44 protein-coding genes and 1 tRNA gene are annotated in these 46400 nt (G+C 56.6%); 17 read left to right on the forward strand and 28 right to left on the reverse strand.

Features of this window, described 5'->3' with window-relative positions; all coding sequences use genetic code 11:
* The 4 genes from P8Z34_03515 to P8Z34_03530 all read left to right on the forward strand — a co-directional run.
* Nucleotides 1-755, forward strand: a 755-nt coding sequence (locus P8Z34_03515) for a sulfite exporter TauE/SafE family protein (protein MEJ2549734.1), incomplete at its 5' end; no start/stop codon positions are given.
* Between the two features lie 12 nt (nt 756-767).
* Entirely contained in the window at nt 768-1622 is an 855-nt protein-coding gene (locus P8Z34_03520) for a universal stress protein (GenBank protein MEJ2549735.1), read from the forward strand.
* Nucleotides 1623-1680: 58 nt separating this feature from the next.
* Complete coding sequence (locus P8Z34_03525; protein MEJ2549736.1) at nt 1681-2553, forward strand: fumarate hydratase; 873 nt, start codon at nt 1681-1683, stop codon at nt 2551-2553.
* A gap of 10 nt (nt 2554-2563) precedes the next feature.
* A complete protein-coding gene (locus P8Z34_03530) occupies nt 2564-3187 on the forward strand; it encodes a FumA C-terminus/TtdB family hydratase beta subunit (GenBank protein MEJ2549737.1) in 624 nt (207 codons plus the stop codon).
* Nucleotides 3188-3592: 405 nt separating this feature from the next.
* Here the strand turns inward: P8Z34_03530 and P8Z34_03535 are convergent, their stop codons facing one another.
* The 10 genes from P8Z34_03535 to P8Z34_03580 form a co-directional block, all read right to left on the reverse strand.
* Nucleotides 3593-3775 (reverse strand): hypothetical protein, encoded by a 183-nt coding sequence (locus P8Z34_03535; protein ID MEJ2549738.1) that lies wholly within the window; start codon nt 3773-3775, stop codon nt 3593-3595.
* 49 nt (nt 3776-3824) lie between these two features.
* Nucleotides 3825-4523 (reverse strand): cytochrome c biogenesis protein CcsA, encoded by a 699-nt coding sequence (gene ccsA, locus P8Z34_03540; GenBank protein ID MEJ2549739.1) that lies wholly within the window; start codon nt 4521-4523, stop codon nt 3825-3827.
* Between the two features lie 91 nt (nt 4524-4614).
* A complete protein-coding gene (locus P8Z34_03545) occupies nt 4615-5346 on the reverse strand; it encodes a heme exporter protein CcmB (protein MEJ2549740.1) in 732 nt (243 codons plus the stop codon).
* Complete coding sequence (ccmA, locus tag P8Z34_03550) at nt 5339-6037, reverse strand: heme ABC exporter ATP-binding protein CcmA (protein MEJ2549741.1); 699 nt, start codon at nt 6035-6037, stop codon at nt 5339-5341. The genes P8Z34_03545 and ccmA overlap by 8 nt, the downstream gene beginning before the upstream one ends.
* Nucleotides 6030-7307 carry a hypothetical protein gene (locus tag P8Z34_03555; protein ID MEJ2549742.1) on the reverse strand — a complete coding sequence of 426 codons (1278 nt, stop codon included), beginning with the start codon at nt 7305-7307 and terminating at the stop codon, nt 6030-6032. The genes ccmA and P8Z34_03555 overlap by 8 nt, the downstream gene beginning before the upstream one ends.
* Nucleotides 7304-7783 (reverse strand): zinc ribbon domain-containing protein, encoded by a 480-nt coding sequence (locus P8Z34_03560; GenBank protein ID MEJ2549743.1) that lies wholly within the window; start codon nt 7781-7783, stop codon nt 7304-7306. Before P8Z34_03560 ends, P8Z34_03555 begins: the two co-directional genes overlap by 4 nt.
* Nucleotides 7784-7849: 66 nt before the next feature.
* Nucleotides 7850-8395, reverse strand: coding sequence for a TlpA disulfide reductase family protein (locus P8Z34_03565; GenBank protein MEJ2549744.1), 546 nt, complete (start codon nt 8393-8395; stop codon nt 7850-7852).
* A gap of 60 nt (nt 8396-8455) precedes the next feature.
* Nucleotides 8456-8941 (reverse strand): cytochrome c-type biogenesis protein CcmH, encoded by a 486-nt coding sequence (locus tag P8Z34_03570; protein ID MEJ2549745.1) that lies wholly within the window; start codon nt 8939-8941, stop codon nt 8456-8458.
* Nucleotides 8942-8956: 15 nt separating this feature from the next.
* Nucleotides 8957-11011 (reverse strand): heme lyase CcmF/NrfE family subunit, encoded by a 2055-nt coding sequence (locus P8Z34_03575; GenBank protein ID MEJ2549746.1) that lies wholly within the window; start codon nt 11009-11011, stop codon nt 8957-8959.
* A gap of 119 nt (nt 11012-11130) precedes the next feature.
* Entirely contained in the window at nt 11131-11652 is a 522-nt protein-coding gene (locus P8Z34_03580; GenBank protein ID MEJ2549747.1) for a cytochrome c maturation protein CcmE, read from the reverse strand.
* 461 nt (nt 11653-12113) lie between these two features.
* On the opposite strand from P8Z34_03580, the gene P8Z34_03585 reads away from it, so the two are divergent.
* The 10 genes from P8Z34_03585 (at nt 12114) to P8Z34_03630 (ending at nt 23244) form a co-directional block, all read left to right on the forward strand.
* On the forward strand, nt 12114-13238 hold the full coding sequence (locus P8Z34_03585) for a cytochrome c3 family protein (GenBank protein MEJ2549748.1): 1125 nt from the start codon (nt 12114-12116) through the stop codon (nt 13236-13238).
* Nucleotides 13231-14394 carry a cytochrome b/b6 domain-containing protein gene (locus tag P8Z34_03590; GenBank protein MEJ2549749.1) on the forward strand — a complete coding sequence of 388 codons (1164 nt, stop codon included), beginning with the start codon at nt 13231-13233 and terminating at the stop codon, nt 14392-14394. Before P8Z34_03585 ends, P8Z34_03590 begins: the two co-directional genes overlap by 8 nt.
* Nucleotides 14395-14419: 25 nt before the next feature.
* Entirely contained in the window at nt 14420-16114 is a 1695-nt protein-coding gene (locus tag P8Z34_03595; GenBank protein MEJ2549750.1) for a NapC/NirT family cytochrome c, read from the forward strand.
* 39 nt (nt 16115-16153) lie between these two features.
* Nucleotides 16154-16636, forward strand: coding sequence for a ubiquinol-cytochrome c reductase iron-sulfur subunit (locus P8Z34_03600; GenBank protein MEJ2549751.1), 483 nt, complete (start codon nt 16154-16156; stop codon nt 16634-16636).
* A gap of 1 nt (nt 16637) precedes the next feature.
* The gene (locus P8Z34_03605; GenBank protein MEJ2549752.1) at nt 16638-17297 is read left to right on the forward strand and encodes a cytochrome b N-terminal domain-containing protein; all 660 of its coding nucleotides are present in this window, start codon (nt 16638-16640) and stop codon (nt 17295-17297) included.
* Between the two features lie 3 nt (nt 17298-17300).
* A complete protein-coding gene (locus P8Z34_03610) occupies nt 17301-19412 on the forward strand; it encodes a c-type cytochrome (protein MEJ2549753.1) in 2112 nt (703 codons plus the stop codon).
* Nucleotides 19396-20907, forward strand: a complete 1512-nt coding sequence (locus P8Z34_03615; GenBank protein ID MEJ2549754.1) for a histidine kinase — start codon at nt 19396-19398, stop codon at nt 20905-20907. Before P8Z34_03610 ends, P8Z34_03615 begins: the two co-directional genes overlap by 17 nt.
* Nucleotides 20895-21557 (forward strand): response regulator transcription factor, encoded by a 663-nt coding sequence (locus P8Z34_03620; protein MEJ2549755.1) that lies wholly within the window; start codon nt 20895-20897, stop codon nt 21555-21557. Before P8Z34_03615 ends, P8Z34_03620 begins: the two co-directional genes overlap by 13 nt.
* 226 nt (nt 21558-21783) lie before the next feature.
* On the forward strand, nt 21784-22146 hold the full coding sequence (locus tag P8Z34_03625) for a hypothetical protein (protein MEJ2549756.1): 363 nt from the start codon (nt 21784-21786) through the stop codon (nt 22144-22146).
* Nucleotides 22147-22242: 96 nt separating this feature from the next.
* The gene (locus P8Z34_03630; protein MEJ2549757.1) at nt 22243-23244 is read left to right on the forward strand and encodes a hypothetical protein; all 1002 of its coding nucleotides are present in this window, start codon (nt 22243-22245) and stop codon (nt 23242-23244) included.
* A gap of 164 nt (nt 23245-23408) precedes the next feature.
* On the opposite strand, the gene nrfD is transcribed toward P8Z34_03630, so the two are convergent.
* The 17 genes from nrfD to P8Z34_03715 form a co-directional block, all read right to left on the reverse strand.
* Nucleotides 23409-24659 carry a polysulfide reductase NrfD gene (gene nrfD, locus P8Z34_03635; GenBank protein MEJ2549758.1) on the reverse strand — a complete coding sequence of 417 codons (1251 nt, stop codon included), beginning with the start codon at nt 24657-24659 and terminating at the stop codon, nt 23409-23411.
* Complete coding sequence (locus tag P8Z34_03640) at nt 24656-25432, reverse strand: 4Fe-4S dicluster domain-containing protein (protein ID MEJ2549759.1); 777 nt, start codon at nt 25430-25432, stop codon at nt 24656-24658. Before P8Z34_03640 ends, nrfD begins: the two co-directional genes overlap by 4 nt.
* On the reverse strand, nt 25425-26354 hold the full coding sequence (locus tag P8Z34_03645; protein ID MEJ2549760.1) for a cytochrome c3 family protein: 930 nt from the start codon (nt 26352-26354) through the stop codon (nt 25425-25427). The genes P8Z34_03640 and P8Z34_03645 overlap by 8 nt, the downstream gene beginning before the upstream one ends.
* A gap of 26 nt (nt 26355-26380) precedes the next feature.
* Nucleotides 26381-26713, reverse strand: coding sequence for a hypothetical protein (locus P8Z34_03650; GenBank protein ID MEJ2549761.1), 333 nt, complete (start codon nt 26711-26713; stop codon nt 26381-26383).
* A gap of 435 nt (nt 26714-27148) precedes the next feature.
* The gene (locus P8Z34_03655) at nt 27149-28069 is read right to left on the reverse strand and encodes a cation diffusion facilitator family transporter (protein MEJ2549762.1); all 921 of its coding nucleotides are present in this window, start codon (nt 28067-28069) and stop codon (nt 27149-27151) included.
* A gap of 231 nt (nt 28070-28300) precedes the next feature.
* Nucleotides 28301-29002 carry a VIT1/CCC1 transporter family protein gene (locus tag P8Z34_03660; GenBank protein ID MEJ2549763.1) on the reverse strand — a complete coding sequence of 234 codons (702 nt, stop codon included), beginning with the start codon at nt 29000-29002 and terminating at the stop codon, nt 28301-28303.
* An 87-nt stretch (nt 29003-29089) separates the two neighbouring features.
* On the reverse strand, nt 29090-30211 hold the full coding sequence (locus P8Z34_03665) for an AI-2E family transporter (protein MEJ2549764.1): 1122 nt from the start codon (nt 30209-30211) through the stop codon (nt 29090-29092).
* A gap of 82 nt (nt 30212-30293) precedes the next feature.
* Nucleotides 30294-30917 (reverse strand): DoxX family protein, encoded by a 624-nt coding sequence (locus P8Z34_03670; GenBank protein MEJ2549765.1) that lies wholly within the window; start codon nt 30915-30917, stop codon nt 30294-30296.
* A 491-nt stretch (nt 30918-31408) separates the two neighbouring features.
* Complete coding sequence (locus P8Z34_03675; protein ID MEJ2549766.1) at nt 31409-31933, reverse strand: inorganic diphosphatase; 525 nt, start codon at nt 31931-31933, stop codon at nt 31409-31411.
* A 252-nt stretch (nt 31934-32185) separates the two neighbouring features.
* Entirely contained in the window at nt 32186-33538 is a 1353-nt protein-coding gene (locus P8Z34_03680; protein MEJ2549767.1) for a phosphomannomutase/phosphoglucomutase, read from the reverse strand.
* 218 nt (nt 33539-33756) lie between these two features.
* On the reverse strand, nt 33757-35817 hold the full coding sequence (gene tkt, locus P8Z34_03685; GenBank protein ID MEJ2549768.1) for a transketolase: 2061 nt from the start codon (nt 35815-35817) through the stop codon (nt 33757-33759).
* Nucleotides 35818-35900: 83 nt separating this feature from the next.
* On the reverse strand, nt 35901-36890 hold the full coding sequence (locus P8Z34_03690; GenBank protein ID MEJ2549769.1) for a hypothetical protein: 990 nt from the start codon (nt 36888-36890) through the stop codon (nt 35901-35903).
* Nucleotides 36883-37488 (reverse strand): cytochrome b N-terminal domain-containing protein, encoded by a 606-nt coding sequence (locus P8Z34_03695; protein ID MEJ2549770.1) that lies wholly within the window; start codon nt 37486-37488, stop codon nt 36883-36885. The genes P8Z34_03690 and P8Z34_03695 overlap by 8 nt, the downstream gene beginning before the upstream one ends.
* The gene (locus P8Z34_03700) at nt 37485-37667 is read right to left on the reverse strand and encodes a hypothetical protein (protein ID MEJ2549771.1); all 183 of its coding nucleotides are present in this window, start codon (nt 37665-37667) and stop codon (nt 37485-37487) included. Before P8Z34_03700 ends, P8Z34_03695 begins: the two co-directional genes overlap by 4 nt.
* 496 nt (nt 37668-38163) lie before the next feature.
* Complete coding sequence (locus P8Z34_03705; GenBank protein MEJ2549772.1) at nt 38164-38814, reverse strand: response regulator transcription factor; 651 nt, start codon at nt 38812-38814, stop codon at nt 38164-38166.
* Complete coding sequence (locus P8Z34_03710) at nt 38786-40285, reverse strand: sensor histidine kinase (GenBank protein MEJ2549773.1); 1500 nt, start codon at nt 40283-40285, stop codon at nt 38786-38788. The genes P8Z34_03705 and P8Z34_03710 overlap by 29 nt, the downstream gene beginning before the upstream one ends.
* 107 nt (nt 40286-40392) lie before the next feature.
* Nucleotides 40393-41373 (reverse strand): zinc ribbon domain-containing protein, encoded by a 981-nt coding sequence (locus P8Z34_03715; GenBank protein MEJ2549774.1) that lies wholly within the window; start codon nt 41371-41373, stop codon nt 40393-40395.
* Nucleotides 41374-41617: 244 nt separating this feature from the next.
* Here P8Z34_03715 and P8Z34_03720 point away from each other — a divergent pair, with 244 nt between their 5' ends.
* From P8Z34_03720 to P8Z34_03730, 3 genes are all read left to right on the forward strand, one after another.
* On the forward strand, nt 41618-42766 hold the full coding sequence (locus P8Z34_03720; protein ID MEJ2549775.1) for an HRDC domain-containing protein: 1149 nt from the start codon (nt 41618-41620) through the stop codon (nt 42764-42766).
* A 7-nt stretch (nt 42767-42773) separates the two neighbouring features.
* Nucleotides 42774-44174: an MBL fold metallo-hydrolase gene (locus P8Z34_03725; GenBank protein MEJ2549776.1), complete on the forward strand. Its 1401-nt coding sequence runs from the start codon at nt 42774-42776 to the stop codon at nt 44172-44174.
* A 33-nt stretch (nt 44175-44207) separates the two neighbouring features.
* A tRNA-Ser gene (locus P8Z34_03730) sits at nt 44208-44296 on the forward strand.
* 111 nt (nt 44297-44407) lie between these two features.
* Here P8Z34_03730 and P8Z34_03735 read toward each other — a convergent pair.
* Nucleotides 44408-46189, reverse strand: coding sequence for a M3 family oligoendopeptidase (locus P8Z34_03735; GenBank protein ID MEJ2549777.1), 1782 nt, complete (start codon nt 46187-46189; stop codon nt 44408-44410).
* Nucleotides 46190-46400 lie beyond the last annotated feature (211 nt).

Raw genomic sequence — 46400 nt, forward strand, 5'->3', positions numbered from 1 at the left:
TGCCGATCGACTTCGTGGTTGGAACCGACCTGGCGCATATGACGGGAAAATCGCTCGTTGCCGCCAGAAGCCATCGTGCGCTGGGGCACGTCGACATTCGCCTGGCTATGCTCATGGTCCTGGGGACCGTCCCGGGCGTGGAGATCGGCGCACAAATCATCGAAGCCTTGAAGCCCAGGGGCAACACGGAGCAGGTCGTCGGTATTTTCTACGTCATCATTCTATCCCTGATCGGATCATTTACGGCCTGGGAGAGCTTGCGCGCCATCCGTATGCGGCGCACCGAACACATCGATGCACAAGAGGCCGTCGAGCAAACCGGCCTGCTCTACCGCTCGCGTCTTTTTCGCATTCCCCCGCTCGTTCAACTGCCCGTTTCCGGTGTGGGGGAAGTGTCGGTCTGGGCCATCCTTTCCGTCGGATTGCTCACCGGAGTCCTCGCTGGATTTCTGGGAGTCGGCGGCGGGTTCTTGCGCATGCCCCTGATGGTGTACGCCCTGGGGATCCCCACCCACGTCGCCGTGGGCACGGATCTATTCGAAATCGTCATTTCGGCCGGCTATGGGACGGTCAGCCATGCACTCAAGGGCAACGTGGACGTGCTCATCGCGCTCACGATGCAGACCGGTGCAGCCATCGGCGCACAGATCGGAGTCGCCGCAACACGCTACGTATCCGGCCCCAGCATACGATTGATTTTTTCTTTTCTACCCTTTTTAGCCGCCGCCATGGTCCTGCTGAGGATCACTATCTAAAACGGAGGTTGAATGGATCGGTCAAAAAATACGGAAGCGAAACCGTCCGCCCTTATCGGCATCGGCAGCCACCCGCTCGATAAAGATGCGCTTGCCTACTCGAAGATCGTTACAAGCGCACTCAATTTGCATCCGGTGCTTTTACATGTGGCCAAGAGAAGTTCATCGGTCGAAGACGCTCAAGCCCTGCTCGACAACACGATCGATGAATTTCCGAAGGATAAAGCCGACCACTTGATTCTGAAGGGCTCGCCAAAAACCGAAATCTTGGGCGAACTTGAACGCAAGAATTACAAACTTTTAATTCTGGGCTGTTCGATTCGCGACCTGGCTCAGCCGGTCTCATCACTCAGCCGGGAACTCGCCATGCGGTCGAAAACCAGCGTTCTCGTCGTCCGCGATCCTCCGCAGCGGATTCGGCAAATTCTGATTTGTACGGGTGCCCACACGATATCGCTCGAGGTGATTTCCTGGGGAATCCATCTCGCAAAATCCGCCGGAGTCCGGGCGACGATACTCCACGTGGCCTCAGGCGCGCCGGCGATGTACACCGGCCTCTCCGCACTCGAAGAGGGCATCTCCGATGTGCTCGAGCGCGATCACGCTTTGGCCCAGCATCTGCGGCAATCTGCGAACATGGCGGAAGAGGCCGGTGTGGAAGCGAGAATCGAATTCCGGCACGGAATGGTCATCGAAGAAATCCTGCGAGCGTGCGAGATGGAAATTTACGATCTGGTGGTCATTGGCGCACCCCTGCCCCTCATCCGAATCGAACAACTACTCATGGGACGCGTTGCACCTAAGCTGTTAGCCAGTTGCAAATTCCCAACGGTCATCGTGCGCAACAATGACAATTCCTCCGCATAGTCTGCCGGTCCGCGCGACGTTATCTGAGACACGGACACCGGTATAGGATGGACGCCTCATGCGAGATCTGACGGATGCGTTTGTAGAGTTGATCCGGCTGGCTTCGACCGATCTTTCTCCCGACGTCGAGAAAGCGCTGGTCGCCGCCCGCGAGCGAGAAGCCCATGGCTCGGCGGCGAGAGGCGCGATGGACAGCATCTTGCGCAACGTCAACCTGGCGCGGCAGAATTCGACGCCGATTTGCCAGGATACAGGCACGCCGATCTTCTACGTTCGTCATTCCCGGGATTGGAGCACGCGTGCGCTGCGCGATCAAATCCGCGCGGCTGTAGCGCGGGCGACGGCCAGGGCCTATCTGCGCCCCAATGCCGTCGACGCCATCAGCGGCGTAAACAGCGGGAACAACCTGGGGGACGACGCCTTTCCCACGATTCACTTCGAGGAAACGGAAGATGAGACCCTGACCGTCGACTTGATGCTCAAAGGCGGCGGATGCGAAAACGTCGGTGCGCAGTATTCCCTGCCAAACCGCGCGCTGGGCGCAGGAAGAGACCTGGAAGGTGTGCGCAAAGTCGCCCTGGATGCGGTGTTCAAAGCGCAAGGCAAAGGATGCGCGCCCGGGATTCTCGGGATTGCCGTTGGCGGCGATCGTGGATCCTCGTACGCCGCTTCGAAAGAAGTCCTGCTGCGCAAGTTGGACGAGCCCAACCCGGTAGATGAATTGGGCCAGCTGGAGGAACGCTTGAACTCGGAAGCCAGCCAACTCGGCATCGGCCCGATGGGATTCGGCGGCGAGACGACCGTACTGGGCGTGAAGATTTGTGGGATGCACCGTCTCCCCGCCAGCTATTTCGTTTCCGTATCCTACATGTGCTGGGCCTATCGGAGAAGGCGCATGATCGTGCGCGGCGATGAAGTGATTTACGAATAGGAGTTCAGCCATGATTGCGTTAGACATCCCCATCGATGACGGCGCCATACGTGACCTCCGCGTCGGAGATTCGGTCTCGCTCTCCGGCGTCATGATCACGGGCCGCGACGCGGTTCATAAATGGATGGTCGAGACGTTCATCACCCGGACCCGGGTAGCACAAGGCGACGATCAGCAGGTCTATGCGGCCATCAAGCCCATTTTGGATGGTGGCGCCGTCTACCACTGCGGACCGGTCGTCGCCGGGCTGGATTCGGGGGACCATCGATTCGTCGCGGCCGGCCCGACGACCAGCATTCGCGAGGAGCCTTACCAGGCTGACGTCATGCGCCATTTCAACCTGAAAGCGGTCATCGGCAAGGGCGGCATGGGAGAAAACACCCTCGCGGCCTGCCGGGACGTGCCGGGCGTGTACCTGCACGCCATCGGTGGGGCAGCATCGCTGATCGCCCAATCGGTTCGCCGCGTGCGCGGCGTGTACAAAATGGAATTCGGCGTCCCGGAAGCGATCTGGGTGATCGAAGTGCAGGATTTTCCGGCCGTGGTGACGATGGACGCACACGGCAGCAGCCTGCACACCGAGGTCGCGGCACGATCGAAGGCGGTGTTGGAGGAACTACTCGGCGTTGATTAACCGATTTACAATTTCTTTTCTTGTCGTCTACGAAACATACTCGAATATGCAATCGCGCAGCTTACAATTCTCGGTTCGGTACGAGAGGTAAATCCCAGTCTGGCAGATAGATATCTGCCCGTCACCGGTTGTGGATGAATATCCGCAACCAGCATAATCCGGCTGGTGCCGTATCTGAATCCGGCACCTATATCTCGCAGATATGTATCCGCAGGTCTTCGAAATAAACTCGAATCTGCGATCGCGCAGCATACAATTTTCGGCTCGGTACGAGAGTTCAATTCCTTGTCCGGCAGATGGTTATCTGCCCGTCAGTTGAATATCTGCAACCAGAATAATCAAAGAGGGCTGCCCTTAAAGTGCAGCCCTCTTCAACGCCGTAAATGGCTTGCAGAACCGCCGTTTCTACGGCTTGGATTCTTCGTCTTCTTCCATCTCCATGGTCCGATAGACCTCGAGCTCACGACGAAGATTACGAAAACGAAACGCAAGGCTGGCGGCAAAAATCGCCATGAAGCCCAGGATCACGCCATATCCCAGGACCATGTAGTTGAAAGTATCGATCGGCCCGTCCAGTACGTTCATCATGATTCCTCCTACAAAGGTATTTCCGTGTTCACCATCAACGTATCGTGTTTCAAGACAGCAGCTTGATCTTCAACGTGTCCAGTTTCTCCGACAGCCTGTACAGGCGCAAGCGGTGCCAGAGCAAGGTCGCATAAACGAACGTGAACGTAAGCAGACTGAAAAAGAAAGCCACGCGCATCCTGGGGCTCATGTCGAACGCTCCGGTCGCTGTCGGATCGCCGCTGCCCACGACGACGGGATGAATCGTGCGAAAAATGCGAATCGAGAGAAAAGTCAACGGCACGGTCAGGAAACCGAGGATGCTGTACACGGCGGCGAAGCGGGCGCGGCGGTCCGGATCTTCCACACCCTCGCGCAGCAGGAGGTAGGCCAGGTAAATCAACTCCATGATCGTCGCCGTAACCAGGCGCGGATCCCAGGTCCACCACGTGTTCCATATCGGCCGCGCCCAGATGGAACCGCTGACGATGTTGATGAAGGTAAAAACCACGCCGATCTCGACCGAAGCCAGGGCGACCCCGTCCCAGCGGTGTTCCCGGCGAATCAGGAGTAAGACGCCCGCCGCAGCAGCGACGAGGAAAGCCAACGCACCCACCCAGCCTGCCGCAACGTGAAAATAGAACACCCGCTGCACGTCTCCCATCACCGCTTCACGCGGGGCGAAGAACAGCGACAAGTAAAGCGCGGCGAGAAACAGCGCGCCGGTGAGCCAATTCAATACTTTGAGTGCCTTCGGCATCGGTTCCATATTCGATCCTCCACGAGAAACGCCTCCATTCCCGCCCGGAAAAACGAGACGGAAATCAAGACGTTGGTCGAATTCTCTTCTCCCGGCAGTTCTACTCCTCGACGATGTAATCGAAACCCATGAACGCCAGGGCGGTAAAAATGACGTCATAGACGATCAAGAGGTTCAGCCAGGGCATGATGGCGGGCATCTCGAGACCCTGGAGATAAGCGTCGCTCGCCTTGAGGGCAGGAACGAGCACGGGAAGCACCACCGGAAAGAGCAGAATCGGCAGCAGTACGTCACGCGTGCGGGTCTGGACGGTCATCGCGGCCAGCAGCGTACCCACGGCGACGTATCCCCAGGAACCCAGGAACACGACCAGTAACAGACCGGGCACGAAAAGATTGACGTTGTAGAGCACGCTGTACAGCGGGAAAATAACCGCCTCGACGGCCAGCATGAAGAGCAGGTTGCTCATCACTTTCCCAAAATACAGGGCGCTGCGATCGATCGGCGCCAGGAGCAGGCCGTCCAGACAGCCGCGGTCTTTTTCTATAGCGATGGAGCGATTCAGTCCCAGCGTCCCCGCAAAAGCGAATGTCACCCACAAAACGCCGGCCGTGGCATTCTCGCGGGTACGAACATCGAGTTCGAGGGCAAAGTTGAAAATGATCACCACGAGCAGGGCGAACACCAGCATGGCGCTCATCATTTCCCGGCTGCGCAGTTCCGCAGCGAGATCCTTCCAGACGATGGCACGGATGACACGCAGATACCCGCGCACAGTCGATTTTTCCCCGGCATGGACAGCCGGGGATCCGGATTCCGCGCTTCTATTCACGCGTCACCGACTGGTACATCTCCGGCAAGCGCTGCGGATCGATCTCCCCGCGTTGGAACGATGCTGCGATCCTGCCTTTCGATAAAATATCCACCCGGGTTGCCAGACCGGAAGCCCGCTGTAAATCATGGGAGGTCATCACGATTGTGCGCCCGCGCTGGGCGACCTCCCGCAGTAAATCATCCAACATCGCCGCCGCATCGGGATCGAGCCCCGTGTGCGGCTCGTCGAAAAGGAGCAGCACCGGCTCGTGCAGCGTGGCCCGTGCGATGGCCAGACGCTGCTGCATGCCGCGGGAAAAGCTGCGGACGAGATCACGGCGGCGGCGGTGCAATCCGACCAGGTGCAGGGTTTCGCCGATCCGGCCTTCCAGGTCTTGGACGGCGTACATCTTCCCGTAAAAGCGCAGGTTTTCCTCCGCCGTCAGATCCCCGTAGAGCAGTGGTTGGTGTGATAACACGCCGATCGACCGCCGCACGGCAGCCGCTTGCGCCGGCAACACGAATCCGGCCACACGCAGTTCCCCTAGATTGGGTCTGGCCAGCGAAGCGAGGATGCGCAAGAACGTCGTCTTACCTGCGCCGTTCGGTCCAACGAGGGCGACGAATTCGCCGCGTTCGACATGAAAATCGACGCCGCGCAGAACGGGCTTGAGCCCAAATCGTTTAACGATCTTCCTGGCTTCAATCATCTTCCGCCTGCATGAGATGCAGCGCTTGATTTTTGAGCTTCTCGCGGCTACTCCGATAGGCGTCCTCGGACAGTTCCCCCGCTTCGAAGGCGTCATCCAGAGCCGCGATCGCCTTGAACAGCGCCTGTTGATCGTCGTATACTTCCTGCGGGTTCGGTTCGTCAGCCTGCGTTCTCTTTCCTACCCGGAGGCGGCGAACGAACACGAAAAGCGATACGGCAGCCAGAAGCAGCGCAGCAGCGATGAGTGCGATGCGAAGATCGTCATTCCGAAGCACGGCGAGACTCGAGTGAAGCTGCAGTTCGAGCACATCGCCGCTTTCCAAAGCCGGAACGCTGTAGCTGCGCACGGGGGTGCCGGCCATGTCGATCTGCCCCAAATCTTCCAGTCCATCGGCCCGGACGGAAATCTCCTCACTGGCAAGCAGAACCACGACCGCGTCCACCGCATATTTCACCGGCTGCGAATAATCGAGCGTCGAGTCGTACGGCAGCGTAAAACCGAAAACCAGCTCCACGGGAGCTTCCGGCTGGACGGGTGCTCGATCGATGAAACCCGTATCACTGAGCAGGTAGCGGCCTTCCGGGCTGGTTGGATCGTCGATGCCCAAATTGGAAAACCCGTCCGGCAGATAGACATCGACGACGCCGATGCCGTCTCCCTCTGTGACCGTGCGGTCTTCGAGCCCGTTGATGATCCAGACCTGTGTAACACCGAGCATGCCTTCCCCGACCAGTTGGAAAACCAGATGCAGCCGGTTGACTCGCAATCCTGAATCGTCGTCCGTGGGTTCGAAGATGCGCACAGAGAGATCGAGGACGTCGTCGCCCTCGGGAAAATGGAGCGCGTCCGACACGTAGCGCACGTCCTGGTAATCCACGTAAGCGAGGTAAATACTCCCTGGAACGATATCGACATCATCGAAAGCAAACGCACCGTTCTCATCCGCCGTCGTACTCATCGACACGACGAGCGCCTGATCGTCGGAGGCGACCAGATTCACTTCCAGATTGCCCGGAACCGAACCGCCCGGCGTGCCGTTTTCGATTACCCCGAGGATGTTTCCCTTCGAAGACAGCGAGGGCTGTGCCTGCGGGGTTTGCGGCGTCGGAATGGCGGCATCCGGTTGCTGTTCAACTCCCTCAACGGTCGGCGCGGCAGCACGCACAGCCTGGGCCGTGGCGACGTTTGCCGGCGGCGTGATATCACCCGCCAAAGAGCAACCCGTCAGCACGAGCGAAATCAGCAGCCCCAGTGTACGAGTTTTCAAGCTCGGTCCTCCTGCGCAGAGAGCTTCGCGCCACAGACGACGCAGAATCGATCCCCGACAAGGATCTTCGCTCCACACTGACCGCAGAACTCCTGTCCCGGCTGCGGCTGCGTAGTGCGAAATTTGGCTACGGAGGCTTCGAGTTCGTCCTCGAGGCTGTGCATTTTCTGCGTTTCTTCAGCCGCGATTGCAGTATCCGCCCGCAATTCATCCATCATCTTTATATTTTCGGCTCCCTGCTGCATCAGGCGGGAATACTGCATTTGATAGTCCTCATCGAGGACCTTTCCGATGGCATGATCCATCTCCAAATCCTCGATCAGGTCCAGGATACGATCTTGTTCGGCCCGCATCGACGAGAGTTCTCGATCCTCTTCTCGGTATCCCCCGGGGCGGTCTTCAGTGAGCGGGCGCAGGATGAACGCCCCCGCGGATATCGCGATGGCCGTACCTATCAATATGGCGACAAGATCCATTTTGCCTCTCCAAGCGATGAACGGGTGAAATGTCCGGGACAACGCCCGGTCCGATAGATCACCCGACTAAAAATCCAAAGCCAGTTCGATCGAGCGCACGATCTCGTCCAACGATGCGTAGGCGCCGATCTGCATGCTCGCAAGCAGGCCATCCGGCCCGATAATGAAAGTCTCCGGCACGCCTCTAACACGATAATCCTTGTAAATCTGACCGCCAAGATCAGGTCCATTGGGATAGGTAATGCCGAATCGCTGCAGATATTCGTTCGCCTTCGTTTCCGTGTCCGACCAATCCACACCCAGAAACACCACGCCCTGGTCGCGATACATTTGATAGGCCCGTTCCAGATCCTCGGCTTCGTACACGCAGGTAGTGCACCAGGAAGCCCAGACGTTGACCAGGATCACCTGGCCGCGCAGGGTACTTGTGTCGATTTGATCGCCGTCGAAAGTATGCAGTACAAAATCTGGTGCCGGTTCACCAATTTTCATCGGACCACGGTTTGCATCGAGCAGTCCAAATGCGAGTAAAGCCAGGATACCGATGATGAGGGCCCATGCGATGAAGACACCCCAACCCCTTGCACCCGATTGCTTTTCTTGATTCTGCATCGTTTCTTCCGTCATATTTTCACGCCCTTTAAACTACGTACAATGGATTCCAGCGGAAATTTATGCGTCTTCCTGACGCCTGCGCAATTGTTCCTCCATACGCTCCATGTAGGGATCTCTCTCTACCTGCGGTGCTGCGGACAGCTCTTCGGCCGGTTTGCGCCAGGTTCGAGATGCCTTAACCAGTATCCAGACCCCCACCAGGAAAATGGCCACCGGAAGGACGTAGACGAGAAGGTTGAAGCCTTCGGCCGGCGGCTCGGGTAAAACCTGCGCCCCGTGTTGTTCGACGAAGTACTGGATGATCTGATCTTCACTCCAACCCTCGGACAGCTTCAGCCGAATTTCTGCCCGCCAGTCGATACACGCCTGCGTCCCGCAAACATCGAGCGGTGTGTTTTCACAAACCGGGCAGTACAGCTTCTTGGCGATCGCATTGACTTCGTCGTCCGTAGGCTGCTCTTCCTGTGCACCTGCAGCAAGCGTAGATTGCAGCATCATCAAAATGAGAAAAGCCAACAGCCCTGCTAGAATCCGCTTTCGCACTGCTCCCTCCCCAGGTCAAATACCCGCCGCAGCCATACGCGCTGCAGTCTTGCGCGGCAGGAATTCTTCATCCTTTTCCGGCCATGCGGCGATGGCGGTTCCCAGGATGAACACCACCGCTCCCAACCAAAGGAAATTCACCAATGGGTTGAGGTAAACCTTGAACGTGGCGGCTTCGAGTCCAATCGACTCCCAGCCGACCAGCAGTACATACAGGTCTGCATCCATCATCGAACGCAGCCCCGGAATGGTCATCGATTGTTGTGCGTCGGGGAAGAAATCCTGCCGCGGATACAGTTCGCCGACGAACTTCCCGTCCTGAAAAACGGAAACGACCGCGCGTGTGACCTGCTGCCTTCCGGGGACCTGGAACTGCGTCAGCGAATCGTAGCGCAGCGAATAGCGGTCCATGTTTAGGCTTTCCCCTACGGCCAACGTCGCTTGTGTCTCCGATTGGAACATCTCGATGCCGATGATCCCCATCGCCATGAGCACGACTCCGAGGTGAATGACGTAACCGCCGTAGCGGCGCCGATTTCGGCGGAAGAGGTTCAGCAGACTGCGCAAGATGTTTTCGCTGTGCCGCCGTTGCCTCGCCCGGGCAGCCCGCCAGAACTCGTACAAAGTAACGGCGACGACAAAGGCAAGCGACCAGGCGCCCGCATATGCAGCAAAATTGCGCATCCCGCGAACGGCCAATATTATGGGAACCACGAGCGATAAGGACAGCGGAACCCAGATCGATCGTCCCAGTGCCCTGGCAGAATGACGGCCGTATGCGGAAAGCGGCGCAATGCCCATCAAGATCAAGAGCGCGATCCACAGCGGCGCCGTGATGCGTTCGTACCACGGCGGCCCGACGGTGACCTTCATTCCCGTGAACAGCTCGGAGGCGATGGGGAACAACACCCCCAGAAGGCAAACCGCGGCGATCACGATGAAGAGAAAATTATTCAGCAGAAATAAAACCTCACGTGAGAACCAGGATGGGATCTCGTTTTCCCCTCTGAGATCGTTCCAACGTGAGATCAACAGAGTCCCCGAACCGATGAACATTATCCCGATGAAAACGAAAAACATCGGTCCGATCGCCGACTGCGCAAACGCATGAACCGACGAGAGCACACCGGAGCGGGTCAGGAAAGTGCCCAGGATGACCAGGATGTAGGTCAGCACGATCAAGATCACGTTCCACTGTTTGAACATACCGCGCTTCTCCTGCACCATGACCGAGTGAAGGAAAGCCGTTCCTGTAAGCCAGGGCATGAAAGCCGCAATTTCTACCGGATCCCAACCCCAGTAACCGCCCCAGCCAAGGACGTCGTACGCCCAGCGGGCGCCCAGCACCAGACCCAGGGAAAGGAAAAGCCAGGCGACAAGCGTCCAGCGGCGTGTGATGCGGATCCAACGATCGTCGCTGCGCCCCGTGATCAGCGCAGCAATGGCGAACGCATACGGAATGACGAACGAGACGAAACCCAAGTACAGCATGGGAGGATGGATGATCATACCCGGATGCCGCAGCAGCGGGTTCAACCCGCGTCCATCGGCGGGGATCAGAGGCATCGTACCCGCGGGCTGCAGCATGGACGTCACCTGCTCACCGAGGGACGTCATCCATAATCGGCGAAACGGGTTTTCGAAGAACACGATCAGGGAGAGGAAGAACAGCAGCGTGACCATAGCCACGAACACGACCCAAGGCAGGAACTCCCGGTCCCGGTCCCATTTGCGCACAGAGACCGCAAAGGCGAACGCGGACATCAGCCAGGCCCAAAACAGCAGAGATCCCTCCTGCCCACCCCATAATGCCGTTATTTTGAGGTAGGTAGGCATGGAATTGCTCGTCACGGATGCCACATATTGAATCTGGAACTGTCCATCGACGAGCAGCCAGACTAGCGCCACCGTCGAGAGGCTGAGCAGCGGCCAGGTAAGCAGCATGGCATGGCGAGCGCTCTCAATGAATCTCGGCTCATCACGCCGCGCACCATACACAGCTGCAACGGCACTGTAGAGCGCCGTGAATAATGCGATGATGAGAGAAATGTAGCCGATATCCGCAATCAAGGTACGCTCCTCCACTTGGCCCGCGCGCCTCGATCGTGCGCTGCGCGCTGCTTAACTGTCCCAGAAAATTGTATCGCCGTTTTCACCCGGGGATGCTTTCAAATTGCAGTGACCGGGAATCAGCCTTCTCCGGCTTGCAGCGGCACCTCGTCCTCATAACGCGTCGGGCATTTCAGCAGCAATTCATCTGCGTAAAAAACACCGTCATCCCCGATGTGTCCGGTGACGATTGCCTGCGCCTCATCACGCAGTAAATCGGGTTTCGGGCCATAGTATTCCACCTGCAATCGGGTGGCCGTCGGATCGTTGACGGCCCGATAGAGGACTTCCGCAAGACCGCCGGCCTGCTCGATTTCATCCAAGTCCGCGGGACTGTTGACCAGTGTGAACTGCAGCGTGAGTGTCTCAGCATCGTAGCGTATCGTATCTCCATCGACCGCGCCGGAGATCTTGAGATTGCGATCCTTTACTTCCTCGCCCTTCGTGATGAGTTCATCGATGGTGAGATAGTATTGCGCTGCGGCGCTGGTGGAAGCCACGATCAAATAGATCAACGCCGCCAGGATCATCAACCCACCGATGATGAATTTTCCCCGACTTACGGATGAATGTTCGACGTTGGTACGCTCGGATTGGGTCATATCGTTGGCCTCCAGTGGAACAGGCGATTTGGACGAATTCACTGACTTTCGGGGCGCTGCGTCTTCCTGCCCTCGAATTATCCGCGAAGTCGTCGCCGCATGACAATCTTCACACAAACAGATTAACGCAAAATGAACGCCGGGCGGGGAAATGAAACTCCCGAAATCCATTGTGAGATCATGGGAATTATAAGACAAATTGGGGCTATATTGACGGATGACAGACGTCATGCCCCGCACAGACCATTCGTCTATTTCGACTTGTGATATATTGCGCAAAGTGATGATGTGGGGTAAATTACCCATAGATAGATGGGGGTTTTGCCCCATCACTCCCTTTGACACTTCTCTACCACAACCGTCGTGTCATTCCTGGGGATTCTATGTTGGCGAACGAAAAGCTGTTCTCATCACCATCGAACCCTTATCATTAATCTGGCGAATCAGCAGGAGTTGTATGCATGTGGTTCAAGCGTCGATCTGTCATTTTAATCCTGGCCAGTATCCCGCTTCTCGCGATCGCGTTTAGCTTGACTTTTACCCCGACGCAAGCGACGGAGTCACCCACAAATCGTACGCCACAAATAGCCGACAACGATGCGTGTTTTGCATGTCACGCTACGCCGGGCCTGCAAATTACACTTCCGTCCGGGGAAGAATTGTATCTTACCGTCGACCGCGATACTTACAATGCGTCTGTCCACGGCCAGGGCGGTTACGCATGCATTCAATGCCACACGGATGTTTCCGAATACCCCCATCCGCAGATCGAAGCCGAAACTCGCAGGGATTTCACGCTCCAGCTCTACACGGTTTGCATCACCTGCCATCAAGACAAATACGCCGAAACGCTGGACAGCGTTCATCAGCAGGCGCTCGCGGGCGGCAATCAAAACGCGGCCGTCTGCACGGATTGCCACGGCGCCCACGACACGCAGCCTCCTGGCGTGCCGCGCAGCGCCATACCAAAAACCTGTGATCGCTGCCATTCACAGATCTATGACCTTTATAAAAACAGCGTCCACGGCGCGGCGCTGATTGAAGACGGAAATCCGGACGTACCGACTTGTACGGATTGTCACGGCGTGCACGACGTGGAAGGCCCTTCTAACAGCCCGTTTCGCCTCTTCTCACCACAAATTTGCGCCAAATGTCACTCCGATCCGAAGATGATGGACAAATACGGCATCAGCACCAACGTGTTCAATACGTATGTGTCCGATTTCCACGGCACGACGGTCGTGCTGTTCGAAAAACTCGCCCCAGACCAGCAGACCAACAAGCCGGTTTGCATCGACTGCCACGGCGTACACGACATGCAGCAAGTCAATGCACCGGAAAGCTCCGTAATGAAGCAGAATCTGCTTGCCACGTGTCGGAAATGCCACCCCGACGCTTCCGCCAATTTCCCCAGCAGTTGGTTGAGTCATTACGTTCCCAGTCCGACCAGGGATCGCATGGTGTACTACGTCGGACTGTTCTACAAGATCCTCATTCCCACGGTCGTCGGCGGCATGTTGATTTTCGTAATCTCGGACGCTATTAATCGAATTCGAAGTCGCCGCAAGGAGCGCCGCAATGCCTGAGAAGCAAGCCAAACACTTGCGTTTCACCCTACCCATGCGAATCGAGCACTGGGTGCTGGTTGCGAGTTTCTCGACCCTGGCGCTGACGGGTTTGGTACAGAAATTCGCTGAGGGAATCATTGCTGACCGAATCATCGGCTTCCTCGGCGGGATCGAGACGGTACGCCTGATCCACCATTTCGCCGCCATCGTCCTCATGCTTTTGGCGGTTTACCACATCGGCAGCGTCTCCTACAAGCTGTTCGTCCGTCGGGTACGACCCAGCATGCTGCCCACGCTCACTGACGTTCGCACTGCGATCCAGGCCTTTCGCTACAATCTCCGCCTGGGGAAAGTCAAAAAGCCACAACAGGGGCGGTTCACGTTCGAGGAAAAAATCGAGTATTGGGCCGTGATATGGGGCACGATGGTGATGGCGATCACCGGATTCATGATGTGGAATCCGATCGCGACCACGCGCTTCCTGCCGGGAGAGGTCATTCCCGCGGCGAAAGCCGCACATGGTGGAGAAGCCCTGCTGGCCGTGCTGGCCATCATCGTTTGGCACTTGTATCACGTGCATATCCGCCAATTCAATAAAAGTATGTTCACCGGCCATCTCAGCGAAGATGAAATGCGCGAAGAGCACCCGCTCGAACTCGCCGATCGCAAGGCCGGCGTCGCCGAACGCCCCATCGATCCAACGGCTTTTGCACGTCGACGGCGAATTTTTGTACCGGTATATGCCCTTTTTGCGGCCGTCATGATTTTCGGCATCGTCGCCTTCGTAGCATTAGAAAAGACAGCCATCTCAACCTATCCCCCGGCCGAGAACGTCGTCGTGTATACCCCACTTACGCCAACTCCTTTGCCCACGCCACTGCCCACAGTACCCGTTCTGCCTTCGGCACCGTCCACTTGGGAGGGTTTTGCTGCAATCTTCCAAGATAAATGCGTCATGTGTCACTCGGGAGAATCGGCAAGGAATGGCCTCGATCTGACTTCGTATCAATCACTTTTAAAGGGTGGTGTTACCGGCCCAGCCCTCATCCTCGGAGATGCGGAAAACAGCCTTATCGTCATTCTGCAATCCACCGGCAATCATCCCGGCCAGCTCAGTGGGGAGGAGTTGGCGGCCCTGCGGAAATGGATCGACGAAGGCGCGCCAGAGAACTGAGACCCCGCTGCGCCATGGAGAAACGATGAGCATCCGATCACGACTGCACGATTTTTTCTTTCCGCCCCAACAAAGCAGCCGTTGGAGACGCATCCTGCCGTATGCTTCATTGGGCGTGCTGACCTTCATCGTGCTGCTCGGCTTCACCTACGCCTGGGATTACACCAATTCCCCCGAGTTTTGCGGCGAGGTGTGTCACACCATGCCGCCGGAGTTCTCCGCCTATCTCGCTTCCCCCCATGCGCGTGTCGACTGCGTGGAGTGCCACATCGGCCGCGGATTCATCACCACACGCATCACACGTAAGGCCGGCGACGTCAGGCACATCATTTCGCTGGCCTTCAAGACCTATGAATTCCCCATTCGCGCCGATGAAATGCGGCCCGCACGCGAAACCTGTGAGAAATGCCATTACCCGGAGAAATTCTCGGACGACAGCTTGCGGGAAATCCGGCATTATCAGGATGATCCAAACAATACGGCGGTAAGCACCTATCTCACACTCAAAACGGGCGGCGGCACCAAGCGGGAAGGGCTCGGACGGGGCATACACTGGCACATCGAAAACGAGGTGTATTACCTGGCGGAGGATCTCGAGGAACAATCCATCCCCTACGTCCGCGTGGTTGAAGATGGTGAAATTGTGGACGAATTCGTCGAGCTGGGCTCCGGCGTCGATCCCGCATCCATCGACGAAACGGATCTCAAACGAATGGACTGCATCAACTGCCACAACCGCATCACCCATCTCATTCTGACGCCGGAAGATTCTCTGGATCAGTTGATGATGCGCGGCCTGGTCTCACCGGCCATCCCGGAAATCCACCGCAAGGCTCTCGAAGTATTGAGCGCCACCTACGCATCCAAACAGGAAGCGCTGGACGGCATCGAAGCGCTGCAAAGTTGGTACGCCAGCAGCTATCCCGAGTTCGCAGAAGCGAATCGAGAAACGGTCGAAACGGCGGTTCGCGCCATTCGGGATTATTACGATCAATCAGTATTCCCCGAGCAGAAAGCCGACTGGAACACCCACTCCAACAACATCGGCCATCAGGATTCACCGGGATGTTTCCGCTGCCACGATGGTGAACACATCAACCGGGAACAAACGGCGATCCGCCTGGAATGCAACCTCTGCCACTCCATCCCCGTCGTCGCCGGACCGGCGGATTTCACAGCCGAAATCGAAATCAGCCGCGGCCCGGAACCCGAATCCCACCTGCATTCCAGTTGGATCAACTTGCATCACGATGCCTTCGACGATTCGTGTGCCGCCTGCCATACCACCGACGATCCGGGCGGCACCTCCAACACATCCTTCTGCTCCAACAGCGCCTGTCATGGAAACGTCTTTCAATATGCAGGGTTCGACGCGCCCGCTCTGCGCGAAATTCTGCGCGAGCAGTTCCCGGATGAGACAGAGCCCACCGAGATCACGCTCGAAGAGGGACCGCCCACGTATGATGGTGTCATCGGTCCGATACTCCAGGCGAACTGCAGCGCCTGCCACAGTGAGGGTGGTATGCGCGGTCTCAACCTGACGACCTACGCGACGGCGCTCGAAGGCAGTGAAAACGGTGCGGTCATCGTGCCTGGCGATCCACAGGCGAGTCGCATCCTGCAAATCCTGACCGCCGAACAACCCCATTTCGCACAGCTCACTGCGGAAGAACTGCAACTGTTGATCGAATGGATTGCGGACGGAGCACCGCAAAACTAAATTCAAACTCGAACCAAGACAGCAAACAGGACGAACACGATGAGTAGCGATGAAGTTGTGATCGATCGAAGGAAATTCTTGAGCCTGGCCACCTGGGCCATCGGTGTGCTGATCAGCGCCGGAATGGGCATTCCGGCCATCGCTTTCATCATCGGTCCCGCACTGCAAAGCGAAGAAGAACAGGTGTGGATCCGGTTGGGTTCGGTTTCAAAGGTCGCCCTGGGTGTGCCGACCCTTTTCAAAACCACGATCGAGCGCAAGACCGGGTGGATCGTCAATGAAGAGGAACGATCCGTCTACGTTCTGACCGAAGACGGACGGGATTTCGTCGCAATGTCCAACGTTTGTACCCATCTGGGTTGCCGCGTACGCTGGATCGAAGATCGCGAGGAATTCTTCTGCCCGTGTCACAACGGCGTGTTCGACAAGCAGGGCAGCGTGGTGGACGGCCCACCTCCGCGTCCGCTCGACCGATATGAAGTCAAAGTAGAAGACGACCTGCTGTACATCCTGGGAGGTTGATATGGCGGCGCGTATTGGTGATTGGCTCGATCAGCGCTTCGGCTGGCGCTCCGTTTGGCAGGCCGTTTTTCTCCGCAAGATACCGAAGGTGAATTGGTGGTACACGTTGGGCAGCGCCACGCTCTTCGTCGCCATCAACCAGGGGGTTACCGGCATCCTTTTGACCACCTATTACGTCCCGACTCCGGACCACGCTTACGAAAGCATCCAATACATCACCACGCAAGTACCGGCGGGATGGCTCATCCGTGGTTTACATCACTGGGGAGCAAGCGCCATGGTGATGCTCACCGTGCTGCACATGCTGCGCGTGATCGTCGCCGGCGCATATAAATTCCCGCGCGAGATGACCTGGTTTACGGGGGTTTTGCTGTTGATCGTGGTGCTGGGATTTGGTTTCACGGGGTATCTCCTCCCGTGGGACCAGAAGGCGTATTGGGCCACGACCGTTGGAACCCGCATTGCTGGGGTCACGCCTTTCATCGGCGATTGGATACTCAAGATCATGCGCGGCGGGGAAGGCCTGTCCGCGGTGACTCTGGCGCGCTTCTTCGGAACACACGTCTGGATCTTGCCCCTGACGCTCATCCTTCTGCTCGGGACCCATCTCTACCTCATCGTTCGCATCGGTATCAGTTCCGTTCCCAAGAAGGGGGAATAGCCGATGAACGAGCAAGAAAAACGGGCCTATCTGGAAAACTACGAACGGGAAAAGAAAAAAGGCGTCCCCTTCTTTCCGGACATCCTCTTCAAAGACGCCGTCGTATCCCTGCTGATCTTCATCGCGCTTGTCGGCCTGGCGTACTTCATCGGCGCCCCGCTGGAAGCACGCGCCAACCCGGCCGACAGCGGCTACACGCCGCGACCGGAATGGTATTTCCTCTTCCTGTTTCAATTGCTGAAGTACTTCCCGGGTTCGTTGGAAGTGATCGGGGTCATCGTCATTCCCGCCTTGGTGATACTCATCCTGTTCGCGCTACCGTATCTCGATCGAAGCGCGAAGCGCCACTACACCAGCAGACTCCCCATCGTCGGCGCGACGGTGCTGGTCTTTTTCGGCGTGATCGCCCTTTCGATTCAAGCCTATCGAGAAACACCGCCGCCCACGGAAAGCGCGAAGGGAGATCCCATCGCCGCACGCTACACCGAAAACTGCGCGCCGTGCCACGGACCCGGAATTTCGGTTCAGACGGGAACGAATCTGCACGAGATCATCGCCCAGGGAAAACACGAAGGTATGCCGGCCTGGAATGGAGATCTATCCAGCGACGAGATCGACGCCCTGGTAGGTTTCATCCTCTCCCCCGTCGGTGATCAGCTTTTCCGGGCACAATGCGCCGCATGCCACGATGTCGAGGAATTGGTCGCCAGTGACCCGATCCAGCTGAAGGACGCCCTCGAAGAGGGACCCAACTTCAGCGAACACGCCGGAGTCGACGTTCCCACCTGGACAGATCTGCTGTCGCCCGAAGAACGCATCAGCCTGTTGAATTTCCTCATCGCACCGGACGGCCAGCGGCTGTTCGACACAAATTGTGCCACCTGCCACGGCCGCGCTATTGCCTTCTCCGGCAGCGAGACGGAATTGGAATCCATCATCCGCCAGGGAGGCCAGCACCTGGAAATGCCCCCATGGCGGCAGACGTTGAGCGAAGCCGAGCTGGAGACGTTGGCCGCTTACGTCGTCGACCCGGGTTCCAATCCGCGGGGAAGCGCACTCTTCGAAGCGCACTGTTCGACGTGTCACGGAGAACGTATCCCGGCCGCGGACAATGTCCAAACCGCATACGAAACGATTGCCGGCGGCGGGGCGCACGAAATCATGCCCGTTTGGGGAGACATACTCACACCCGAACAAATCGACGCGCTGGTTGAATATACCTACAGCACGGCCGTCGGGCCGCCGTTGGAGTTGGGGCAGCAGCTCTTCGATCAGAATTGTGTCTCCTGCCACGGCGATTTTGGCGAAGGCGGCCCCAATCCAACTCGCCAGGGAGACGTGATCGCTCCCATAAGTTCTGCGGAGTATTTGAACACCCGCGATGACGCCACGCTGAGAGCGGTGATCGCACAGGGGCAGCCGAATTTCGGCATGGCGCCTTTCGGGATCGCCAACGGCGGTCCACTTGACGATGAAGATATCGATGCCATCGTCGCCTTCATCCGCAGCTGGGAAAGCAACCCTCCCGTCGAAATGCCGCCGGAGGTCGCCGTAAGCGAATTGCCGCTGAGCAGCGCCGAACTCTACCAAAGCGTTTGCGCCCAGTGTCACGGAACGAAGGGTGAAGGCCTGATTGGTCCTTCACTGCGCGATCCGAAATTCCAAGCCGCGAACAGCGACCAAGAAATCTTCGATACGATCAACCTGGGCCACCCGGCAACTCCGATGATCGCCTGGGGTGAGGTGCTTACCTCCTCACAAATTCAACAATTGGTCCAATACATCCGTGGATTCGAAGGAGGTGCGCCGAGCGAGGCGGGGGTCGGCGGCGAGAGTCCCTCGTTCGCCAATGACGTCATGCCCATCCTCAACGAACATTGTGCTGCATGCCACGGCACTTTTGGCGGATGGGACGCCTCCAGCTACGACAGCGTAATGACCACGGGAGACAATGCTCCGGTGGTCATTCCGGAGGACATCGAAAACAGTCTGCTCGCACAAAAGATATCAGGGACCCAGTCCGAAGGCGCGAAGATGCCTCCCACCGGTCTGATGATGGATGAAGAGATCCAAATCATCCTGGACTGGATCGAAGCCGGTGCCCTCGATAATTAGGGACGCTGATCCGTTGGGCGCCAAGATCTCAGCCCGTTTCGGTCCCTTGCGAAACAGCCTGCGCGCCCGTGTTGCGCTGGGCGTCGCACTGCCTGTCTTTTTGGCGCTCCTGCTGCTATCGCTCACCTATTATTTGCGTGAGCGCCGGTCGATCGAAGAACAGATCCAATTCGCAGCCTTTCAAGTGGGCGAAGTGACCCTGGGAAGCCTGCAGCACGTCATGCTGGAAAACGACGCCCAGCTTATGTCAAATGTAATTGAGGATGTGGCAGGCATGACCAACATCGAACGCGTACAGGTTCTGGACGCCGCGGGCCGTGTCGCCTCCGATAGTTCCAATCAGGACGTCGGCGTTGTCCGGCACGTGCAGGAAGCCGACTGTCAGGAATGCCACGCACAAGCCCCGGATCCACGCCCGCGCACGATCCTGCTCTTGACCGCCAATGACACGCTGCGCATATCGGCGCCGATCGAGAACGAACCGGAATGCGGTGCGTGTCACTCGAACGAAACGGGGCACCTGGGTGTTCTCCTGCTCGACGTGTCGCTGCGCGAGTCAAACTTGCTGATCCTCAAGGACCTGCGAATCGAGTTGGCCATCGCCGCCATCAGCACGCTGCTCATCACTGCCGGCGTGTACCTTCTCATCCATCGACTCGTCGTCCGGCGCGTCGAGCATTTTCGCCAACCACTTGCAGCCCTGGCGCGCGGCGAATTCGACCGCCGTCCTCCAAATCCGGCAAACCCCAAAGATGAGCTGGATGAACTATCCCTTGGTTTCAATCACATGACGGATGAACTGCAGCGCCTCCAACGCGAACAGCAAACCAGGAGCGAACTTCGCTGGCAAGCCATCATCGAAGAGCGAGAGCGCATCGCCCGTGAGATTCACGACGGCGTGGCGCAGCTCATGGGGTACGTCAACACGAAGACCGCCGCCGTCCGCCTATTAATCGAGAAGCAGGAGTTAACGCAAGCCGAAGAGCAGCTCAAGCAGCTATCGGACGCCTCGAGCGAAGCCTTCCTCGAAGTCCGCTCCGACATTCTCGGTTTGCGCAACAGTACAATGAAAGCCGGTGAGTTGTATACGACGCTGAAGGAATTCACCGACAAGTTCAGTGAGTTGAGTGGGCTGACGATCGATCTTCACCTCCCGAACGGAAACTGCGAATACAACTTTCCCCCGGAGAGTGAACTGCATTTGCTGCGCATTACCCAGGAAGCGCTGACCAACGTATACAAACACGCAAAATGCGATCGATCCTGGGTGCAGCTCGATTGTGACTCTCGCCAATTGAAATTGACCGTCAGCGACGATGGCATCGGTTTCGACCCCGACAGCCCCCCCGCTGACCGTAAACCGCATTTCGGTCTGGCCACGATGCGCGAGCGTGCGGAGGCCATGGGCGCGGTCTTTAAAGTCGAGTCCCAAACAGGATTTGGAACGCAGATAAGCGTATGTCTGCCGTTGGAGGAGCAACCATGCGCATCGTAGTTGCCGACGATCATTCCCTCTTCCGCGACGGCTTGGTCAGTTTACTTGAAGCCGCGGGATACGAAATCGTCGGTCAGGCTGGCGACGGACGGGCTGCCGTCGACATGGTTCTCGAGACACGCCCCGACATCGTCCTGCTCGATCTCGCAATGCCCATACTCGACGGCCACGAGGCGTTGAGACAAATCCATGCCGCCGCCCCGGAAGTGAAAATCGTCGTTCTGACCGTTTCCGATGAAGATGCGGACTTGCGGCGCGCCGTCCAGGCCGGTGCGCAAGGATACCTGTTGAAAAGCCTCAACGCAGATCAGTTCCTCGAACTGCTCGCCGGTTTACAGAAGGGTGAAGCGGCGATCACACGCAAAATGACCGCCCGGCTGATGGCACAGTGGGCCGACACCGCGGACGATCAAGAGCCTGCACCCGATCGGCTCACGGAGCGCGAACTTCAGTTGCTGCAGCTCGTCAGCCTGGGATTGTCCAACCGGGCAATCGCGCAGAGACTCTCCATCAGTCTTAACACCGTAAAATATCACCTCAAGAACATCCTTCAGAAATTAGACGTTCAAAATCGTACCGAAGCCGTTGCCATCGCCATACGAGACGGCCTGTTGGACCAGAAAGGAGCGGACACGTCGGAGAGAAGTTGAGATTCGAAAGCCGCTCTTTATTGTCCGCCGCCTCCGCTACGGCAACCAGAAACCCGCTCCCGTACACCCACAGTCGTTCTACCATCTGCCTGGCCCACCCTTCCGGGTAGGCGCATGCGTGTCCCAACCCACCCTAAATAGACCGCACGCCCAACCGCTCGGGTCTGGTCAGGATCACTCATCATCCTTTAATCTTAAGGGGTGGATGCAATCCATCGAGGTGTGGATGGCAAAGCCGAAGGTCGTCGTTCTTTCGAGTCGCACCTTGTACACCGAAGGCGTACTCAGCCGGCTCAAGGAACATGAAGAACAAGTCGAACTGCGGGTGGTGGATGCCCGGGAAGAGGACGCCCTGGATCAAATCGTCTCGTACTCGCCTTGGGCCGTGATACTTGACCAAAGCGATGAAGAAGCCAGCCGCCATTGCTCGCTGTCGGAGTTGTTGGAAGAGCTACCTTCGTTGACGATCGTCCGTCTCGATATGCAGCGCCAGGGCTTTCAGGTCGTGACCAGCGAACAGCACACTGCGGAGGAAGTCGACGATCTGCTCGAGGTGGTTGTTCGATCCAAATCTGACGATAGCACTTGAATGGAAGACGAGTAAAAATACGAAAGCTGTAATTCGAATCGAATGAAGCACGCAAACGGGTATGCTAGATGCCTAAATTCAAGCAGGAGGTCGTATATGAAGAAACGGATATTCTGGGGTGGTGTCGTCCTTCTGGCCCTCGTATTGGCTGGCTGCGCCGGTCCACAAGGTCCGGCCGGACCGACCGGTCCAGAAGGCCCTGAGGGACCTGCCGGACCTACCGGACCAGTACCCAAGGCTTCCGAACTCAGCTGCACCGGCTGCCACAACGACACGTCGCTGATCACCGGAAAGCACACAGCCTGGAGCGCATCCGCTCACGGTATGGGCGAAACATACGTACGCGCAGCAAGTTCCAGATGCGCAGGGTGCCACTCCGGCGGCACCTTCAGCACGATGATCGCCCAGGGCTTGAACGCAACGCAGATCGAAAGCGGAGATCCGAATCCGACGCGTACGGACTGCCGCACGTGTCACCAGATCCATACCACCTACACCACCGACGACTGGGCTTTGGAAACCAGCGACCCGGTGACTTTCAACGTCATTTCGGACGCGACGTTCAACGGTGGGGCGGGCAACCTCTGCGCCAACTGCCACCAACCGCTCTCGGGGTATCCCGGAGCCGAAAACGGCATGGTCGAAGTCTCCAGCACGCATTGGGGACCGATGAGCCCGCCGAGCACGATGCTTCTCGGCCTCGGTGGCGGGGGCGACGTATCCAACCTGCCCAGCCCTCACGCCAGCGTGGTAAAGGATACCTGCGTGACCTGCCACCTGGGTGACGCGGCCAGCCACACCTTCGAACCGGATGTGGCGACTTGTATAGTGTGCCACTCGGACGCCGAGGATTTCAACATCGCCAACGTGCAAAGTGACGTCCAGGCGATGATGGACGATCTAGAGAAAGCCCTGGTTTCCGCTGGTCTGCTCGATGCAGATGGCCATCCGGTGGTCGGAACGTACCCCGAAGACAAGGCTGCAGCCCTGTGGAACTACATCTACATCGAGGAAGATAGAAGCATGGGAGTGCACAACGCGGAGTACATCAAAGCGCTGCTCCAATTTTCTCTGGAAGCCATGGGAGTGAGCCAGTAATCCGGGTACACAAGTATGCGAAGAAAAAAAGAACTGCCGTATGGCAGTTCTTTTTTTCTGTGTATCTTTCCACCACTACACAATGGCTGTTCAGTCTTGAATGGAAAGTTGTCCGCCACGTCTCTTGTCCGAGTGGGCATATTGGCCGGCGGGGGACTTACCCCTCAATCCGCTGAAGCCGCTGCGTAGGCTTTATCGATATTCATTTCATGCTCGGGTTCTTCGTGTTCCACGATGTTGAAATAGCGTACACCGAGTGTAATTGCCATCAAACCGTAGGCAACGACGCCGGCCCCGGTGAGGATTTCAATAAGCGAAGGAAAATAATGCGTGTACATGGTCGCAGTCGATTGCGGCAGGTAGGACATGACCACTACCTGACCGGCAAGCGTCACGTCCCAGCGGTATGCGACGAGGCCGATCACTACCATGCCCAACGCCAGCATCCGCAACGTCGGCTTGCTGCGTGTGCGGGTGTTGAGTAAAAGCACGGCAGGTATCAAGGCGCCCACGACGATTTCCCCAACCCAGAAATTCAGCGCCAAAGGACCGGAGGTCAGCACGGCCAATCCCTCGGTGCGGCCTGGTTGGTACGTGTAGGTCATGGAAAACGCATCCCAGAAGCGGAAGTACAGGTAGCCAACGAGAATCCAGCCAACAATCTGGGCAAGCCGTTCGAGCAAGTGATCGTCGACCCGCGCCTTGTTACTTAGGCGCGCCGTTAGCATGGAGATCAAAGTCGTGAACGAGATGCCGCCTGCGGCAGCCGAGATGATGAACAAAACCGACAACCCGGGGCGATACCAGATCGGGCGCGCTTTCAACACACCGAATGTGGCTCCCAGGGATGATTGATGCAGCATCGAGAGTAGCAATCCCGCAACCGCGAGATACGGTGCAAAGCGGTGCAGCGACTCGAGCCGTCGTGCGAGGCGCGGCCAACGTTGCTGCATCCAGATTGCTTGTCCGACAATGGGTGCAGCCTCTACCGCCAGTACCGTCAGATACAGGCACACGCACATGGTAACTTCCCAGAGTACGGAGTGCGGATTCCAGAACACGAGCGCATGCCAGAATCGATCGGGCCGGCCGATATCCAGCAGCAGTGTCAACACCGCCATGCTGTAGCCTATCAAGCCGATGAACGTCGCTGTGCGCGCAACAGGCTGGAAACGTTTGAGACCCAGCAAGTAAACGGCGGCACAAAGCAGAAACGCTCCAGCGCTCAAGGCGATCGAAGACAGATCGATCGTGATCCACAGACCCCAGGGTACCAGGTCGCTCAGGTTGGTGACGATCAATCCCTGGGTGAAGACGACAAAAGCCGCGATCACGCCCGCCACCATCAGCGAGGCAAGGATGAACAACCAGGTTTGAAACCGGGTGAACCTGATAGATTTTATCCTGGCCTTCATGCGTTCACCTCCTGATCGCGGACGTGCAGATAATACACACGCGGCTCCGTTCCCAGGTCCTCGCGCAGGCGGTAGGATGGAATGGACTTCAGCATCTGACTGACTTTGGAATCGGGATCGTTCAGATCTCGGAAGAGGCGTGCCCCGACGGGGCAAGCGACAACGCATGCGGGGGTCGCCTCCGGGTCCATACCCGGCGTCAGGCCCAACGCCATGCCCCGATCGATTCGCTGGTAACAAAACGAACATTTTTCGGCGACTCCGCGCGGCCGCCGTTCCACCTCGGGTTGTCCCCATTCCGGAACGGCCGGATTGGGTCCGGTAAATGCTTTCCAGTTGAAAGACCGGGCGCGATAGGGACAAGCCACCTCGCAATATCGACAACCGATACATTTGTCGTAATCCATCATCACGATGCCGTCTGCACGCTTGTAGGAGGCGCCCACCATGCAGACTTCGACACATGCAGGGTGATCGCAGTGCATGCAGGGCCGAGCGAGGTACATGGTTTCACCCCCATATTCTCCCGCCTCGACCACCGTGTTCCAGGATATCCAGGGTGGGACATCATTGTGCGCCCGGCAGGCCAGCGTGCAGTAACCGCAGCCGGTACAAGCCTGCTGGTCGATCACCATCGCCCAACGATGCGGGCTGGATCCTTCAGGACCAGAAGACGCCGAGGCATCCTTCACCCAACGCACGCCGAGATACGTCGTGACGGCGGCGACGATTGTCTTCAGAAACCCCCTTCGATCGACAGCTTGATCAGGCATCGTCCTCACCTCGTTCCTTCCTGCCATTGAATCGCTGGTACCAACGTTCCAGCCACGGGGAAAGGATCATACCGGCCGCCATACCGACCAAGCCGGCAAGCGTGGCAAAACCGAGTGGGTTGACATTTCCGGGATCGTCGCTGATGAGCGCCATTTCCGTCGAGGTAACACCGACCTCCGCCTGCGCACTCTCGGCTTCGGGGTGAACCTGAACCGGATCGTGCATTTGATAGGCATGGCAGGCGTTACACGTACTCAGCTGCACGTTGAAGCTATGATCGCGTACAGCGTGCCCTTTCTCGCCAGATGCCCCTTCTACCGGGCTGATGTGGCAATCGGCACAGGTCAGACCCTCCGAACTGTGCGCGGAGTGGGCGAAATTGGAAGCCCGATCGCGATGACACGTTGCGCAGAGCATCGAGGCGTCGTTCGACTTCAGACTCGTCTCATGCGGATCGTGGCATCCGATGCAGGTCAGATTTGCCTTTCGATGACCGCTCACCTGCCACTCGAAGTACGTCTCCGTGTGGCAAGTGCCGCAGAAATTCGCCGATCGATCGGCGGGCATCGGTTCCGCAGGATGGTCATCCGGTATCGGACTGTGGCAAGCCACGCAACTGATCTTGTCTTCATCCCAGGTAGCAGAGTCGGGGTCGTACCCCGTCGTATGGCAGCCCATGCACATCGCAGGCTGCCCCTGCTCCAGCCAGGCTTCCTGAAAAACCGGATCGCTGACGGAGTGTCCATGCGAGCCTTCTTCCCACGCCTCCTGAAATCCTGCGTGGCAGATCTGGCAGTCCTCGGTGGATGTTGCGGTGAACTGTGCTTGTGCGCTGCTGTAGGAGAAAGTAAACACAGTTACGGCCATGGGAACGGCAAACAACAGTCCAAAGCAGGCCATTCTGATCCATCGTTTCGTCATCGTGTACATCTCCTCGATTGAGGTTTTCATGCCTGGGTAAGAGCCGGCGCATCGCGAAAAACATCACAATCGATGCAGTCTTCACGCAACTGCCCTTGCTGATCTCGAAAGAACTGCCAGCACGGTTTTCCGCCTTCTTTGTATGCCGGGCACTGTTCCATTCTTGTCTTCGGACAGTCTCTGAGAAGCCAACATTGGATGGGCGGTACGAGGCTGGACGCTTCGAGAATAAGGGCCTCAGAATCTTTTTGCCAACGCTCATCCAGTTTGCGCAGAAAATACACCACGCTGACTGTCAGCAGGACCGGGATTCCAAAACGCACCAACATAACAAGCAGTACATTCCAAAACGCCTCCATCATCCTCTTCCTTTCCCACTCTTCTGGCCTTGCTCATACCATGTACCAATCATCAACAGAAGCGAGGCCGGGAGTGCTATTCGAATCAGTGTCAGGAGAATCAGCGCAAATTCTGTTTTCATTTCCAATCCTCCTTTCGCCTTTTATTTCATCTATATCGTAGGACTTGAAACTCGGTCCGTAAATCCGGCACTCACCCGATTTTTCGATTGGGTGAGTGCCCCACGAAATATGTGAAATATGGTACAAACACCCCACGCGTCGTACCATAAAATGGGGAATAATGTGGGTAATGCAACCCATGTGGCATAAAAAAAGCCCGTCGTACACACACGACGGGCTTTCCGGTTGCGCCGGGCGACACCTCTTCCCCGAATTGAAATCGTCCACGGATCTGAAGAGATCGAAAAACCACATCCTATGTTTACGTCGGGTTCATTCTTGTTTGAACGTCTCCGCTTCGAGGTAGATACGCTTGATCCGAGGATAGCGCGAGCCGATTTTACTCTCGATTCGATCGATGGCCCGAGCGATTTGGCCGGACGTCAGGTCCTCTCTGAACGTCAGCTTCATGTTCAACAACACATCGTCCGGCCCCAGGTGCATCGTCATGGGCCTGTGCACGTCCAGGATTGCATCGTCGCCCGATACGATCTGCCTTATGGAAGACACGATCTCCGGATCGGCGGCCTCACCCAGCAGCAGCTCGCGACTCTCATACGCCAGAATTCCCGCCATGGTCATCAGGATCACAGCGATGATCAACGAGGCCACCGCGTCGAGGGCCGGTAATGAGAGCTGCTGTCCAATAAAAATGCCCAGAAAAGCGACGAGCAAGCCCGCCAACGCCGCCGTGTCTTCGAACAAAACGAGGAACAGCTTGGGATCTTTGCTGGTATGTACTGCGGAGAATATATTTTGGGTGGGCATGGTTTTTCGCAGTTCCCGCAGGGCGACAAGAAACGAGATCGATTCGAATACCGCCGCCAGTGCGAGGACGATGTAGTTGCCCACGACATCCTCGATCTCTGTGGGTCGAATCAAATGATTGACCCCTTCGTAGAGCGAAACGCCGCCACCCACACCGAAAAGGATGATGGCCACGATGAGGCTCCAGAAGTAAATCTCCTTTCCATACCCAAATGGATGGACGTCGTCTGGCGGCCGTTTTGCCAAGTGGATACCGAGCAGCAGCAGCCCTTGGTTGCCCGAATCCGCCAATGAATGGATACCTTCGGAAAGCATGGCCGAACTGTGCGTAATTGCGGCGACGACGAATTTACTCAATGCCACCAGCGTATTCGCGCCAATCGCTGCGTACACCGTAATCGGTTTGTCCTCTAATTCAGCCGCCATGGATATGTTCTTTGACCGTATTCTTTTTCGGCGCCCACGTTCATATCAAACGCACTGAAAACCCATCATTCGCCCACCATACCGACTTGGTTTCGGTTCCCCGATAACGGTGATGGATGTTTGGAGCGATTATCAGATGCACGCCCTTCCGATTTCCTTCCGGCGTCCCTTTTATCCTGCTGGCAAACAGATCCGCAACACGGAGGTTTCCTGTCTCGATCGATCAGCGAATCAGCCGATCAAACGCGCCAGCGCATAGGCTGCGGCCGCTGCCAGGCCGCCGACCAGACCCGTTTGCATACTCGAACGTCCTGCAGGCACACCCATGGCGCGGCCTTTGATGAAACCAAATACCAGCAGCGCCGTCAACGTAACCCCTATCGAAACATAGAATGCATTACCCACATTCTGCAGCAAGATGTAGGGAAGCAACGGGATGAATCCGCCAACGACGTACGCGAGCGCGATCGTCCCCGCACTTTCCACGGCCCGGCTCGGTGTGGGTCTCTCCAGGCCAAGCTCGAACTGCATCATGAAATCGACCCAGCGTTCCGGATCCTGTTCGAATGCGTCCAGCACCTCCCTCCCGGCGGCCTCGGAAAGTCCGTAATCATGGAGTATGTTGGCCACTTCCTCCCGCTCAGCAGTGGGAATTTCACGCACTTCACGCCACTCGCGTTCCCGCTCGACGCGATAATGTTCTACATCGCCGCGGGCAGCGAGATAACCACCCAGTCCCATCGCAATCGATCCGGCGGCAATTTCCGCCAACCCGCCCGTTACGACGATCTTCGTGGATGCACCTACGCCGGTCAGCCCGGCTGCGAGCGCAAACGGAACGGTGAGACCATCCGACATTCCGATCACGATGTCCCGCAGGACGTTCGAAGCCTGGAAATGTTCCTCTTTATGGGGTTGCACACTCACCGTCATCGACACGCTTCCCAATCCGGATCCTGATGTGCCGCGCTGAAATTTGCTTTTCCAGGTGAAGACACCGTTAAGACGCAATCGAATAGTCTACGAATCAACCGCCTCACCTTTGCCCATCCACAACGGCCGAACCTCATCCAGAAACACCATCGCCACCACGGCAAACGGGATGGAATACAGCAGGCCGAGCAGACCGCCGGCCTTGAATCCGAAAACCGTTGCCATGAGCACGATCGCCGGATGAAGCTGCAGCGCACGGCCGAACAGCACCGGTGAAATCAAGTGGATTTGCACTTCGGTCAGGCCAACGATGACCAGCAGAGCCCACAGTGCCAGGATCGGTGTTACCGTCAGAGCGCTCAACACGCTCAACAAAGCAGCGACGAATTCACCCAGAATGGGCACAATACTGAGGATGCCGCCAACCAGTCCGATCGCCAATGCGAAAGGAACCCGCAGGATAGCCAAACCGGTGCTGAACCCGACTGCATAAAAAAGGATTTTCAGCGGTTGGACTCTTACCCAACGCCCGAGGCCCACAAGCACACGGAGACTTATCCGACGCATTTCGGCGCTTCTTGTGGACGGGATCCATTCCGGCAGGTGTTCCAAAAAGCTGTCTTTCGAAACCACGAAGAAATATGCCAAGACAAAAACGATGCCGATATCCAACGAGGCGTTCCCCACACTTCCCACCGTCCCCAACACCGCTTGAACCACGGTAGAGAGACGCTGTGAGACTACAGTCGCTGCGTCACCCGCCGATGGGATGAGCTGTCCGATGAGCGGCGTCGAGGCCAGGCTGGACGTTATCGAATTCCACAGCGCCGGACCTTGGGATTGCAGCGTCGCAAGCTCCGCATTGAAGAGGGGTAGCATCAACTCGCCGATTCCCAGGACAATCGCCAAAAGCAATAAATACAGCAGGAGGACGCCCGGTGAACGAGGGATGTGCCACTTTTCCATGCGCTGTATGGCCGGCTCCATCCCCAACATCAACAACAATGCACCGAAGAGCATGGCCATGAGTTCGAAGAGCAGGGAAAAATTATGGATGACGACCCATAACGCCGCTCCCAACGTGAAAAGCATTAGCCACAGCCGTAGGGGTTTGGCGGCAACGATCCGCACGCGTTCCCATCGCGGGCCGGATGCATCTTCATCGATCTGGTCGTTGTTTTCCTCGTCCAAGGTTACAGGATGCTTCATGGCTGCCCTTCTGTAAAAATTCGTGCGTCCAAAGAAGGATCGAATCGGCAATCGTTTCCGATAAGCATTTCCTCCAACTTTCTCACGCCGAAAGCGGTTCGTGGTCTTTTCGCGGAGAGCCATGTCGGATGTGGAAAACGTAACCCGGACTCCAGGGGGTGCCGAGAGCAGGGAGTACCCATCGGTCTAAGCCGATCCACCCGGCCGTTCGCCAGGCCAACGCCAACAGGATTGCACCCAGCAGCATGAGGGGATTCATACTGATCGATCCGGCCAGCAGGTAATTGACGTTCATGACCACGCCGAAAAATGCGGCGATGCCCACAAAGATGCCCAGGATCAGCGCCAGTCCGACGAGAAATTCCCCGAGCGATACCACGTAACTCATGATGCGTACATTCGGCTGAACGACATTGCTGAGAAACCACGCATACCAACTTTGAACCTGGGGATACGCACCTCCGGTCTTCTGCAGCGCACCCTGTATGAATCCGTTCAATCCCGTACCGGCATTGGCGCCGACCCAGGCCGGATTATGCAATTTTCCCCATCCTGCATGAATCCAGAGGTATCCGACAGCCAAACGGGTAAGCAACCACAACCAAGCCCAACGCACGTTACCGAACAAGGCACGTGAAAATGGCGATTCGGAAATGTGCACGACTTCCGGTTGTTCCATCTTGTCCTTCCGCTCAGTACTTCGCATTATCTTCATAACCTCCTACTATATCGTCACTCGTAAGGCCTTCTTTCATTGCCTCATCCGTTATTCTCCCGCAGAAGCAGTCCGAGCGTCTTTATGTCAGTATAAAGAACAAATTAAGCGTTACTTAGAACAGCCGCGAACGTCCCGGCCAATCTGCGGAAAGAATGCGCGGGTAAATCCACCCCGAACACATACTGCAAGAAGTGGAAATTCGAGGTCTTGTGGTGACAACGATCTCACGAGGGCCGCAAGGTACTGCCGGGCCGCTCCGCCTTTTCGGGTTCTACCAGAAAATACACCGCAACGCTGCGGGTGTGCCGGCAACGAGCATCACCGCGAACACCGTGAACCGCTCGAGCAGCCAATAGACATGGATGTGGCTAGCTGCATATGTCCGGCCAGGCTTAAATAGAACCGGGGGTGAAAAGCGTCATGTGAATCCGAAGAGGCATTAAAAAAACGCCACGGGGTAGATCATCAACGCGATGAGCTCAAGTCAGCTCATCGAATCGCTTCTGGCACGAGATGATCGTGTCTTTTGCGTGTTCCAATCCCTGCCAGCCGAGTACTTCCACATGCTTTCCCTCGGGTTCTTTGTATGTTTTGAAGAGATAGGCAATTTCCTCGAGGATATGTTTTGCAGGATCGTCCAATCCTTTGTATTCATTGAATCTGGGGTCATGAATCGGTACGGCCAAAATCTTGTCGTCGCGATCGTTATTGTCCTCCATCTGCAGGACGCCGATCGGACGAACGGAGATGATACAGCCCGGAAACGTCGGATTGGTAACCAGGACGAGCACATCGAGTGGATCCCCATCCTGGTCAAGCGTACGCGGAATGAAGCCGTAATCTCCCGGATAATGCATCGCGGAATATAGTACCCGATCCAACACGATGGCCGATTTTTCCGTGTCGAACTGATATTTGTTCTCCGACCCTTTCGGGCACTCGATGACGGCATAAATCTGCTCTGGCGGGCTAGGGCCTGTCGGTAGATCTCGCCAATAATCCATCTTTTTCAACCCGTTCCCTATCTATGGCGTATTGCATGTTCGCCTCGGATTCGAATGAAATGCTTTACCAAAATTATTGCACGAGATAGATTCCCCTCCTCTCCATGTCGCACACAGCGTACCTGTTTTCGTTCTGAAGCAGCTTCTGCAAGCATCTTGCCGCCCAAATCGTCCGAGCTCGCTCGTTATTCCATTTTTATCGACGTGCTATCGGATTTCATTATTGCGTTTTACCAAAGAGTATGAAGCCAATTATTCCGAGTCAGCCACCTCACCACCGTTCTGGTGGACGATTTCCATCAGTTCCGATTTCTTTTGCGCCAAGATGTCCTCATTGTCGGCTTCGATCACCAATCTGACCACCGGCTCGGTGTTAGATTTGCGCAAGTTGAACCACCAGGAAGGATATTCGACGGAAAGACCATCCAGGTGGACCTGCTCGCCATCCTTATATGCCGAGGCCAGAACTTCCAGCATGCGATCCGGCTCTTTCGTAGAAATGTTGATTTCGCCTGATCGTGCATATTTCATCAATGGACGCACCAGTTCGCTCATGGATTGCTGTTTCTTGCCCAATAAATTCAGCATGACAACCATGGCCATCAATCCACAATCGATGTACCCAAGGTCCTGAAAGTAGTAATGCCCCGACAACTCGCCGGCGAATACGGCGGAATCCTCGCGCATCTTGCTCTTGATGAATGAATGGCCGACTCGGGTCTTTACAGGCTTGCCGCCGAGCTCCCTGATCCGCTCCGGGACGGCGCGGCTCGATCTGAGATCATAAAGGATCGTCGCGCCGGGCGATTTCGCCAGAAAGTATTCCGCCAAAACGGCGATCATCAAATCGGCGGGGATGCGTCCCCCTTTCTCGTCAATAAAACCGCAGCGATCTCCATCGCCGTCGAAGGCGATGCCCAACGCTGCGTTTTCAGTCTTCACTCGCTCCTGCAATTTTTCGGTGGTCGACGGGATGGCAGGGTTGGGAACGTGAACGGGGAACTCACCATCCGGATTCATGAGCATGGTGATGAAATCACAATGTTCGAATCTGGGAATCAAGCGAGGCGTATCCAATCCACCCATCCCGTTGCCGGCATCCACCACCACCTTCAGATGCTCGTTCCCTTCGATGAACGTCGACAATTCATCGATGTAATCACCCAGGAAATCGATTTTCTGTGCCTGGCTCTGACTCTGAGGCGGGGTATCAATGTGCCGCGTCAATGCTTCGATCTCCGGCAGCCCTTGATCCCCGCTGAGCGGGATCGCTTTTTCTCGGCAGAGCTTGATGCCGTTGTATTGTTTAGGAAGATGGGAAGCCGTGATCATGGCGCCTCCCCGAAAATCACGCCGGATGATGGCCGAGTACAGCATGGGCGTGGTTGCCATGCCGATATCGAAGACCTGCAGCCCGGAACTCAAGGCGCCTGCAGCCAGAGCTGTGGCCAGAGAGGCGGATGTTTCCCGCATGTCGCGCCCGATCACGATTCGTCCACCTTCCAGATATTGGCCGAAGGCGGCACCGATTTTTCGTGCGATTTCTGCGTTAATCTCCTGCGGTGCCAGGCCGCGAATATCGTATGCCTTGAAAATGCCTGCCATGAGTATGTTCACCTTTGATGTTATTGAGTTTTTCGGTGCTGTCGTCACCGGTCTATTTTTTATAATATCCAACTCTGCGGATTTTTGCTTTATGGTTCGGTTATCGCCAGCTTAAATATGCCTAAAAAGGAGCCCTCAAGATAACACACGCCCCACGTCCGGTCGGGTTATGCTCGAGGACTCAGGATCTTCACGATGATCCAAACTGCGTTTGTTTTTCAGGTGGCTTTCTCTCGATCGATCAGTTTCTCCACCTGCCGGCAGACATTTTCGACGCTCAAACCGTATTCCCGCATGACGATGTCCCCCGGTGCTGATTCCCCGAATTTATCCACACCGATCATCGCGGACACGCCTTGACCCACGTATGGCACCCAACCAAGAGAGAGGCCCGCCTCGATGGCGACGATTGGAATCCCCGGCGGAAATACCTCCCTCTGGTATTCCATCGGTTGGGCTTGGAACAATCGCCAGCTAGGAAAGCTGACAACGCTGGCTGAAATCTGCTCCTGTGCCAGTCTCTCACGCGCTTCGAGAGCCAGGTGTACTTCCGATCCCGAAGCCACAAGTACGACCTGTGGCGATTCTCGGTTTGGACTTTCGGCAAGCACGTAAGCGCCGAAGCGTAAGCCGGCGCGCAGCACCTCATATTTCTCGAGGTCGAGTATCGGAAGCTTCTGCCGGGTAAGCACGAGAGCGACGGGGCCTTCCCGTTGCTCCAATGCGACCTTCCAGGCCAGGGCTGTCTCGTTCGCATCCGCGGGTCGAATGACCGTCAAGCCCGGAACGGAACGCAACCCGAGCAGCTGCTCGACCGGTTGGTGGGTCGGACCATCCTGCCCCAGCCCGATGCTGTCGTGGGTAAACACGTAGATCACCGGCAGACCGCTCATGGCCGCCAGGCGCATGGGGGGCCGCATGTAATCGCTGAAGACGAGAAAAGTGGCCCCGAATGGAATCAGGCCACCGTGCAGCGCCATCCCATTCAGAATCGCACCCATGGCATGCTCGCGGATGCCAAAATGCATGTTGCGGCCTTCGTGACTCCCGGCTTCGAAATCGGGACTGCCGGGTATGTGGGTGTGCGTGCTTGGGGAAAGATCCGCTGCACCACCCATGAATTCAGGCAAATACTCGGCGAACTTCTCTATACTTTTGCCGGAAGCAACGCGGGTCGACATTTCTCCCTGATCTGATTTGAATTCCGGTATATCGTCGCTCCAACCTTCCGGCAATTTACCTTCCACCGTGCGATGGTACTGCGCAGCGAGTTCAGGGAATTTTTCGATGTAGCGCCCCACATCTTCCTGCCACGCCGCCTGGGCTTCACCACCGCGTTCAACGGCTTTTCTGAAATGAGCTTCGACCTCCGCCGGGATATAGAATTCCGGTTCCAGGGGCCAATCGAGATTTTCCTTCGTTCGCAGCACTTCATCGTGCCCCAAAGGTTCGCCGTGTGCCGCTGCCGTATCCTGCTTCTCAGGACTGCCGTAGCCGATGTGGGTGCGCACGTCGATTAAGGTGGGCTTATCGGTATGCCGTCTTGCTTCATCGATCGCGGACGACATCGCTTCGACGTCGTTTCCATCCTCGACGTGAAGTACCTGCCAACCATAGGCGCGAAAGCGCGCCATGCGGTCTTCGCTGAATGCCAGTTTGGTCGAACCCTCGATCGTGATCTGGTTGTCGGCGTACAGCACGATCAGCTTCCCCAACTGCAGGTGTCCCGCCAACGATGCCGCCTCGGAAGAAATGCCCTCCATGAGATCCCCGTCACTTGCGAGCACGTACGTGTAATGATCGACGATCGTGTGGTCGGGGCGGTTGAATCGCGCCGCCAATGCGGCCTCGGCGATGGCCATGCCCACTGCATTGCCGAATCCCTGTCCCAGAGGCCCGGTCGTCGCTTCCACTCCCGGAGTCCTGCCGTATTCCGGATGACCCGGCGTCTGACTGCTCCACTGGCGGAAACGCTTCAACTCCTCGAGCGGAAGGTCAAAGCCGGTCAAATGAAGAAGAGCGTACAGCAGCATCGAACCGTGACCTGCGGAAAGTACGAATCGGTCCCGGTCCGGCCATGCAGGATCTTTCGGGTTGAACTTGAGGAAGCGATCCCAGAGCGTATAGGCGAGCGTCGCCGAGCCCATGGGAAGACCCGGATGCCCGGACTTCGCCCGCTCGACTGCGTCGACTGCCAGGAAACGCAGCGTGTTGATACATTTGAGATCCAACTCTTCTCGTTCGTTTGCAATCGACTCTGCTTTCGCCTTCGTCGTCATGATGAACCTCCAAAATAAGTCGCCCCGACCCAAGAAAATCTTTCCATCGTTCTTCGGGACCGTGTATTGAATTCCTATCGGCTCTACGGGCGTGACCGGACGTCTTTTTCACCTTTCGCTTCCATCGATGGAGATGAATCCGATCGCGAATACCAATCCCGCCAGATGAGCTTGTGAACCCCGATGCGCCTCGGAACATCGCGCAAACCGGGAATCAAAGGTAGAAAGATCAAGATGAGATATGCTACAGCCAGGACCGCAGCCGCGATAATGTCAGCGTTGGGTGAATCGGCGATAGCAGGGATCTGGTACAGGAACACGAAAGGCCAGAGCCACCAGCCGCCCGGGTAAGGACCGGTTTCGTGGCTCATACCCCACTGCTCGCCCAACATATCCAATTTCTGCGCAACGCTTTGATCCACGTCGTCCTGGAAGAACAGCAGCGATCGCGTCGTGTCCAGCAGGTACGGCAAGCTCGGCCCACTATCAATGGCGCCTTCCAATAACCCTGCTTTCCCCAGGTTCAGCATGCCCTGCATCATCACTTCAACCGGCCCGTATTGGCCATCCGGCAGCTTCACCTCTCCGTTGGAAACCTGCGCCTGATCCAGGGCTGCCAAATAAGCGGACAACCACTGCTGACGCTGAGTCTTCGTCGCGGCGCGGTATTGGGACAGCGCCGCTTCGACATCTGCATCCAACACCGCCGCCCGTTCGAGCGGTTTCAGGATCAAATCTTCCGCAGGGTCGATGGGATTCGTGACCCCAAACCAATTCGCCGGTGCGATGCCCAGTAATCTCTGGGCGTTCTGAGGGTCGGCGGAATACGGAGGTCCATAATCCTGCAGACTGCTCTTTCCGGCGAGGATGCCCGCGCTGGTTTTGAGTAAAGCGACCGGCGCATACCGGGCGACGTCTTCCGACCGCACCGTAGGATAATCCGGCGATCCCAAAACTGCAGCCAGGACGATTGCAATCAACAAAATAACCCCGAGCACGATCAGTCCTTCCCGGATCAAATCATAGGGTTTGCTGGGAATGTTCCTCAGGTACGCACTGGCTCGTTTATTCATCGGATGCCCCTTGTTCGGGAATCGGTTTGACCGGGCCTTCTCTGCGGACCAACAGCAAATGGATACCGACGAGCCCCGCGATCAGAAGCGGCAAGACGATCAGATGAATCGACAGCACCTGTCCGATATTCATCGGATTGAACAGCGCTCCCAAGCCGACCGCGTTCATCAAATCCTTGGCCTGCACGGCAATCCACTGCGAATCCCAGTTCGTTTGCGCCAGAAAGCCGGTCAAGGCTGCGAGTGCGGCGATTACGAAGGTGATCGTCCCGACAAACCAGGTCTTCCAGCGTCCGTCACGCCAGGCCGACATGAATATTTTCGTTAGCATGTGCGCCAGCAGACTGAAGAAAAGCAGTTGTACAGCCCAAAAATGGACGGAATTGATGAAATGCCCGGTGGAAGAGTTGTGATACCACGTAGGTCCGAAGATCGCCATGATCACGCCCGACAAGGCGAGCACGACCAGACTCGAAAGAGCTGATACCCCGAACAGGTAGGCCACCGAATTGACGTAGACCGGCATGCTCGTCGGCAGCAGATCATCCAATGTTAAGTTTTCGCGGATTCCCTGTTGAATCTTACGCGTAAGATTCACCTGTCTACCTCCTCACGAACAACTGCCGGTTCAAAGATCTTCGGCAGGCGGGACCAGGCGGACAAGAAGAAAACCGCCACGACCCCGGCCCAGGCGATGATACTCGGGATTGCCAGGTTGAATATTCCGAAGATAACATGGGGAACTGTGTCCAACATACTTGGTGGAAGTTGATCCATCGCATTCACTCCTTACTGGCTGGCCTGTACGCGTATTAAGGGCTACCTTCTACCATTACGCCCTGATGCGCCGCCAATCCAACCATCTATCCTTCGATGCTTCCTGATATAAATTCAACCTCAAACGACTGTGATCTGTCTTTACGAACGTCTCAACCTAGAATTATGAAAACCTTAAGCATCCCAGGAGAGCGCTTCCCCTTCTGTGATTGCCATTACACGTATTCTTCGTGGTTCATCGAAGAAAACAGAACCGCCGTCGCTGCGTTTTTCTCAACCGCCAGAAATGTGGCGTGAAATCCAGCAATTACAAAGCCGGATCAGAACGCGAAGTTTCCATGCGCATACACCGGGAAAAAACCTTACCGCGGAGATTTCGGTGGGTTAATTAACGAAGGCGCACTGCACGTGTGCGTTGGAAACGCGTGTGAATAGTGGATTCAAAATCCAAATCGACGGGTCGGAATCACACCGAAGGAAGTTGCTGAAATTGGGTTTACGCCTGAATGATCCCCTTGCGAATGGCGTATTTCACCAGATCCGTCCGTGAATGCAGGTTCAGCTTGCGCATGATGTTCTCGCGGTGGCGTGCGACCGTTTTGGGGCTGATCCCCAGCGTTTCGGCGATATCGATGTTCCGGGCGCCGTCGGCCAAATGGGCAAGCACCTCCTGCTCACGGGCCGTCAATCCATTGAGTGCCTGCTCGTCCCGTGAAGTCTCATCCTGCTGCAGATAATCGCTCACCAGCAATTTGGCCATGGAGGGATACAGATAGACCTCGCCCTGCGCTGCCACCCGGATGGCGGTGAGCAGTTCTTCCGGGGCGGCCCGTTTCGGGACGTATCCGCTCGCACCTGCTTCCAACATGCGGAAAAAGTATTCTTCATCCTCATGGATGGTCAATGCCACGATCGCCGTTTCCGGCCGTAAACGCTTGACTTCCTTTGCCGCATCGATCCCCGACATGTCCGGCAAGCCGATGTCCATCAACACGACGTCCGGCCGGAGCTTGGTCAGCGCATCCAGAGCCTCTCGAGCCGACCCGAATTCTCCAACGATCTCGACATCGGCTTCGTCTTCCAGCAGCATACGAATGCCCGATCGGACGACTTCGTGGTCATCCACCAACATTAGACGAATCGTCATCGTCTTCCTCTCCATTTTCCTGATACGGGATGACAACACTGACCCGCGTTCCCTCTCCCGGCTGAGACTCGATCGCGAACTTGCCTCCCAATTCGTGTGTCCGCTCCTCCATGCCTGCCAAACCCCAGGATGGTCGTTTCGAATCCATGCTCGCAAGCGTCAGACTAAAGCCGACGCCGTCGTCGATCACGTCCAGCCAGATATTGTGTTTTCCGTAGCGCAGGTAGACGTCCGCCCTTTCCGCATCGGCGTGTCGGACGACGTTCGTCAGCGCTTCCTGCACGATGCGGAAAAGTCCCGTTTTCATTTCCTGCGGCAAGTCGATGTGCTCGCCTTCGATATGCACGTTCACCTTGAGGGGCGCTCGTTGCTGGATTTCACCGACGTACCAACGCAGCGCAGCGGCAAGTCCCAGGTCATCCAGATGGGAGGGACGCAGATCGGAGATGATGCGCTGCAGTTCATTCAGAGAATGTGCGATGAGTTCCTCCAACTGGTGAAGGTTCTGCGTCACTTTTCCCTCGCTCCCGCGCAAATTGGTCGCGATGCCTCGCAAACCCAGCCCAATTGCGGTCATCGCCTGCCCCGTCTCGTCGTGCAGCTCGCGGGCGATGCGCTGCCGCTCCGCTTCCTGCGCTGCGACGACTCGTTTGAGCAATTCTCCGCGCATGGCTTCCCTTCGCTGCGCTTCCTTGAGCCGCTCCGCCTGCAGTTCGGAAAGCTGCCGCTGTCGCTCCACCTCGAAGGAGCGTAAGAATCTGGTCACGAAAACCGCGGCCAGGATTGCGGCAACCGCGCGCATCAACTGAACGGGGAACCCGAAAAGATCCCGAAACAAAACCTGATTGATCACGTTGGAAGGCGGCAGTGGACTGGGGCGTGTGAAGGCTTGTCCAATGATGCCATACCAGGCGAAGGCGACCGCCGCCCATAGACTGTCCTGACCGAAGCGGGCCAAACCCACTCGTCGGAAGGCGCGCTGCTGCGCGATCAACCCAACCGAGGCGAACAACGCCGAAGGGATGGCCAACGAATACCGGCTCCATACATCCGCCACATCCCAGAGTTCTTCTGGAATGGGATAATCGCCTTTCAACAGCAGCAAGCCAAATCCCCAGATTGCGGCCAAAATCAGAGGCACCATTAGACTCAACCGCCGGGTCCGCTGGTCGCGAGAAAGCAACGAGGCGCCGAATGCCGCCAGACTGAGAAAAGAGAACGCCAATATCGCCACACGTGCGCTCTCCAAAAGAAGCTGTACATCCTCCTGTATCGGCAGAATGCGCAAGATCAGGAACATCTCGATCCATTCGTGCAAACCATGCAGCAAACCGAATCCGGCCAGGGGACGCAGGGCGTTGCGCAATCTTTCATCGCTGCCTCGCCCCGCTTCCAGCGTGATCGCCAGGCCCATGCTGAAGAAGGCCAGACCGTAAAACAGATAGACGATAGATATGAAAGGCGGTTGCACGTTTTACTCGTTTGCTAACTTACGCCGGCCGGATGAAATCAATCATCACCTACTTGATCGCAATACGTACCGCAGATTCGTGCCCAGCCTCATCGCATCGCGGAGCATCAACCTCTGCGCAGTTTCGTTCCGCAACTGCGGCAGTAGTTATCTTCCGCATTCGCTGGAGTCCCACAATAATGGCAGAACCTGCGTTCCCCTTCGGCGCTTGCGGATCGTGATTCACCTTTCGATTTGCGGCGATTTCGGCGTCGTGGAGTACCACTCTCAACACCCTGCCGCAGGCGTACCCACAAGATCGCGCCCAGTACGAGCATCAAAACGCCAAATCCACCAATCACGTACGGCAGCCAGGTGCTTATGTCCGGCGTACCTCCACTCGTTTCCTCGGGCCGGACAATCAGCGCCGGATTGGTGAGCTGCCCACTCGGATTGCTGTAAGAGACATCCACCCGAAAGCCTTCGTCGGAATTCAGGGCGCCAACATCGATGATGTGATACAGGATGCCGTCCTCCTCGACAACATCCGTCGCACCCGAGACGCTCATTGACTCCGCCACCTTCGGCTGCTGCACCCTGAAGCGCAGCGATTCGATATCAAAACCCCCCGGCCACTGAAACGAATAGCTTCGTTCACTGCCATCCAGCGTAAGCGCATCGTAATATTCGATCCAAACCCCGGGCACGTCGATTTGTACGGTAATCGTGCTCCATTCGTCCCCCTCGATCCGGTCCCATTGGACTTGATCGTTCGGTCCGGATACCGGATCCCATTTTGCGACGGCCGAGGGCTCCCCCACACGCGTCGGAATGGGAAGCTCGACGGTCGTCGGCAGGGGAACGTCGTCCGCCAACTGCATGCGCATGATGACGAGCATCTCGGATCGATCGTACTCCGGCCACAAGGCGATCTCGAGGCTTTTCACGCGGGGTGCTACCTGTGCCATCGTCGAGAGCGGCACGAGACACAAGGCAATGAACAGGAACACGCGCAAGAAAATTCGTTCAATTTTTCGGAATCGATGATTGGCCTCAGACATATTAAAGTCCTGCAATCCGTATCCCAGCCAGACCGTGGCCTGCGACACGCATCATCTACTCACTCCTCGGTTCAATTCTCTAAAAGCCGGGCGTTTGCCCGTTAGATGCAAGGGATACAGTCAATGGAAAGCGTACACGCAACATGTATATTATTAACACACGCACCACATTATGTCAATTTTGACCCACTTTCCGCACTTTGCCGAGAACGTTTCGGTGAATCTCTCCTTCGAAAATGCTTAACCGTCAATACCTGCCGTGATCTCTGACCGAGCGTGTATAATGATATCCATGAATTCTACCCAACTTAAACCGCCAATGCTTGTCGCCGACGCCGATTCGCTGCACTCTATGGTCAAATCCCTTTCCGCACAACCTCTCGTTGCCGTAGATACCGAATCGAACAGCATGTACGTCTATAGGGAACGAGTGTGTCTCATTCAGTTCTCTATACCGGAAATCGACTTTCTGGTCGATCCTTTTGCTTTTTCGGGGCTGAGCGAACTGGGGCCCGTATTCAGCAATCCGAAAATTGAAAAAATATTCCACAGTGCAGAATACGACATAATGTGTTTGAAACGAGATTTCGGATTCACTTTTCACAATTTGTTCGACACTCGCATCGCCAGCCGTACGCTGGGCGGGAAACGCAGCGGACTGCGCGATCTGATTGCGGCGGAATTCAAGGTGGAAATCGATAAGCGCTACCAGCGGTCCAACTGGGGGAGAAGACCTCTTCCGGATAAATGGCTCGATTACGCCCGCCTGGATACGTACTACCTCATCCCTCTGCGCCATCGTTTATATTCCGCGCTCCAAGAAGCTGGGCGCCTGGAAGAGGCACTGGAAGCATCCGAATACATTACCCGCATTCAACCCCACGAAAACGGCTTTGATCCCAATGGATTCTGGCGGATCCGCAATGCGCGCGATCTATCGCCACGACAATTGGCGCTGCTCCGCCGCCTTTACATCCTTCGAGATTCGCAGGCCAGGCGTATGGATCGACCGGCCTTCAAGGTGATGGGAGATCGGACGCTTCACGATCTGGCCGCTGCCGCCCCCGATCGAATCAAGAATTTGAACGACATCCACGGCATGACGGCCGGGCAAATCCGCCGCTTCGGGGAAGGTATCCTCGAAGCCCTGCGTCTCGGACAAGAAGACCCGCTTCCGCATCGCCCAAGAGGCAACCACACCGACGACGAGGTCCTCGCCAGGTATGAAGCGCTGCACGAATGGCGCAAACGTACAGCCCGATCTCACAAAGTCGATTCGGACATCATCCTGCCGCGTGAGATATTGATGGACATTGCCAAATCTGCACCACGCAGCCTCAAAGCGCTGCACAGCGTGATGTCGCCCCTGACCTGGCGCGCAAATCGATATGGGGAAATGATCCTGCGTGTCCTATGGGAGCACGACGATTCCACCGAATGAGGCCATTATGAAAATAACATTCCACGGCGCTGCGCAAACGGTTACCGGTTCACGACACCTGATCAGCCTCAACAAGCATAGATTGCTGCTGGATTGCGGACTGTATCAAGGCCATCGTAAAGACACTTACGAACGGAATCTCAATTTCCCGTTCGCTCCCCGGAAGATCGATTCTGTCGTTCTCTCCCACGCTCACATCGATCACTGTGGCAATTTACCCAACCTGGTCCGCCAGGGCTACGAAGGTCCGATCAACGCCACGCAGGCAACGATCCACCTCACCGACATCATGACCCGCGATGCCGGCCACATTCAAGAGGCGGACGTCGAATATATAAACAGGAAACGAGAACGCCGCGGAGATCCACCGGTCGAACCGCTCTACACCGTTGCCGATGCCGAGCAAGCCACGCAGTACCTCACGCCTGAAGCATACGATACACCCTTCGAACCGGTGCCCGGCGCGCGGGCGACCCTGGTGGAGGCAGGACACATTCTCGGATCGGCCGGGATCATTCTCGATTTAGAAGAAAACCACCACGCCGTTCGCTTGATGTTTTCCGGAGACATCGGCCGCTTCAACCTGCCCATCTTGCGCGACCCCGTGCTGCCGCCCGAGGACCTCGACTACCTGATCATGGAATGCACTTACGGCAGCCGTTCGCACGACCCGCCGCAGCAGGCATACGAAAAGCTGCGCGATACCGTCACGCGCACCGTCCATCGAGACGGCAAGATCATCATCCCCGCATTCGCCGTCGGCCGGACGCAAACGCTGGTTTATTACCTGCACCGCATGATCAGCGAAGGTGACATCCCCCGCGTACCGGTGTTCGTCGACAGCCCGCTCGCCATCAACGTGACCGACATCACCCGCGCCCATCCCGAATGCTTCGACAAGCAGATTCTGGAATTCATGCGGAAGGATGCCCACGGTTCGGCGTTCGGCTTCGATCTTCTCAGCTACACGCGGTCCGTGGAGGAGAGCAAGGAAATCAACAAGCTCGAGGGACCCGCAGTGATCATCTCGGCTTCCGGCATGGCCGAAGTGGGACGCATCCTGCATCACTTGCGCAACAACATCGAAGACCCCCGCAACACCGTACTCATCACTTCCTGGATGGCGCCTCACACGCTCGGGCGGAGACTGGTCGAAGGGGTGAAGAGAGTAAAAATCTTCGGAGATACCTACTCGGTCAACGCGGAAGTGGTCACCATCAACGGACTCTCTGCACACGCCGGAAAAGAACTCCTGCTGGAATATGCTTTACAGGCAAAGAACAACTTGAAAGGTATTTTTCTGGTGCACGGCGAGCCGGAATCCGCCGCCGCACTGATGGAAAAAATAAAGGAGCAAGGCTTCGATAAAGTGCAGTATCCCGAATTGGGGACGGAAGTGGAAATCTAGACCGGCCCGCGCTATAATCGCATCACGGTACGGGGAGAGGTGCCGGAGTGGTTGAACGGGGCGGTCTCGAAAACCGTTGTGGTCCTTTCGGGCCACCGTGGGTTCGAATCCCACCCTCTCCGCCTGATAGAAAAAATTCGGAGTCGAGATGACTCCGAATTTTTATATTTTCCCGCGCAGGAGCGATTCCTCGCACGGGTCATGCCCACCTACTGCGGCAGCATGGCCGGCACCTAGCTCGGGATTTCGAGCGCCTCCAGCCGTTCCAAACTTGCTTTCAGGACGTCGAACCCGCCCTGCCAGAAAGATTCCGAGCGAACGTCGAATCCCGCCTGGGTCAGAATTTGCTCCGGCGACCTCGAGCCGCCTGCCGCAAGCAGCTCGAGATAGCCGGATTTGAATGCATCACCCTGCTCCAGGAAACGTTGGTAGAGCGAGAGCACGAGCAGCTGGCCGAAGGAATAGGCATACACATAAAAAGGCGCGAAGTAAAAATGCGGGATCGCAACCCACTCCACGCGGAAATCCTCACTCAACTCGAGCGAATCGCCAAATTGATCCTTCAGATTCTCCAGGTACAGCGCCGAAAGCTCATCGACCCTCGCCCCTTGCGCAATTTGCTCGTGCGCCCGGCGTTCGAACAGGGCGAAGTACGCCTGGCGCATGATCGTGGCATAGGCGTCGTCCATCTGACGGAAAAGCAGGTCGCGCTGCACTTCCTCGTCGGGATCCATGGAAAGCAGTTTGTCGATCAACAACATTTCGCCGAAGGTCGAGGCCGTCTCTGCGAGCGGCAGCGAGGAGTGCTGCGTGAGTGCGGTGTGATGGTTCGCCAATAAAGAATGGACGGCATGCCCCAGCTCGTGCGCCATCGTGGCGATGTTTTCCGGTTTTCCTTGATACGATTGCAGCACCCACGGCGTGAGGGCGGGGGTTACGGTGGCACAAAACGCTCCGCTGCGTTTTCCCTTTCGCACTTCGCTGTCGTAATGCCTTTCGTCTAAGACTTTCTGTGCCAATTCCGCCACACGCGGGTCGAATTCCGCGAAGCTGTCCAGCACCATATCTACGGCCTGGTTGAAGTCATAGGTCTTTTCGGTCTTGACGACCGGCGCATAGATGTCATAGCGGCGCAGTTTCTGCATGCCGATCCACTTCGCCTTCAATCTGAAGAAGCGGTGGAACAAAGGCACATTTTTCTGGCACACCTCGAGCAGTGTGTCCACGACTTCGTCGGGAACGTCGTTGGCGATGTTGCGAATGGAAATCGGTGAGGCGTAACCGCGCAAATCCATCCCCTCACTGCGCCAATCACGGGCGATGAATTGATAGATCTGGCCCAGGATGACCGCGTCACGATCGTATACTTCATTGAAAACACGATACGAAGCCTCCCGCAGATCCGCTTCCGGGCTGCGTGCATAAACCGCCAGTTCACCCCGCGTGAGTTCTTTTACCTCTCCATCGACCTCCAACGGAAACGTATAGCGGTTGGTGATCGACTGATACAGCGTGACCAGCGCCTGCGGCCCGTTGACGTCCTTGATGTTGATGACTTTTTCCTCGGGTTCCGTCAATGTGTAAGGCTTTTTCAACCGCAGCGCTTCCAGCCAGTAACGGTAATCGCCGGAGACATCCAACAGCCGCTGCGCATCGACGTCCTCCAGTCCCTTCCACCATAGGGTGAAGAACATCATGCGGTTGTCCACGTCCGCAGATAGCTGCTGCATCTGCGCCTGAAAGGTCTGGGCCGCCTGGTCCTGTGTGTCTTCCGAAAAACGCAAGGATCCGTAGGCGCCCAGACGGGAAAGCACCCGAACCGCTTTTTCATAGTCCTCGAGGATCGATAGAAAAAGTCGATCCTCCAACTCCGGACTCAGCTTTTCTCGATACCCCTCGAAGCTGCTCAAAATCGTTTCGAGCTCCTGACGGGATTGCTCCACCTCGGGTGAATCCAGCGATTCGAATAAATCCGCCAGACTCCAGCGCTCCTGCTTATACGTTTTCGAACTCATCCTACGCTCCTCGTGAAACGACATGATTGATGACCGGACATCTACTATTGTATCGGCGTGGCAGGTGAATGTCCTTCGATTTCGGGTACATTCCTCTAAACATTGAATCGAACATAGATTACATCTCCGTCCTCAACGATGTAATCCTTTCCTTCCAGACGCAATTTTCCCTCGGCCCTCGCAGGCGCCAAACCGCCCAGTTCGATCAACG

The organism is Anaerolineales bacterium (genome assembly GCA_037382465.1).
Taxonomy (GTDB): Bacteria; Chloroflexota; Anaerolineae; order Anaerolineales; family E44-bin32; genus WVZH01.

Excerpts from the sequence above, each read along its gene's own strand:
- P8Z34_03590 (MEJ2549749.1), top strand. The coding sequence starts at position 13,231 with ATGCCTGAGAAGCAAGCCAAACACTTGCGTTTCACCCTACCCATGCGA.
- P8Z34_03640 (MEJ2549759.1), bottom strand. The coding sequence starts at position 25,432 with ATGCCTGATCAAGCTGTCGATCGAAGGGGGTTTCTGAAGACAATCGTC.
- P8Z34_03525 (MEJ2549736.1), top strand. The coding sequence starts at position 1,681 with ATGCGAGATCTGACGGATGCGTTTGTAGAGTTGATCCGGCTGGCTTCG.
- P8Z34_03630 (MEJ2549757.1), top strand. The coding sequence starts at position 22,243 with ATGAAGAAACGGATATTCTGGGGTGGTGTCGTCCTTCTGGCCCTCGTA.
- P8Z34_03720 (MEJ2549775.1), top strand. The coding sequence starts at position 41,618 with ATGAATTCTACCCAACTTAAACCGCCAATGCTTGTCGCCGACGCCGAT.
- P8Z34_03595 (MEJ2549750.1), top strand. The coding sequence starts at position 14,420 with ATGAGCATCCGATCACGACTGCACGATTTTTTCTTTCCGCCCCAACAA.
- P8Z34_03680 (MEJ2549767.1), bottom strand. The coding sequence starts at position 33,538 with ATGGCAGGCATTTTCAAGGCATACGATATTCGCGGCCTGGCACCGCAG.
- P8Z34_03700 (MEJ2549771.1), bottom strand. The coding sequence starts at position 37,667 with ATGGATCAACTTCCACCAAGTATGTTGGACACAGTTCCCCATGTTATC.
- P8Z34_03735 (MEJ2549777.1), bottom strand. The coding sequence starts at position 46,189 with ATGAGTTCGAAAACGTATAAGCAGGAGCGCTGGAGTCTGGCGGATTTA.
- P8Z34_03620 (MEJ2549755.1), top strand. The coding sequence starts at position 20,895 with ATGCGCATCGTAGTTGCCGACGATCATTCCCTCTTCCGCGACGGCTTG.
- P8Z34_03725 (MEJ2549776.1), top strand. The coding sequence starts at position 42,774 with ATGAAAATAACATTCCACGGCGCTGCGCAAACGGTTACCGGTTCACGA.
- P8Z34_03600 (MEJ2549751.1), top strand. The coding sequence starts at position 16,154 with ATGAGTAGCGATGAAGTTGTGATCGATCGAAGGAAATTCTTGAGCCTG.
- nrfD (MEJ2549758.1), bottom strand. The coding sequence starts at position 24,659 with ATGAAGGCCAGGATAAAATCTATCAGGTTCACCCGGTTTCAAACCTGG.
- P8Z34_03665 (MEJ2549764.1), bottom strand. The coding sequence starts at position 30,211 with ATGAAGCATCCTGTAACCTTGGACGAGGAAAACAACGACCAGATCGAT.
- P8Z34_03580 (MEJ2549747.1), bottom strand. The coding sequence starts at position 11,652 with ATGACCCAATCCGAGCGTACCAACGTCGAACATTCATCCGTAAGTCGG.
- P8Z34_03660 (MEJ2549763.1), bottom strand. The coding sequence starts at position 29,002 with ATGACGGTGAGTGTGCAACCCCATAAAGAGGAACATTTCCAGGCTTCG.
- P8Z34_03530 (MEJ2549737.1), top strand. The coding sequence starts at position 2,564 with ATGATTGCGTTAGACATCCCCATCGATGACGGCGCCATACGTGACCTC.
- P8Z34_03585 (MEJ2549748.1), top strand. The coding sequence starts at position 12,114 with ATGTGGTTCAAGCGTCGATCTGTCATTTTAATCCTGGCCAGTATCCCG.
- P8Z34_03520 (MEJ2549735.1), top strand. The coding sequence starts at position 768 with ATGGATCGGTCAAAAAATACGGAAGCGAAACCGTCCGCCCTTATCGGC.
- P8Z34_03560 (MEJ2549743.1), bottom strand. The coding sequence starts at position 7,783 with ATGGATCTTGTCGCCATATTGATAGGTACGGCCATCGCGATATCCGCG.
- P8Z34_03645 (MEJ2549760.1), bottom strand. The coding sequence starts at position 26,354 with ATGACGAAACGATGGATCAGAATGGCCTGCTTTGGACTGTTGTTTGCC.
- tkt (MEJ2549768.1), bottom strand. The coding sequence starts at position 35,817 with ATGACGACGAAGGCGAAAGCAGAGTCGATTGCAAACGAACGAGAAGAG.
- P8Z34_03675 (MEJ2549766.1), bottom strand. The coding sequence starts at position 31,933 with ATGGATTATTGGCGAGATCTACCGACAGGCCCTAGCCCGCCAGAGCAG.
- P8Z34_03650 (MEJ2549761.1), bottom strand. The coding sequence starts at position 26,713 with ATGGAGGCGTTTTGGAATGTACTGCTTGTTATGTTGGTGCGTTTTGGA.
- P8Z34_03610 (MEJ2549753.1), top strand. The coding sequence starts at position 17,301 with ATGAACGAGCAAGAAAAACGGGCCTATCTGGAAAACTACGAACGGGAA.
- ccmA (MEJ2549741.1), bottom strand. The coding sequence starts at position 6,037 with ATGATTGAAGCCAGGAAGATCGTTAAACGATTTGGGCTCAAGCCCGTT.
- P8Z34_03670 (MEJ2549765.1), bottom strand. The coding sequence starts at position 30,917 with ATGCGAAGTACTGAGCGGAAGGACAAGATGGAACAACCGGAAGTCGTG.
- P8Z34_03655 (MEJ2549762.1), bottom strand. The coding sequence starts at position 28,069 with ATGGCGGCTGAATTAGAGGACAAACCGATTACGGTGTACGCAGCGATT.
- P8Z34_03565 (MEJ2549744.1), bottom strand. The coding sequence starts at position 8,395 with ATGCAGAATCAAGAAAAGCAATCGGGTGCAAGGGGTTGGGGTGTCTTC.
- ccsA (MEJ2549739.1), bottom strand. The coding sequence starts at position 4,523 with ATGGAACCGATGCCGAAGGCACTCAAAGTATTGAATTGGCTCACCGGC.
- P8Z34_03705 (MEJ2549772.1), bottom strand. The coding sequence starts at position 38,814 with ATGACGATTCGTCTAATGTTGGTGGATGACCACGAAGTCGTCCGATCG.
- P8Z34_03690 (MEJ2549769.1), bottom strand. The coding sequence starts at position 36,890 with ATGAATAAACGAGCCAGTGCGTACCTGAGGAACATTCCCAGCAAACCC.
- P8Z34_03605 (MEJ2549752.1), top strand. The coding sequence starts at position 16,638 with ATGGCGGCGCGTATTGGTGATTGGCTCGATCAGCGCTTCGGCTGGCGC.
- P8Z34_03625 (MEJ2549756.1), top strand. The coding sequence starts at position 21,784 with ATGGCAAAGCCGAAGGTCGTCGTTCTTTCGAGTCGCACCTTGTACACC.
- P8Z34_03535 (MEJ2549738.1), bottom strand. The coding sequence starts at position 3,775 with ATGATGAACGTACTGGACGGGCCGATCGATACTTTCAACTACATGGTC.